This is a genomic window from Massilia sp. IC2-476 (assembly GCF_020707295.1).
Lineage (GTDB): Bacteria > Pseudomonadota > Gammaproteobacteria > Burkholderiales > Burkholderiaceae_D > Telluria.
This window is the reverse complement of the sequence record NZ_JAJFER010000005.1, coordinates 286,410-342,819: the sequence shown is the minus strand read 5'-3', so window position 1 is coordinate 342,819 and position 56,410 is coordinate 286,410. Positions and strand designations below refer to the sequence as shown.

Sequence of the window (56,410 nt, the reverse complement as noted above, 5' to 3'; positions counted from 1 at the left end):
GTGCTGTCTTCGCGCGACGCCGGGCGCCTGCTGGCCCGGGCCCAGGCGCTGTCCGAATCGGAGGCCAATTACCGCTACACGATCGAACTCAATCCCCAGATACCCTGGCGCGCCTCGCCCGCGGGCGCCATCGAAACCTTTTCGGACCGCTGGCTGTCGCTCACGGGGCAGGCGCGCGAAGCCGTTCCCGGCGCCGGCTGGTCGAGCGCGGTGCTCGACGAAGACCGTCCCGCCATGCTCCAGGCCTGGGCGCAGGCGGTGGCCAACGGCGAGCCCCTCGACGTCGAGTTCCGCATCCGCGCCACCGCCGGCGAGGCGCGCTGGATGCGCTCGCGCGCGGCCCCGCGCCGTGACGAGACCGGCGCCATCGTGGCCTGGTACGGCCTGACCGAAGACATCCACACCCGCAAGGAATCGGAGCTCGCACTCAGCCGCCGGCTGGCCCAGATCGAGACCATCTACCGCGCCGTTCCCGTCGGCCTCGGCCTGCTGGACGCGGACCTGCGCCTGGCGGAACTGAACGATGCGCTGGCCGATGCGGCCGGCAGATCCAAGCGCGACATGATCGGCGTGGCGCCGATGCTCGTACTGCCGCCACCGCTGGGAGAGCGCGTCGGCGCCGTGCTGGAGCAGGTCGTGCGCGACTGCCGCCAGGTCAGCGGCGTCGAGTTCAGCAGCAGTGTGGACGGCGATCCTGAGGCCGGCGTTCCGGCGCGGCAGCGCGACTGGCTGGCCAGTTTCTATCCGGTCCTCGATGGGGCGCGGCTGGAAGGCGTCGTCGTCGCCCTGCTGGAAGTCACGCAGATCAAGGCTGCGCAGCGCAAGCTGATCGAAGCCAACCAGCTGCTCGAGCAGCGGGTCGAAGAACGGACCGAACAGATCGCCGAGGCGAATGCCGAGCTGCGCGCGTTCGCCCACACCGTGGCGCACGACCTGCGCGCGCCGCTGCGCAACGTCGAGGGATTCGCCACCGCCCTGCTCGAGGACGAGGCCGAGCGCATGTCCGAGGACGGCAGGATGTTCGCGGGCCGGATCGTGGCCGCGGTGGTGCGCATGGACCGCCTGATCACCGACCTGCTGGCCTACAGCCGCCTGTCGCGTTCCGAGCTGCGCCTCGAGCGGGTCGAGCTCGGCGCCGTCGTCAAGACGGTGCTGCGCGACCTCGAGGCCCAGGTCGCCGAAAGCGGCGCGCGCTTCGAGCTCGCCTGGCCCTTGCCGGTCGTGCGCGGCAATGCGACCATCTTGGTGCAGGTCATCGCCAACCTGGTGTCGAACGCCATCAAGTTCGTGGACAAGGGCGTGACCCCACGCATCGCGATCGCGGGAATGCGCGATGGCGCGGTAGTCCGCCTCCTGATCGGCGATAATGGCATTGGCATCGCGCCCGAACACCGCGAGCACGTGTTCGGGGTGTTCGAGCGCCTCCACGGCCATGAGCGCTACCCCGGCACCGGCATCGGCCTGGCGATCGTGAAGAAAGGCCTCGAGCGCATGGAAGGCACGGTGCGCATCCTCGACCGCGAGGGCGGCGGCACCACCTTCGAGCTGGCCATGCAGGCTGCCGACTGACGACAAGGAAACAAGCGATGGAAAGCATGAGCGACGAGGACGACGCGACCGGACTGCCGGTCATCCTGCTGGTGGAGGACAATCCGGACGATGTGCTGCTGGCGCGGCGCGCCGTCAAGAAGGCTGCCCTGTCGGTGTCGCTGCAGGTGGTGGAAGACGGCGACGAAGCCGTGGCCTACCTGGACGGCGGCGCGCATTTTGCCGACCGCGAGCGTCATCCGCTCCCGGACCTGGTGCTGCTCGACCTGAAGCTGCCCAAGCGCTCCGGCCTCGAGGTATTGCGCTGGGTGCGCAGCCAGTCCGTGCTGGATGCAACGCCCGTGGTCGTGCTGACGTCCTCGGGCGAGGACGAAGACATCCAGAAGGCCTATGCGCTGGGCGCCAACTCCTACCTGCAGAAACCGGTGGCCTTCCACGGCCTGGTCCAGCTGCTCGGCGTGCTCGACCTGTACTGGTTCAGGAACAACCTGACCGCGCCGCCGGCCGCCGCGGGCGCCCACCAATGAATTGCGAACGATGACTCTGGATATTCTGCTGCTCGACGATAACCCCGATGACCGCGCGCTGGCGCGGCGCGAACTCGAACGCAACCTGCCGGACTGCACGATCGAGGAAGTGGGCGACCGCGCCGGCTGGGAGCGGGTGCTCCAGGCCGGGCTGCGCGTCGACATCGTCATCACCGATTTCCAGATGCGCTGGATCACCGGGCTGGACATCCTCAAGCAGGTCAAGGCTTTCGACGCGCAGATGCCGGTCATCATGTTCACCGCTACCGGCACCCAGGAGATTGCCGTCGAGGCGATGAAGCTCGGCCTGGACGACTACGTCATCAAGAGCCCGCGCCACTATGCGCGCCTGCCGGTCGCCGTGCACACCTGCCTCGGTCGCAACGAGATCCGGGCCCGTGCGATCCGTTCCGAAACCCGCCTGGCTGCCTTGCTCGAGAATATCCATCTCGGCGTGTTCCGCATGTCGCTCGAAGGCCGGCTGGAAGAAGCCAACCGCGCCTTCTGGACCATGCTGGGAGGCGATCCCAGTGCGCCGGACTCCCTGCGCCACCCGCTGCTCGACCAGGTCATGGCTCGCCTGCCGCAACTGCAGGCGGTGTCCGACAGCGCCGAACTGCAGGCCGAACTCGGGGCCACCGACGAGGCCGGGCGCTTCTACGTCGTCAAGCTGGTGCGCGTGAAAGTCAACGGCCATGACGCCATCGACGGCATCGTCGAAGACGCCACCTCGTTGCGCCGCGCCGGCGCCGAGATCCACCGCCTGAACGCCGAGCTGGAACAGCGCATCATCGAGCGCACCCGCCAGCTGCAGGAGGCCAACGAGGCGCTCGAGACCTTCGGGTTCTCGGTCTCGCACGACCTGCGCGAGCCGCTGCGCACCATCCAGGGCTACGCGGCCGCGTTGAGCCAGGACCTGGCGGCGCGCGACTTCAGCAATTTCGAACAGTACGTCGAGCGCATCAACGCCATTGCGCGCCGTATCGACCTGATGGTGTCGGACCTGCTGGAATTCGCGCGCCTGTCGCGCGATGAAATCAGGTCCGACAGCCTGTCCTTGCGCGAGGTGGTGCAGGATGCGCAGTCGGTCCTGCAGAGCGAACCGACCTATCGCGCCGCCGACATCCAGGTCGATGTGCCCGATGACTTGATGGTGAAGGCGCACCGGCCGGTGCTGGTGCAGGCCTTGACCAACCTGCTCGGCAATGCCGTGAAGTTCGTGCGGCCGAATACGCACGCGGCGGTGCTGGTCGTGGCGCAGGCCCACGGCCGCCAGGTCCGCATCGAGGTCCAGGACAACGGCATCGGCATGGCGGACGAGGCCCGGGAGCGCGTGTTCGACGTGTTCGAGCGCCTCCATGGCGAAGAAGAATATCCGGGCACCGGCATCGGGCTGGCGATCGTCAAGAAGGGCGTCGAGCGCATGCAGGGAAGCGTCGGCGTGGAGTCGGCGCCGGGCATCGGATCGACTTTCTGGATCGAGTTGCCCGGTGCCTGAAGCCATCACCCCAACGACCCCTTTGCGGGTCCTGCTCATCGACGACAACCCGGACGACCGCGCCCTGGTCGAGCGCGAGCTCAGGCTGCGTATCGAGGCCATCGAGGTGCGCCACATCAGCGACGGCGCCGGCCTGGCCGAGGTCCTGGACGCCGGCGGCTTCGACGTCGCCGTGACCGATTACCGCCTGCGCTGGACGGTCGGCACCGAGGTGCTGCGCGACATCAAGGGACGCTATCCCGAGGTGCCGGTCATCATGTTCACCGGCAGCGGCAACGAGGAAGTGGCGGTCGACGCCATGAAAGAGGGGCTGGACGACTACATCACCAAGACGCCCAAGCATTATCCGCGCGTGCCCTTCGCCGTGCTGGCCTGCTTCGAGCGGGTGAACAACCGCGCCAGGCTGCAGGCATCGGTGGCCCGCGAATCGCTGGCAAAGGCGCGGCTCGAGGTCGCGCTGCAGTCGGCCGGCATGGCGACCTGGCAGGTAGACCTGGAGAGCAGGCAGCTGTCCTGTTCCGAGGACGCCGGACCGATGTTCGGCCATCCGCCCGGCTTCGTGCACCAGGACCCGGCCGCGGCGCTGGCCCAGCTGCACCCGGAGGACCTGGGCCGCCTGCAGGACTTGTGGAACACGGTCCTGGACGGGTCCAGCCGCGTCGCCGCCGAGTTCCGGGTGCTGGGCGCGGACGGCGGGCTGCGCTGGATCGCCGGCAGCGCCAAGCTGCTGCAGCACGATGGCAGCCGGGCGTCCCTGGTCATCGGCACCCTGCGCGACGTGACGCTTGACGTCATGGCCAAGGAGGCGCAGCGCAAGCAGCAGGAAGAGCTGCAGACCATCCTCGACGTGCTGCCGGTCGGTATCGCCATCAGCCGCGATGCCGAGGCACGCCACATCGAGATCACGCCTGCGTTCTCGGCGCTGCTGGGCGTCGACCACGGCGCCGGATATGACCGGGTCGGCACGCAGGAGCGGCCCTATCGCTACCTGCGCGCCGGCGAGCCGATCGAACCGGAAGACTGGCCGATGCGCATGGCGGCGCGGCTCGGCAGGCCGGTGCGCGGCGACGAGCTCGACGTGCAGTTCGAGGATGGCCGCTCGCTCACCATCCTGGTCAATGCGGCGCCCCTGTTCGACGCGCAGGCGCGGGTGCGCGGCGTGGTCGCGGCCATCGTGGATGTGAGCGCGCTCAAGGACGTGCAGCGCGAACTGGAAAAGGCGAACCGGCAAAAGACCGAGTTCCTGTCGGTGCTGGCGCACGAACTGCGCAACCCGATGGCCGCCATCGGCTATTCGGTCGAGATGCTGCGCCACGTGGGCACGCCCGCCACCATCGCCAAGGCGCGCGACGTGATTGCGCGCCAGACCCGCCACATGGGCCGCCTGCTCGACGACCTGCTCGACCTGAGCCGCATCACGCTCAATCGCATCGAACTCGACCGGCGTCCGGTCGACCTCCGGCGCACCATCGAGCTGGCCTACGAGAGCACACGCGCACTGATCGAGTCGCTCGGGCACGATATCCGCTTCGACCTGCCCGCGGCGCCGGTGATGGTGGAGGGGGACGAGGTGCGCCTGACCCAGATCGTCAGCAACCTGCTGAACAATGCCGCCAAGTTCACCCCGGGGGCGGGGGCGATCGTGGTGCGCGCGGCCGTCGAGGGCGAGCGGGCGGTCGTCACGGTGGCCGACAACGGCGCCGGGATCGCGCCCGAGCAGCTCGAGTCCGTGTTCGAGATGTTCTCGCAGGGGCAGTCGAAGGTCAGCGGCGGACCGGAAGGCCTGGGCATCGGCCTGGCGGTCGTGCGCCGGCTGGTCGAACTGCATGGCGGAAGGGTAGAGGCGCTTAGCGAAGGCGCCGGGCGTGGCGCGACGATCCGGGTGGAACTGCCGTGCATGGACGGCGGCGCCATGGCGGAACAGGATGAGGCGGGCCTGGTCGCGGCCGCAGGCACGCAGGCGCGGCTGCTGGTCGCCGACGACAACATCGACGCGGCAGACCTGCTGGCCGACGTGCTGCGCATGGAAGGCTACGCGGTCCAGGTGGCCTATGACGGCCGCGAGGCCATCCGGATGGCCGATCAGTGGCGGCCCGACGCGCTGGTGCTGGACATCGGCATGCCGCATGCCAATGGGCTCGAGGTGGCGCGCTGGGTACGCGGGCAGGACTGGGGCAGGAAGGCTGCGCTGATCGCCGTCACGGGCTGGGGACAGCAGCACGACCGCAGCGCGACGCTGGAGGCGGGATTCGACGAACACCTCGTCAAGCCGGTCAGCCCCCAGGACATCGTCACGGCCCTGGGCCGGCACATGCCTTAGGTTTTTACCCGCTCGTCGTCTCCATCGCTGCGACGGAGCCTTCGATCCGGTCTGTCACGCGTTCAGATCGCCATGTCCCGCAACACCTTCGAGGCATCCCGGTTCGCCCCCAGCACGGCGCCGTCGCGCATGTGGATCTGCAGCTGCGACTGGTCGTCGGCGCGCATCGATTCCACGAAGTCCAGGTTCACCAGCGCCGAGCGGTGGATGCGCACGAAGCGCGCCGGGTCGAGCTGGGCCTCGAGTTCCGAGATGCCGATCCGGACCAGGAAGTTCTGGCCACGCGCCGCGATCACCGTGTACTTCGAGTCGGCCTTCATGTACTCGATCTCGCCCACGGCGAGCGGGAAGATGCGGCCCCGGTCGCGCACCAGGATGCGCTCCAGCCGCGCGGGCAGGCTCGTTGCCTGGACCAAGGCGCTGTCGAGCGACTCGCGGCCATGCACAGGCCCCTCCAGCAGGCGGGCGACGGCAGCCGCGAAGCGCGCCTGGGTGAAGGGCTTGAGCAGGTAGTCCACCGCATGCAGTTCGAAGGCCGTCACCGCATACTGGTCGTAGGCGGTGGTGAACACGATGTGCGGCAGGTAGTCGAGCCGGCGCAGCACTTCCAGGCCGGTCATCTCGGGCATCTGGATGTCCATGAACACGACCTCGGGACGCAGGCGCGTGATGTGGGCCAGGGCGCTGGCGCCATCAAGCGCTTCGCCGACCAGGCGCAGGCCCGGATGGGCATAGATGGCGTCGCGCAGCACGTCGCGCGCCAGCGGTTCGTCTTCCGCGAAGAACGCGGTCTTCATGCTCATGCGAAGCTCTCCTCACGGACTGCCGGAATGGTAAGCGATACGCTGAATCCCGCGCCCGGCGCGCTCTGCACGCGCATCGCGGCACGGCTGCCGTAGTCCAGCTGCAGGCGCCGTTCGATGGTGCGCAGGCCTAGGCCCGGCGCGCTGGCGATCGACGCCGGATCGGCGCCAGGGCCGGTGTCGCGCACCGTGATGGTCAAGGCGCCCGTGGTGGCGTCGCGCCGGGTGCGGATCTGCAGGATGCCGGGCCGGGTGTGGGGGTTGAAGGCGTGCTTGATGCTGTTCTCGACCAGCGGCTGCAGCGACAGGGCCGGCAGCGGATGGTCGCCCGCGTCCTCGTCGAGGTCCCAATCGACGTGCAGGCGCTGGCCCAGGCGCAGCTGTTCCAGTTCCAGGTAGTCGCGCACGAAGTCGAGCTCCTGGTCGAGCGTGACGCGGTCGCTGCCGCTGCGCTCGGTGTCGAGCACATAGCGCAGCATGTCCGAGAACTGGAACAGCGCGGTCTCGGCGGCCGCCGGATTGCGCTGGGTGAGCGCGATGATCGAGTGCAGGGTGTTGAACAGGAAGTGCGGATTGAGCTTGTTGCGCAGCGCACTCAGCTCCGAGGCGATCACCAGGTTCTGCGCATCCTTCATGGCCAGCGCCTGGCGGTGCGCCTTCTCGCCGGCGCGGATCAGGTGGAAGATGCCGGCGCCGAGCAGGTAGGTCATGGCATGGTAGAGCAGCGGCCAGATGTACCAGCTGAGCGGCTTGCCGGCCTTGAAGATCGACCAGAACGGCCCCTGCGCGAGGACGGCGAAGGCGATGGCGGCAGCGATGTGGATGGAGAGGATCCTGGGCAGGCTGTACTCGCGGCGCTCCAGCCAGCCGGTCAGCGGCCAGACCAGGGCCAGCAGCAGTGCGGAAGGAATCAGGCTGACGATCGTCAGCGCGAACCTGGGGAGGTCGAAGCGTCCGCCGGACACATTGTCGAGCTGGTCCGCGACAGCCAGGAAAACCGCATAGGCCAGCCAGACCAGGGCGTAGATCCGCCACATCAGCCTGTGGCGCGGTGCGTTGGGTGAAGTCATCATGGGCGGATTGTCACCCATGGACGGACCGGATGGATCTGCCATGACGCGAAATGCGGGATTCGGTATCCGGGATGAGGAAATCCGGAACCGGGCTTAGGGGCAGGGCAGGGTGATGGTCAGGCGCGTGCGCCCGTGGCCCGTGTCCATGCCCACGCTGCCGCCCTGCACCTCGGCCATCAGGCGGATCGAGTAGGTGCCGAGCCCATTGCCGCCGATCTTGTCGGATGGCGCGTACTTCTCGAAGAAGCGCTCGCGCGCCGCCGGCGGCACTTCGCCGGCGTTGTCGATCATGACGTGCAGGTTGCCATAGCCCGGCGCGATGTTGACCGTGACGCGGCCACCTGGCGGCGAGGCCTCGATCGCGTTCTTCAGCACGTTGTTGAACAGCGAGTAGCACAGCAGCGGCTCGCCCAGGCATGTCACGTCCTGCGGCGCCTCGAAGCTGACCGTGACGTCGCTGCTGTCGAAGGCGAGCCGGACCTGCTGGCAGACCTTGGCCAGCATCTCGCCCAGGTCGAACACCTGCAGCGCCGGCTGGTAGCTGCCCTGTTCCATCTTGTAGACGTCGAGGGTACGGTTGATCATCTCGAGCGCGTTCTCGGCCGCGGTCTCGATCATGTGGGCCTGTTCGCGCTGGTTCGGCGTGAGCGGGCTGCAGAGCAGGGCCTGGCTGCCGTGCAGCGCCACTGCGATCGGGCTTTTCAGGTCGTGGCGCGTCATGCGCTCGACGTCTTCGCGCAGGCGCGCATTCTCGATCAGGAGTTCGTTCTGGCGCTTGACGTCCTGCATGGCCGTGGCCAGCAGCAGGTGGGCCGACAGGCGCGCCTTCAGGATGGTCGGGTCGGCCGGCTTAGACACGTAATCCACCGCGCCCAGGCGCAGGCCGGCCACGACGTCCTCGGTGCCGTCGCGCGCCGACAGGAAGATGATCGGGATGTGGGCGGTCTTCGGGTTGGCCTTGAGCTGGCGGCAGGTCTCGAAGCCGTCCATCACCGGCATCATGATGTCGAGCAGGATCAGGTCGATGTGGAAGGCGTCCGCGATCTCGAGCGCCTTCTTGCCGCTGATCGCGACCTTGATCGCGTATTCGTCCTTCAGCACGCCGGCCAGCACTTCGATGTTGGTCGGGATGTCGTCCACGATCAGCACCGTCGATTTCTTCACCCGCTCGCCGATCGGCGCATCCAGGCCGATGACGTTCGATTCGGGCAGCAGGGCCGGGGCGGCGGGCGCGGAAGGCGGCGGCACATGGACGGGTGCCGCGGTGGGCGCAGGTGGCTTCGGCACCGGCGCCGGCGGGTTCTGGCGCGCGAACGGGCTCGGGGCGGTCTCCAGCTGCACGCCCAGCATGCTCATGAACTTGCAGGCGAAGCTGTGCACCGTGAAGGGCTTGATCATGTAGGCGTTGACGCCGGCCTGCAGCGCGGTGCGCACCGATTGCGGATTGGCTTCCGCGGTAAGCATCATGAACGGCGTGTTCGCATAACGGTGATCGGTCCGCATCCACTTGAGCAGGTCGATCCCGCTCATCACCGGCATGCCCCAGTCGCCCACCACGATGTCGATCTGCTGCTTGCGCATGAGGTCCTGGGCGGTCTTGCCGTTATCGGCCTGGAACACGTTCAGGAAACCGAGCTCGGCCAGCACCTGGCGCACGTGGGTGCGGATCAGGAGGTAGTCGTCGACGATGAGGATGGAAGCGGACTTGTCCATGATGTTTCTCTTACTTAAGTTTATGAAGTGTAACAACTTCTTGTGAGGGCGGATACGTTCTTAGTGGTTAGTTGTTGTATGCATGACAGCATCTGCAATGCCGGAATGTGCGTTTTTATGCGTTGATCTGCATGTTTTTGCGTACTTGTGTAGAATCAGGCGGATTCATCAGGAGAAAACATGCAGCTTGCAGAAGAACGGCGTCAATCGATCCTCGATGCCGTCGAGCGCGAAGGGCGGGTGCTGGCGGCCGAACTGGCCCAGCGCCTCGACACCTCCGAAGACACCATCCGGCGCGACCTGCGCGACCTCGACGCCGCCGGCCTGCTGCGGCGCGTGCACGGCGGCGCTGTGCGGCGCACGCGCGAAGCCAGTTTCGGCGAGCGCCTGGAACGCGACGTGGTGCGCAAGGCCGCGCTGGCCCACGGCCTGCGCGACTGCATCCGTCCGGGCGACACGGTGTTGATCGACGCCGGCTCGACCAACCTGGCGGTGGCGCGCCTGCTGGAAGACGGCCATGCCGCGACCGTCGTCACCAACAGCCCGCAGGTGGCGCTGGCCCTGGGCGACTTTCGCCGCACCCGGATCGTGCTGCTGGGCGGGACCTATCACGCCGCCACCGGGGCAGTGCTGGGCGCCTGGACCCTGGCCGAGCTGCAGCAGCTGCGCGCCGACCTGTGCATCGTCGGCGTCTGCGCGCTCGACGCCAAACGCGGGCTGGCCGCATCCGACGCCGAAGAAGCGACCATCAAAGCCGCCATGGTGACAGGCAGCACCCGGCGCGCGGCCGCGGTCCTGAACGAGCGCCTGGACGGCAGCGCGCCCTTCGCATTTGCCCGCCTGGCTGAACTCGACCACCTGGTGCTCGAAGCCGACGCCCCCCTCGATACCATCGCCGGCCTGCGCGACGCGCACCCGGCGCTCGACCTGCGCATTGCCGCAAAGGCGCGTACATGACCACCACGCACACCTCCTCCCTCGCGGCCGCACGCTGGTCGATCTCGACCGTCTTCCTGCTCAACGGCGCCGGCATCGGCCTGTGGGCCGCACACGTGCCGGTGGTGCAGGCGCGCGCCGGCATCGACACCGCGACCCTGAGCATGGTCCTGCTCACCATCGCCGCCGGCGCCCTGCTGGCGATGCCGCTGATGGGCGGCTTCACCGCGCGCTGGGGCACGCGCCGCATGACCCTCTGGTCCGGCTTCGCCTTCACCCCGATGCTGGCGCTGATCATGAACGTCGATGCGCTGCCGCTGCTGTTCGCGGCGGCGTTCGCCTTCGGCGTCACCAACGGTGCGCTGGACGTGGCGATGAACGCCAATGCCAGCGAAGTCGAGACGGCGCGCGGCGTGCCGACCATGTCGTCCTTCCACGGCTTTTTCAGCCTGGGCGGATTGATCGGCGCGGCGCTGGGCGGTGTGATCCTCAAGCAGGGCTGGGGCGACGGGCAGGGCGCGCTGGCGATGGCGATCCTGACCGCGATCGTGCTGGCGCTGGCGGCGCCGCGCGTGATGGCCTTCGCCCCGAGTCATGAAGCCGGCAGCCACTTCCAGCTGCCGCGCGGCGCGGCGGTGAGCCTGGGCCTGCTGGCCCTGCTGTGCTTCGCGGTGGAAGGCGCACTGGTCGACTGGAGCGCACTCCTGATGCAGGAGCGCACCGGCGCAGAGCCGGCCAGGGCGGCGCTGGCCTATTCGGCCTTCTCGATCGCGATGGCGGCCTGCCGCTTCGCCGGCGACCGCCTGATCGGGCGCTTCGGCGCGCTGCGCGTGATGGTGCTGGGCGGGCTGGCCATGTTCGCGGGCCTGGCCACGGCGGTGCTGAGCACCCACTTCCTGCTGTCGGCCGCGGGCTTCTGCCTGATCGGCATCGGCGCGGCCAATGTGGTGCCGCTGCTGTTCGGCGCGGCTTCGCGCATCCCCGGCATGAGCGCGGGGGCAGGCGTGGCGGCGGTGGCGACCCTGGGTTACGGCGGCTTGCTGCTGGCGCCGCCCGTGCTGGGCTATATCGCATCGCAGGCCAGCGTCATGGTGGCGCTGGGCATGCTGTCGCTGTCGGGGCTCGTGATCGCGCTGAGCGCCGGGATCATCAAGCGCCAGGTCGCCGACTGAGGGGGCTGTGCGCGCCGCCCGCGGTGTGCGAAGATCGCTACCGTCGAGCTGCTTGCGAAAGGCCCACGATGAGCAATCCCAACCTGCGCACCCGCCTGTTGCGCCCACTGGTGCGCGAGCACGCCGTGCGCAGCATGCGCGCCCGCCTGATGCGCGAAAGTTTCCCCCGTGTCCAGATGTTCATCCTGGTGTCGCTGACCGGGCTGGCGGGTTTCGGGGCGTCGGTGGGCATGCTCCACGCCGGCATCGACACGATGGCGCTGCGCTACCTGCTGGCCATGGGCGTCGCCTACATCGCTTTCCTGCTGCTGCTCTGGCTGTGGCTGCGCACCAGCGCGGCGGATTATCTCGATCTCGTGCCGATACCGTCGGATAGCGGTGGCGGTGGCTGCGGGCCGGCTGCGGATTTCGCCGGCGGTGGCGGAACCTTCGACGGCGGCGGCGCCAGCGCCAATTTCGACAGCGGCGACAGCAGCGTCGGCGCCATCGTCGACAAGCCCTTCGAGACCATCGCACAGGCGGAGGAAGCGGCGATCCCGCTGGCCGTCATCCTGCTGGCCCTGGGCCTGGCGCTGTCTTCCCTGTTCGTGATCTGGTCGGCGCCGATCCTGTTCGCCGAGATTCTGGTGGACTTCCTGCTGGCCGCCGGCCTGTACCGGCGCCTGCGTGGCCTCGACCCGCAGCACTGGATGTTCGCCGCCCTGAAGCGCACAATGCTGCCTTTTGTGCTGACCACGCTGCTGGTCGCCGGCGCAGGCGTGGGTATGCAGACCTATGCACCGCAAGCCAGGTCGCTAGGCGAGGTGCTGGCCAGCCGGTGACGCCCGGGCGCGTTGTTTTCACGCCGCTTATCCGAATTGCATGTTGCTTGGAAACTTCTGGTGGCATACTTGCGTTGTCCGATCAAGCTTGCCTCCACCGTATGCGCCGCGTTCTTCTCCTGCTGCTTGCTGTCTGCTGCGCCCCGGCGCAGGCTGCGCCCGGGGAACGCGTCACCCTGTGCTTCGAGCGCCAGGAAGTCCGCCCGTGGCGCACCCTGAATTTCGATGGCCTGAATTTCGAGCTGCTGGCCGACGTCGCGCGGCGTACCGGCGTCAGTTTCGACTACCAGAGCATGCCCTGGAAGCGCTGCCTGGAACAGCTCAAGGCCAATCAGGTCGACGGCGCTTTCTCGGTCAGCTTCAAACGCGACCGCATGGTGCTCGGCGCCTATCCGGGCGTCGTCGCCGGCGTCGACAACCCGCATGCCGACACCTCCAAGCGCATGCACATGGATTCATATGTGCTGGTGCGTCCGCGCGGCAGCCGCCTCGACTGGGACGGCAAGAAGTTCCACAACCTGGACGGCCGCATCGGCTTCCAGCTCGGCTACTCGGTCGGCGACTTCCTGCGTGCGCACGGCGTGGCGATCGACGAGGGCAGCCAGCGCGCTGACGAACTGGCCCAGAAGCTGGTGGCCGGACGCCTGGCCGGCGCCGCGCTGGGCGGCCGCACGACCGCGCAGCTGATGCGCAGCAGCTACGCGGACCGCCTCGAGGTGCTGCCGGTGCCGCTGTTAGAGCAGGCCTATTACCTGGTACTGTCGCATGCCTTCGCGGCAAGGAACCCGCAGTTGGCTGCGCGCCTGTGGGACGCGGTCGAGCATGCGCGCATCAGTCCCGCTTATCGCAAGCATGAAATACAGGCCGTCGGAAGGGCGCCCTAACAGGTAAAATCCGCTTCTACAACTTAGAGGCACAAGATGAAACGAACTGACCTGGCAAAGAAAGACGCCGAAAAACTGAAGAACCAGATGGGTGCGCAGAACGCGAGCTTTGGCGCGGCAGCCAAGGGCGCGACGTTGGATCGCCGCGAACAGCGCGACCGCGACCGCGCGCTCGGACTGGTGCCGTTCGCGGTCAAGCTCAACGGCGACCTGGTCAAGCAGCTGCAGGCACTGAGCAAGGAACGCGGCGTCGAGCTGAACGAACTGGTCGCCGAGTTGCTGCAAAAAGGATTGGCCGCGTAGGCGGTCTGCTTACGTCAGGCGTATTCGCGCAGGACGGTATAGACGCCGTTCTTCGATTCCACCAGCGCATAGCCGCGCACGTCCCACAGCAACGGTGGACCGTCCAGGGGGATGGTGGAGCCGGTAGCACGGCGCGCCATCGTCACGTGCGGGCGATAGCGGCGCGCTTCCGGCTGCAGGCCAAGGTTCACCAGGGCCTCTGCCAGGCGCGCATGCAGGGCGGCCAGGCCGGGTGGCGTGAGATCCGGCTCCAGCACCGCGATCCCGTTGTGCCACAGGGCCGCGCGCGTGAGGTCGAGGCGAAAGGCTTCGAAGGGCACGGCGAAACCGTCCAGCAGCTCGGGCAGCCGCTCGCTCGGCAGGGCGCCGAGGAAGTGCAGGGTGACGTGCAGCTTGTCGCTGTGGACGGGAGCTGCGCCCTTTGTCCATCCCCAGGCATTGCGCCACTCCGTCAGGAGATGGCGCAGCGGGGGATCGGGCCAGAGAGCCAGGAACAGGCGGGTGGTATTGGCTTGCCCGTTCATGGCTTTTCTCCTCAGAAGCAGTGTTCCGGCGCCGGGAAGCTGCCGTCCTTCACCGCCGCCACATAGGCCTTGACCGCGCCGTCGATGCTGGTCTGGCCTTCCATGAAGTTGCGCACGAAGCGCGCCTTGCGGCCCGGGAACACGCCCAGCAGGTCGTGCATCACCAGCACCTGGCCGGAGCAGTCCGGCCCGGCGCCGATGCCGATGGTCGGGATGGTGAGCAGTTCGGTGACTTCCTTGCCGAGGCCCGCGGGAATCGCTTCCAGCACGACCAGCGATGCGCCCGCCGCCTGCAGCGCCAGGGCATCGGCTTTCAACTGCTCGGCCGCGGCGTCGGTCTTGCCCTGCACCTTGAAGCCGCCGAAGGCATGCACGAACTGCGGGGTCAGGCCGATGTGGGCGCACACCGGGATGCCGCGCTCGACCAGGAAGCGCACGGTCTCGGCCAGCCAGGCGCCGCCCTCGATCTTGACCATCTGGGCCCCCGCGCGCATCAGGGTCACGGCATTGTTGTAGGCCTCGACCGGGGTGGTGTAGCTGCCGAAGGGCATATCGGCCAGGACAAGCGCAAGCTTGTTGCCGCGCGCGACCGAGGCCGTGTGGTAAGCCACATCCGGCACCGTCACCGGCAGGGTCGAGTCGTAGCCGGCGCAGACCATGCCCAGCGAGTCGCCGATCAGCAGCACTTCCACGCCGCAGCGGTCCATCAGCGAGGCGAAGCTGGCGTCGTAGGCGGTCAGCATGGTGATCTTGTCGCCTGCCGCGCGCATGGCCAGCAGCGAGGGCGCGGTCACGGCCTTGCGCACCGGCTTGGGTGCGTCGTTGGCGGCTGGGTCCTGGCCCTGCAGATAAGCGCTCATGGGAATCCTTTAAAACGATCGTTCGGAAAACGCGTAGTGTAATCCGGCGCGCGCAAACCTGCAGCGTCAGGAACGGAAGATAAAGTACACCGCTCCGACCAGGCACAGCGCCGCCCACACATAGTCGAGCTTGAACGGCTCGTTCATGTAGAGCATGGCGAAGGGCACGAACACGCTGAGCGTGATCGCTTCCTGCATGATCTTCAGCTGGGCGAGGCTGAACTGGGTGTGGCCGATGCGGTTTGCCGGCACCTGCAGCAGGTACTCGAACAGGGCGATGCCCCAGCTGATCAGGGCCGCGATGTACCAGGCGCGGTTGTTGAGGCTCTTCAGGTGGCCGTACCAGGCGAAGGTCATGAAGATGTTCGACAGCACCAGCAGGCCGGCGGTCTGGAACCAGACGGGCAGGCCCATGTCAGAACACCTTGCGGACCGCCTGGCTGGCGACCAGCGGCAGGTAGTCGTGGATCGGGCCGAGGCCCGGGATCGCCAGATCTGGCGCGATCTCGGCCAGCGGGGCCAGCACGAAGCCGCGCTCGTGCATGCGCGGATGGGGCACCGTCAGGGTCTCGCTCGCAATCTGCTGGTCACCGTACAGCAGCAGGTCGAGGTCGAGGGTGCGCGGCGCGTTGCGGTAGGGGCGCTCGCGGCCGTGCGCCTGTTCGATGTCCTGCAGCGCGCCCAGGAGTTCGTAGGGATCGAAGCTGGTGTCGATGCAGGCCACCGCATTGATGTAGTCCGGGCCGGTCGAATCGACCGGCATCGTGCGGTACAGGCCCGAGGTTTCGATCACGGTGGTGCCGTCCAGCAGGGCGAGCCGGCGCAACGCGTCGAGCACGTTGGCCTGCGCGTCGCCCAGGTTGGCGCCGATGCCGACGTAGGCGATCATTCCTCGCCGCCGCCCTGGGCTTGCGGTGCGGCGCCTTCGCCGCCGGAACGGCGCGGGCCGCGGCGCGGCGGACGCTTGCGCTTCTGCCCCGTACCCGCTTCGCCGTTGCGCGGACGCGCATTCGCCGCCGCCAGCAGGGCTTCGCGCTCGCCGCCTTCGGCCGCATAGAACGCGGTCCACCATTCGCCGATCTCGCCCGGCAGCTCGCCCGATTCGCAGCGCAGCAGCAGGAAGTCGTAGCCGGCGCGGAAGCGCGGGTGTTCGAGCAGTTTGTAAGGGGCCTTGCCGGTGCGGCGCTCGAAGCGCGGCTGCATGGCCCAGATGTCGCGCATGTCGGTGGCGATGCGGCGCTGCAGGGCCAGGTTCTCGGTCTGGGTCTCCAGCACGTCGTCGGCCGCCAGGTGCAGGGCGGGAATCGGCGCTTCGCCGGCAGCGCGATAGGCGTTCCACTTTTCCAGCACCTGGTGCCACAGCAGCGAAGCGAACAGGAAGCCGGGCGAGACGCCCTTGCCGGCCTTGACCCGGCCGTCGGTCGATTCCAGGGCAAGCGTGACGAACTTCATGCCGATCGGCTGCTCCAGCACCACGTCGAGCAGCGGCAGCAGGCCATGGTGCAGGCCGGCCGAGCGCAGCTCCTTCAGGCAGGCCAGCGCGTGACCCGACAGCAGGAGCTTGAGCATCTCGTCGAACACGCGCGCCGCCGGCACGTTGTCGATCAGCGGCGCCATGACGGGAATCGGGGCGCGCGTGCTCGGCTCGATGGTGAAGCCGAGCTTCGCGGCGAAACGCACCACGCGCAGCATGCGCACCGGGTCTTCGCGATAACGCGCTTCCGGCACGCCGATGATGCGGAGTAGCTTGGCGCGGATGTCCTCGATGCCGCCGTGGTAGTCCAGCACCGTCTGGGTGGCCGGATCGTAGTACATCGCATTGATGGTGAAGTCGCGCCGCGCCGCATCTTCGTGCTGCGGGCCGAAGTTGTTGTCGCGCAGGACGCGGCCGTGTTCATCCTTCGGCGCATTGTCGCTGCCGTTGCCGCGGAAGGTGGTCACTTCCAGCAGGTCTTGGCCGAACATCACGTGCACGATCTGGAAGCGGCGCCCGATGATGAAGGCGCGGCGGAACAGGCGCTTGACCTGCTCGGGCGTGGCGTCGGTGGCGATGTCGAAGTCCTTGGGCTTCACACCCAGGAGCAGGTCGCGCACTGCGCCGCCGACGACAAAGGCCTTGAAGCCGGCGTCCTGCAGGGTCTGGGTGACCGTGATCGCATTGCGGGACACGTTGCGCGGGTCGATCTTGTGCTCGTCCGGACCAAGCATGACCGGTTGGGTCGGGTCGCGGCCGTCGTCTTTCACGCCGAGGATCTTGCGGATGAATTTCTTAATCATTGAAGAGATGGATAGTTGGCCAACCCTGCGCCTGCGCGTGGGCGGCGAGCCTGGCGCTCGGGTTGGTGGCGACCGGATGGCTGACGATGGACAGCAGCGGCAGGTCATTGTGCGAGTCGCTGTAGAAGTGGCAGCGCTCGAACGATTCGAAGGTGTGGCCGAGGCGCTCGAGCCAGGCGTGCATGTGCGTGATCTTGCCCGGGCCCGAAGTCGGGGTGCCGACCAGCTTTCCGGTCAGGTTGCCCTGCGCATCGTATTCCGGCATGGCGCCGATGTGGTGCTCGACGCCGAAACGCGCCGCGATCGGCGCCGTGATGTGGTAGTTGGTGGCGGTGATGATGGCCACCAGGTCGCCGGCTTCCTGGTGCCGGCGTACCAGCGCCAGCGCCTGCGGCCGGATCGCAGGTTCGATGACCTCGCGCATGTAGCGGTCGTAGATGGCGTCCAGCTCTGCGCGCGGGAAGCGCGCCAGGGTGCCGAGGGCGAACTCGAGGTACTCGACCGGGTCGAGCACGCCCGCCTGGTACTGGGCGAAGAACTCGTCGTTGCGGCGGCGGAAGGCGGTTTCGTCCACGGCGCCTATGCGGACCAGGAACTCGCCCCACTCGTAATCCGAATCGATCGGCAGCAGGGTGTGGTCGAGGTCGAACAGCGCAAGGTTTTTCATTCTTTGGTTTCCGACTGCTGGTTTTCTTGCAGCAACAAATCACGCAGCAGGGGCAGGGTGACCGGGCGCTGGGTCTCGAGCGAATACTGGTCGAGCGCGTCCAGCATCGTCGCCAGCGACCGCATGTCGCGCTTGAAGTGAGACAACAAATAGGGTAACACGCTGGCCGACAGCGTCAAACCGCGCGCTTCCGCGGCCTGGGTCAGCGCCGCGATCTTCTCGTCGTCGGACAGGCCCTTGATCTGGTACACCAGGCCCCAGCCCATGCGCGTGCGCAGGTCTTCGCGCACCCCCAGCACGCCCGGCGGCACCGGACCGGTGCTGACCATGTAGGCGCCGTGTTCGCGGATCTGGTTGAACAGGGCAAAGGCGTCGATCTGGCGCTGCGGCGACAGGCGGTCGCAGTCGTCCAGCAGATACAGCGTCACGTCCTCGGTGTGGACGAACTGGTCCACCGGAGCGTCGAAGGGGATATAACGCGAGGCCGGGCTGGCCGCCAGCGCCTGCAGCAGGTGGGTCTTGCCGGCGCCGGTGTCGCCCCACAGGTAGGCGAAATGCTCGCGCGAAGCACGCTGCGCGAACTGGTGCATCAGGTGCGCCAGTTCGGCATTCTCGCCCACCTGGAAGGTGTCGAGGCTGTGCGCCGGCTCGGCGCCTAAATCGAGCACCAGCTGCTTCATGGCGTCGTCGGTCTCATTCGGGATAGGTCATGTGCGTTCGGCATTATAAAAGCTGCTGCGCAAATAGTGGGCACGCACATGGCGGAAACCGACCATTAGCACCGCCGAGGCGGGCAGCGCCAGCAGCACGCCGGCAAAGCCGAACAGCTCGCCAAAGGCCATCAGGGCGAAGATCACGGCCAGCGGGTGCAGGCCGATGCGTTCGCCCACCAGGCGCGGCGTCAGGATGAAGCTTTCGATCAGCTGGCCCAGCGTGTAGATCGCCACCACCCAGGCCAGCGCCACCCAACCCGGGAACTGCAGCAGCGCCGCCACCAGGGCCAGCAGCATGCCCAGGCCAAAGCCGAGGTAGGGGACGAAGCCCAGCAGGCCGGTGAGTACGCCCACCGGCAGCGCCACGTCCAGCCCGACCATGGCCAGCGCCGCCGAGTAGTACACGGCCAGCACGATCATCACCAGCAGCTGGCCGCGCAGGTACTGGGCCAGCAGGCCATCCGCTTCCGCCGCCATGCCGCTTACCTGGGGCGCCCAGCGGCGCGGGATCGCGCCTTCGATGCGCGCGAGCAGCTGGTGCCAGTCGAGCAGCAGGTAGAACAGCACCACCGGCACCAGGGTGAGCGTGGCGATCCAGCCCAGCACGGCGCTGCCGCCGACCCGCACCTTGGCCAGCACCGAGGTCCAGAGGTCGTCGCCGCCGGCCGCCACCTGCTGCTGCAGCAGTTCGCGCAGGCCGGCGCTGTCGAGTTTCACGTTAATGCCGTAGCCGGCCAGCCAGGGCGAGACAAAGGTGTCGAGCCAGGTGAAGAAGGCGGGAATCTTGGCCTGCAGCAGGGGGATCTCGGCGCGCAGCACCGGCACCACGGTCAGGAACAGGGCCACGACGCAGGTAGAGAAGGCGGCCAGCACGACCGACACCGCCACCACGCGCGGCATCCTGCGCTTGCCCAGGCGCACCCGCGCCAGCCGGTCGACTGCGCCGCCCAGCATGTAGGCCAGGATCGCGGCCGCGATGAAGGGCGACAGGATCGGCCCCAGGGTGTACAGCAGAAGCGCCACCGCCAGCCAGAGCGCCAACCAGAATGCGGATTGTTTTTGCTCCGGAGTGAGGAAGAATGGCATGCGTGTTCTTGTTATCTTTGCGTTTTTGCCAAGCAAATCAGGCCAAAAAGACCGGAAATGCGGTTGGGCGGGGCTGTTTTGCTAAAATAGCGGATTGACCAGGTTTGGGTCTGCCGCCTTCTATTTTACCGCCTCCGCTGCCAAATACCATGAGCCAACCATCTAATGTTTCCCTCTCCTACCGTGACGCCGGCGTCGACATCGACGCGGGCGATGCCCTGGTCGAAGCGATCAAGCCCCTTGCCAAGCGCACCATGCGCGAAGGCGTCCTCGGTGGCATCGGCGGTTTTGGCGGCCTGTTCGAGATCAGCAAGAAGTTCAAGGAGCCGGTCCTGGTCTCGGGTACCGACGGCGTCGGCACCAAGCTCAAGCTTGCCTTCGAACTGAACCGCCACGACACGGTCGGCATCGACCTGGTCGCCATGAGCGTCAACGACATCCTGGTGCAGGGCGCCGAGCCGCTGTTCTTCCTCGATTATTTCGCATGCGGCAAGCTGGACGTGGCCACCGCCACCAGCGTGGTCGCCGGCATTGCCCAGGGCTGCGAGCAGTCCGGCTGCGCCCTGCTGGGCGGCGAGACCGCCGAGATGCCGGGCATGTACCCGGACGGCGAATACGACCTGGCTGGCTTCGCCGTCGGCGCGGTGGAAAAATCGCAGATCATCGATGGTAGCAAGATCGTCCCGGGCGACGTGGTGCTGGGCCTGGCCTCGTCGGGCATCCACTCCAACGGCTACTCGCTGGTGCGCAAGATCATTTCGGTCGCCAAGCCCGACCTGGAAGCCGATTTCCACGGCCGCAAGCTGGCCGACGTGCTGATGGCCCCGACCCGCATCTACGTCAAGCCGCTGCTCGCGCTCATGCAGTCGATGGAAGTGAAGGGCATGGTGCACATCACCGGCGGCGGCCTGGTCGAGAACATCCCGCGCGTGCTGGCCGACAATCTGACCGCCGTGCTGGATGCGAAATCGTGGACCCTGCCGCCGCTGTTCCAGTGGCTGCAGCAGCATGGCGGCGTGGCGGATGCGGAGATGCATCGCGTGTTCAACTGCGGCATCGGCATGACCGTGATCGTCTCGAAAGAGAACGCGGACGCCGCCATGGCCCAGCTGCAGGCGGCCGGCGAGACCGTGTACCGCATCGGCGAGATCCGCGCGCGCGAAGAAGGCCAGGCGCAGACCGTCGTGCAGTAAGTAACCTGCGATTGACATGACAACGGGCGCTTGGTGCTTCACCAAGCGCCCGTTCTGTTTCGGCGCCGGCTATGGCGCGGCCGCCCCGCCCAGCTGCTTCGCCAGGAACTTCTCGACCCGGCCCCAGAAATCGATCTTTGTGGCCGCCTGCGACCAGCCGTGTTCCTCGTCCTGGTACACCACCCACTCGAGTTGCTTGTTGTGGCCCGATACCGCATCGCGGAAGCTGCGGCCGTGGAGCAGCGGCACGCGGCGGTCGGCCGCGCCATAGGCCATCAGGAGCGGCTGCGTGATCCGGGCCGCGTGGGTGATGGGGGAGTTCGCCTTGAGCAGTTCTGCCTCCTTGACCGGGTCGCCGATCAGGTCCGGCATGCCGTAGGCCTTGTAGTCTTCCGACAGGTCGCTGAATGCCCACTGGCCGTTGTAAAGCAGGTTGAGGTCTGTGAGGCCGGCCCAGCTTACGCCGCAGCGGAACAGTTCGGGATCCTTCGCCAGGCCCATCAGGGCCGCGTAGCCGCCATAGCTGGCCCCAGCGATGCAGATTCTTTTCGGGTCGGCGATGCCCTGGGCGATGGCCCAACGTGCGCCGTCGGCCAGGTCGTCCTGCATGGCCCGTCCCCACTGCTTGAGGCCGGCCGCGAAGTGCGTATGGCCGAAGCCGGTGCTGCCGCGGAATTCCGGCTCCAGCACCGCGTAGCCGCGCGAGGCCAGGAACTGGTTGTCCGGGTCCCAGCCCCAGCGGTTGCCGCGCACATAAGGCCCGCCGTGTACCAGCACCACTAGCGGCAGGTTCTTGCCGCCTCCCGGCGGTGTCGTCAGCAGGCCCGGGATCTCGCGTCCGTCGCGCGCCTTGTAGCGCACCGGCTCCTGGCGCGCCATGCGCTTCGGATCGATGCCCGGACGGCGTTCCATCAGGCGTTTCAGGCTGCCGTCGCGCAGGTTGTAGACGTTGTAGCTGATCGGATGGGTGTCGGAATAGGAGGTCACCAGCACCCAGGGCGCGTCCGGGCTGGCGGCAACCGAGACCAGGTTGACCGTCCCCGGGGCCTGCGCATCGATCTTCTTCTGCAGCGCCGTCATCTCTGGATCGAACCAGACGTTGGCGCGCGCGTCGGTGGTCAATTGGGCGCCCAGCAGCTTGCCGCGCCGGCTCACCAGTACGCCGTCGAAGTCGTAGCCGGGGGTCTCGATCACCGGTTCCGGGCTGATCTTGCCGGTACGGAGGTCGAAGGTATGCAGGGCCATGGTGTCCTTGCCTCCCGTAGCGCTGACGTACAGGGTGCCATCCGGGCCAAAGCCGACCGGCTCGATCGCGTCACGCCCTCCCTTGTAGCGATGGTAGGAGGCGATCGGCCGCCAGATCGAGGTGGCCGGGTCGAGATAATGCACTGTGCTGGTGTCCTTCTCGTAGGTAAGCGCCACCCGCGGCGCGCCCGCGTTGTCCAGCAGCCAAGCGGTGACGTTGCCGGGGCGCTGGACGCTGCTGGCCTGGCCGGTCAGCGTGTTCAGGCGCAGCAGTTCGACCGACTTGAACTTGTCCTTGAGGTCCCAGGTCACGCTCTCGACGTAGACGTACTCGGAATCCTCGGCGCCCCGCTGCGACATGATGAAGGTGTGCCAGGGCAGGGTGCGGCTCTTGATGTGCGATTCGATGCCCATCGCTTCACCCCTGCGCTCGGCCAGCTGGCGCATCCCGCTGCCGTCGCGGTTGACCGCGTACAGGCCGTAGGCGGCATCCTGCCTGGCCGGACCAACGCTTTTGTCGGTGACGTTGAACAGCAGCCGCTCTTCGTTCACCCAGGCGAAGTCGAGGATGTCGGCGTCCTTATAGGATGCCGCCCGGCTGACCGCGTTGGTCTGCAGATCGATCACTGCCAACATGTCGCGCTGGCCGGGAGTGCTGAAGATCGCGGCCACGTAGCGTCCCTTCGGGGACAGGCGCGCCCGATCGAGCGCCGGCGGCGAGAAGAAGCGCTCGATCGGCGTGAGCGGCGCCTGAGCGGCCGCGTCGAGGCACAGCGAAGCAAGGGCGGCGAAGGCCAGCAGTGCGCGTGCGCACAGGGAGAAAGGGCTCATGGGGGGCCTAGCGGCAAGGGTAGTCGAAGACCCAAGCGTAGCAGCTCCGGCATATGTATTGACCAGGACGTTCGCGGCGTCGCGCATTTTATGCGCGGCGCATCAGCCCTGCCCCGTTGGGCTAGCGTGCCGCGCTGCTGCCGATATGCCGTCCCAGGAAGCTCTCCACGCGCTTCCAGAAATCGAAGCGGTTCTGCGGCCGCGTCCAGCCGTGTCCTTCGTCCTGATACACGACCCATTCGACCTGCTTGTTGTGCCTGCTCACCGCGTCGCGAAACTGGTTGCCATGGTAAAGCGGCACACGCCGGTCCACCGCCCCGTAGGCCAGCAGCAGCGGCTGGGTGATCCTGGCCGCCTGGTGGATCGGCGAGGTGGCCTTGAGCTGGGCCGCGTCCTTGACCTGGTCGCCCACCAGCACCGGCATGCCGTGCAGTTTCCATTCTTCGCCCAGGTCGGAGTCGAAGCTCCAGTGGCCGTCGTACAGCAGGTTGATGTCGGTAACGCCGGCCCAGTTGATCGCACACTTGTACAGGTTCGGGTCCTTCACCAGTCCCATCAGGGCCGCGTAGCCGCCGTAGCTGGCGCCGGCGATGCAGATGCGTTTAGGGTCGGCAGTGCCCTGGGCGATGGCCCAGCGGGCGCCGTCGGCGATATCGTCCTGCATCGCCAGGCCCCACTGCTTCCAGCCGGCGCGGTAGTGGCCCATGCCGTAACCAGTGCTGCCACGGAAGTCGGGCTCCAGCACGGCGTAGCCGCGCGAGGCCAGGAACTGGGTCTGCGGATCCCAGCCCCAGTGGTTGCCGCGCACGAAGGGGCCGCCGTGGACCAGCACCACCAGCGGCAGGTTCTTGGCGGCCCCTCCTGGCGGCAGGGTGAGCAGGGCAGGGATCTCGCGCCCGTCGCGCGCCTTGTAGCGCACCGGGTCCTGGCGTCCCATTTTCGCCGGGTCGATTCCATCCAGACTGCTGCCGACCGGGTTCAGCTTGCCGGTGGATGGCTGGTACAGGTTGTAGGATACGGGGCGCACGTCGGAAAACGAGCGCACCAGCACCCAGGGTGCGTCGGCGCGCGAGGCGACCGAGATCAGGTTGACGGTGCCCGGCAGCAGCTTGTCGATGCCTTGCTGGACCGCCTGCATCTCCTTGTCGAACCAGACGATGGCCGGAGCGTCGGTTTCGACGCTCGCTCCCAGCACCTTGCCGCGCCGGTCGACCAGGGCGCCGTCGAAGTCGTAGCCGGGCGTGACCACCAGCGGTTTCGGGTTGACCTTCCCGGTCGCCAGATCGAGCGTGTGCAGCGAGGCCGTGTCCTCGCCTTCGTAGGCGCGCACGTAGAGCGTGCCGTCGGCGCCGAAGCCGACCGGCGTGAAGGCGCCCGGGCTGCCCTGCCAGGTGGAGAACTGCGCCAGCAGGCGCCATTTCGAGGACGCCGGGTCGCGGTAATGGATGCTGGTCTTGCCGCCTTCGGAACGCGTGGTGAGGCGCGGTTCTCCGGCATTGTCGAGCAGCCATTCGTCGACCGGTCCCGGGCGCTGGACGGTCTGCACCTGGCCGGTCACCGTATCGAGCCGCAGCAAGTTGACGGTGCGGACCACGTTGTAGTCGTCCAGCTCGGGGCTGGTAACGTAGACGGTATTCGCGTCCTGGGGACCGCGCTGGGGCAGCATGAAGGTGTGCCAGGGCAGGATGCGGCGGTCCAGGCGCGAACCGCCTTCGCTGACGAATTCCACGCCGCGCCGACTGGCCAGCTGGCGCATGCCGCCGCCGTCGCGGTTCACGGCGTACAGGCCGCTGGCAAGCTGGTAGCCGCCCGGCCCCACCTGCTTGTCGCTGACGTTGTAGATCAGGCGCTCGTCGTTCACCCACTGGAACTGGAGCACGTCGACTTCCGAGTAAGCGGCCACCGCCTTCGCCTTGTTTTCCACCAGGTCGACCACCACCAGCACGTCGCGCCGGCCGGGCGCGCCCGAGATGGCGGCAAGATAGCGGCCGCTGGGCGAGAGCGTGGCGTCGTCCAGCAGCGGGTTGGCGAAGAAGGCTTCGACGGGAGGCGCCGCGCCCTGGCCGAAAGCGGGGAAGGCAAGGACAAGGGTCAGCAGGAAGGCGCCGGCGGCGCGTGCGACGAAGGCTAGGTGGGCGGGCATGGTACTCCTTTGGGCAAACCGGCCGTCTGTTGCCGGCCTGCCGAGCGTAGCAGCCTTGCCGGTCGCCTGCTTGTATGTACGTTGCCGTGCGGGTTCATGCGCACGGCATAGGCTCAGTGGGGCGCCGCACCGGCACCGATATGCCGTCCCAGGAAACTCTCCACGCGCTTCCAGAAATCGAAGCGGTTCTGCGGCCGCGTCCAGCCGTGGCCCTCATCTTCGTACACGACCCATTCGACCTGTTTGTTATGGGCCTGGACGGCCTCCCTGAACTGGTTGCCGTGGTAGAGCGGCACGCGGCGGTCCACCGCCCCGTAGGCCAGCAGCAGCGGCTGGGTGATCTTCGAGGCCTGTTCGATCGGCGAGGTCGCCCTGAACTGCGCGGCATCCTTCACCGGGTCGCCGATCATCAGGGGCATGCCGTGGTTCTTCCAATCCTCGCTCAGATCGGAATCGAAACTCCAGTGACCGTTGAACAGCAGGCTGATGTCGGTGACGCCCACCCAGTTGATGCCGCACTTGTACAGGTCCGGGTCCTTCGCCAGGCCCATCAACGCCGCATAACCGCCATAGCTGGCGCCGGCGATGCAGATGCGCTTCGGATCGGCGATGCCCTGGGCGATGGCCCAGCGGGCGCCGTCGGCGATGTCGTTCTGCATGGCCAGGCCCCACTGCTTGAAGCCGGCCTGGAAGTGCGCCGTGCCGTAGCCGCGGCTGCCGCGGAAGTCCGGTTCCAGCACGGCATAGCCGCGCGAAGCCAGGAACTGGGTATCCGGGGCCCAGCCCCAGTGGTTGCCGCGCACGTAGGGGCCGCCGTGCACCAGCACCACCAGCGGCAGGTTCTTGCCGCCGCCCGGCGGAACCGTGAGCAGGGCCGGGATCTCGCGCCCGTCGCGCGCCTTGTAGCGCACCGGATCCTGGCGGCCCATCCTGGCCGGATCGATGCCCTCGTAGCTGTTGCCGACCGGGTTCAGCTTGCCGCTGCCCGGGCTGTACAGGTAGTAGGCGAGCGGGCGCACGTCGGACAGGGAGTGCACCAGCACCCAGGGAGCCTCCGGATTCGCGGCCACCGAGATCAGGTTGGCGGCGTTCGGCAGCAGCTTGTCCACCGCCTGCTGGATCGCCGCCATCTCCTTGTCGAACCAGACGCTGCCCGGCGCATCGGTTTCGATGACCGCACCCAGCACCTTGCCGCGCCGGCTGACCAGCCCGCCGTCGAAATCGTAACCCGGCATCACCACCACGCCTTGCGGATCGACCTTGCCGGTGGCCAGGTCCATGGTGTGCAGGGCGGCCGCATCCTTACCGGCATATGCGCGCACGTACAGTTTGCCATCGCCGCCGAAGCCGACCGGCGTGAAGCCCTCTTTGCTGCCGGCGTAGGTCGGGAATTGCGCGAGCTGGCGCCACTTGCCGCTGGCCGGCTCGCGATAATGCATGGTGGTGGTGCCGCCGGAGGCATGCAGCGTCAGGCGCGGCTCGCCGTCATTGTCCAGTACCCAGCTGTCGACCTGGCCGGGACGCGATACGGCCTGGGACTGTCCCGTCATCGTGTTCAGGCGCAGCAAATTGGTCGTGAACACCTTCTCGTTCTGGCGGGGGTCGCTGCTCAGTACATACACCTCGTCCGAATTCTGGGCTCCGCGCTGGCCCAGCATGTAGGTGTACGAGGGCAGCAGGCGCGGGCCGGACGCGCGCCGGCTGGCCAGCTGGCGCATCTCGCTGCCGTCGCGGTTCACCGCATACAGGCCGCTGGCCAGGTAATTCCCGCCCGGGCCGATCTGCTTGTCGCTGACGTTGAACAGCAGGCGCCCGTCGTTCACCCACTGGAACTGCAAGACGTCGACGTCGTTGTAGCTGGCGACCGGGGTGGCCTTGTTTTCCTGCAAGTCGACCACGATCAGCATGTCGCGCCGTCCCGGGGCGCCCGACAGGGCGGCCAGGTAGCGCCCGCTGGGCGAGAGCTCGGCCTTGGCCAGCAGCGGATTGGAGAAGAACAGCTCGACCGGCGGCAGCGCAGGAGCGGCCTCCGTGGCGTGCGCGCCGATGGCGAGCGCGCCGCTCAGGGCGCATGCGAGCAGGACGTGCGCGCCCAGGGAAGTCAATCGTTTCATGGTAATCAGGAAGATGCGGAGTTATTGTTTTGCGCCGCCGGCGCCGATATGGCGGTCAAGGAAGCGTTCAACCCGGCCCCAGAAGTCGATGTTGTTCTTTTCCAGCGACCAGCCGTGGCCCTCTTCCGGATACTCGACCCATTCGACGTTCTTGTTGGTCTTCATCAGCGCATCGCGGAACTTGGTGCCGTGGTTGACCGGTACTCGCCGGTCGGCGCCGCCGTAGGCCAGCAGCACCGGCCGGGTGATGCGGGCGGCCTGCTCGATCGGCGACGTGGCCTTAAGCTGGGCCGCGTCCTTGACCGGGTCGCCGACCATGCGCGGCATGCCGTAGGCCTTGTACTCGTCCGAGGTGTCGTTGCTGAAGGTCCAGCCGCCGTCGTACAGCAGGTTGATGTCGGTGACGCCGACCCAGTTGATGGCGCACTTGTACAGGTCCGGGTCCTTCACCAGTCCCATCAGAGCGGCGTAGCCGCCGTAGCTGGCGCCGGCGATGCAGACGCGCGCACCGTTGGCGATGCCTTGGCCGACCGCCCAGCGCACCCCGTCCGCGAGGTCGTCCTGCATCGCCAGGCCCCACTGCTTGAAGCCGGCCGTGAAGTGCCTGGTGCCGAAGCCGGTGCTGCCGCGGAATTCCGGCTCCAGCACGGCATAGCCGCGCGATGCCAGGAACTGCGTTTCCGGGTTCCAGCCCCAGCTGTTACCGCGCACGAAGGGGCCGCCATGGACCAGCACCACCATCGGCAGGTTCTTCTTGCTGCCGGGAGGCAGGGTCAGGAGGGCCGGAATCTCGAGGCCGTCGCGCGCCTTGTAGCGCACAAACTGCTGGCGCCCCATCTGCGCCGGCTGGATCGCCGGGCGTACGTCGGCGATTCTGGTGAGCAGCTGCGTTCGGCTGTTGTACAGTGACCAGCTACCCGGGTGCGCATCGGAATAGGAACGCACCAGCACCCAGGGCGAATCGCCCTGCGCCGGTACCGAAAGCAGGTTGATGGTCGCCGGCAGCATCTTGTCGACCGCTGCCTGCACCGATTTCATGCTCGGGTCGAACCATTCGTTCGACAGCGCGTCGGTCTCGAACAGCACCCCCAGCACCTTGTCGCGGTTGCGTACCAGTCCACCACGGAAGTCGTATCCTGCGGTGACCAGTACCGGCTGCGGGTCGAACCTGCCGCTGGCAGGATCGTAGACGTGGACCGCGGTGGTGTCGCGGCCGCCGCTGCGCGCCAGCGCAAACAGCTTGCCGTCCGGGGCAAAGCCGATCGGCACCAGGGCCTTGTCGTCGCCGCCATAGGACTTGTAGCTCGCCAGCACACGCCAGTCGCCGGTCGCCGGTTCGCGGTAATGCAGGGTGACGCTGTCGTCGTCGATGGCGGTCGCCAGGCGCGGCTCGCCCTTGTGGTCGAGCATCCAGCTGCGCACCCTGCCGGGGCGCGGCACCGTCTGCGTGAAGCCGGTCAGGGTGTTCAGGCGCAGCAGGTCGAAGCTGCGCAGTTCGCCCGTCATGCCGACGTTGGCGCTGGCCACGTAGATGTATTCCGAATCCTGCGCGCTGGTCTGCTCGAGCAGGTAGGTGTCGGCCGGCAGCACTTTGCGTCCATGTACCGTGCCCGCGCCCCGGCCGGTGCGGTCGACCAGTTCGACGAAGCGGCTGCCGTCGCGGTTGATCGCGTACAGCCCCGGGGCATAGCGCGAGTCGCCGGCGGCGACGCCCTTTTCGCGGGTGTTGAAGACCAGGCGCTCGTTGCTGATCCAGCGGAACTCGCCGATGTCGGCGTCGTCGTAGGAGGCGACCACCTTGGCGCTGTTGTCCTGCAGGGTGACGACCACCAGGAAGTCACGCTTGCCGGGCGCACCCGAGCGAACCGCCAGGTAGCGGGCGTCGGGCGACAGCTTGGCTTCGCCGAAGCTGGCATTCGCAAAGAAGCTGGCAATGGGTGGCGCAGAAGCTGGAGCCGCACCAGGCGCCTGGGCCTGGGCCGGCAGGGTGCATGCGAGGGCGGCGACAAGCGCGGCGCCGCCCAGGGCGCGGGAAAGGACGGTGTTCATCTGTCTCTGGATCGTGGTTGTTCTGTCCGCGGCGGAGAGCCGCAGCCGTTCAACAATAGCAGCCCGGACGGCGCGTGGACACCCTCCATGCAGATGTCATGCAGCCCGCATGGGCCGCTGCGGCTTTCCCGCATCAGGAACGGTTCGGCGTCTCTTCTTCCGGCGCGCGGATGTAGTCGGCCATGCCCAGGCTCGCGCGGCTCGGCGGGGCGCTTGCCAGGCTGCCCAGCACGGTGGCCAGCAGCCCCGCCGGGACCCCGAACACGCCGGCGGCGAGCGGCTGGATACCGAGCCAGGACTGGTCCAGGCTGCCGCCCAGGGTGGGGCTGGCGCGCAGCATGTACCACAGGCAGACCAGGAAGCCGCTGACCATGCCGGCAATGGCCCCGGTATGGTTAGCGCGCTTCCAGAACACGCCCAGCACCAGCACCGGGAACAGCGTGGAGCCGGCAAGCGAGAAGGCCGCGCCCACCAGGGAGAGGATGTCGGCCGGCTTCTGCGAGGCGGCGTAGGCCGCGATGAAGGCCACCGCGAGCAGCAGCAGCTTGGAGATCGTCACCCGCTTCTGGGTCGAGGCGCCCGGGTCGACCATCTTGTAGTACACGTCGTGCGACAGCGCGTTGGAGATCGCCAGCAGCAGGCCGTCGGCGGTGGACAGCGCCGCCGCCAGGCCGCCGGCCGCCACCAGGCCCGAGATCACGTAGGGCAGGCCGGCGATTTCCGGGGTGGCCAGCACCAGCACGTCGGCGTCGATCGCGATCTCGGCCAGCTGCACCACGCCGTCGCCGTTGATGTCGGCGATGCTGAGCAGGGGATTGACCTTGTCGACGTTGGACCAATACGAGATCCAGGTCGGCAGCGCGGAAAAATCGCTGCCCACCAGCGCGGTGTAGATGTCGTACTTGGCCAGCACCGCCAGCGCCGGGATGGTCAGGTAGATCAGCAGGATGAAGAACAGGGTCCAGAACACCGACACCCGGGTCTCGTTGACCGAGGGCGTGGTGTAGGCGCGCATCAGGATGTGGGGCAGGGCGGCGGTGCCGAACATCAGGCAGAACACCACGGCCAGGAAATTGTTGCGGCGCTTGTCCGAATCCGCCTCGGTGGCGCCGGGGAAGGGCACCGTGTGCGGCACCGGCGGACGGGCGCGCGCCAGGTTGGCGTCGCGCTTTTCCTGCCACAGCGCGCGCGCTTCGTCGGGCGAGCCGGGATAGGTGGCGAGCGCCCGCTCGGCCTGGCGCACCTCGGTCAGCGAGGCGTTGCGGGCCCGCACCGCGGCGAGCTGGCGCTGCGCTTCCAGCTTGCCCGCCTCCCAGGAAGCCGGCAGGGCCGCCAGGCGCACCGCGTATTCGCCGGCGCGGCGGCGGAACTCGGCCCGCACCTGTTCTTCTCTCGGGTCGTTCTCGAGCTGTTGCTCGCGCGCGGCCAGCTTGGGCAGGAGCGAGCCATAGGCCACCTGCGGCACCGGGTTGTCGGCATGCTTGGCCGCCAGCCAGATGGTCGGAATCAGAAACGCGACCAGCAGGATGATGTACTGCGCCACCTGGGTCCAGGTGATGCCGCGCATGCCGCCCAGGAAGGAACACACCAGGATCGAGGCCAGGCCGAGGAAGATGCCGACCGAGAAGTCCACCCCCGTAAAGCGCGAGGCGATCAGGCCGACCGCGTAGATCTGCGCCACCACGTAGGTAAAGGAGACCAGGATGGTGGCGGCCACCGCCAGCGCGCGCACCGGTCCGCCGCGTCCGCCCGCGCCGCCGCCGTAGCGCGCCGCCAGGAAGTCGGGGATGGTGTATTGCCCGAACTTGCGCAGGTAGGGCGCAATGAGCAAGGCCACCAGGACGAAGCCGCCGGTCCAGCCCATGATGTAGGCCAGCCCGTCGAAACCGTAGAGGTACAGGCCGCCCGCCAGGCTGATGAAGCTGGCCGCCGAGATCCAGTCGGCGGCGGTGGCCATGCCGTTGAACAGGGCCGGCACGCGCCGCCCGGCCACGTAGTACTCGGTGACGTTCGAGGTGCGCGCCACCACGCCGATGGTGGCGTACAGCGCGATGGTCGCGAACATGAAGATGTAGCCGATCCACAGGCGCGGCATGCCTTCCTGTTCGAGCAGGGCGAGCGACCCCAGGAACAGGGCGAAGCAGCCGGTGTACCACAGGTAGTAGCGCGACAGCTTGCGGAAATAAGACCGCTTGGCCGCACTCATGCGTCCTCCCTGGCGCCGGCCTGGTAGCGGCGGTCGAGGCGGTGCATGCGCCACGCGTAGACGGCGATGATGGCGAGCGACACCAGCGAGGCACCCTGGGCCGCCATGTAAAAGGAGAGCGGCCAGCCGAACAGGGAGAAGTGCGACAGCTCGCGCGCGAAGTACACGGTGCCGAAGCCGGTGCACAGCCACAGCACCATCAGCACGGCGGTCAGGCGGCGCGTGGCGCGCCAGTGGGCCGCACGGGCGGCCTCGGCGCCGGCCCGGGGAGGCAAGGATTCATTCGGCATCGTCGGGCTCGCGAAGAGGTGGCGGGAAGGTCAGGCGGAACAGGCTGCCCGGATATTTGTTCGAGTGGCTGCGCGGGTTGTTGAAGATGTCGATCTCGGCGCCGTGCTGCTGCGCGATCTCGCGCACGATCGCCAGCCCCAGGCCGCTGCCCTGCACGTTGCTGCCGAGGATGCGGTAGAAGCGCTCGAACACGTGGGCCCGCTCGCTGGGCGCGATGCCGGGGCCGGTGTCCTCGACCTCGAGCAGGGCGTGCTCGCCGTCGCGCCGCACGCGCACCGTCACGCTGCCGCCCTGCGGGGTGTAGCGCAGCGCGTTGTCGATCAGGTTCGACAGCAGTTCGCGCAGCATCAGCGCATTGCCGGCGATGAGCAGCGGCGCGTCCGCAGGTTCGAAGCCGAGGTCGATCCGGTGCGAGAACGAGGCTTGTACCCAGTCCTGCACGGTGGCGCGCGCCAGCTGGGCCAGGTCGAGCTCCTCAAAGGCCAGGCCGGTGTGCGGCTGGTTCTCGGCGCGCGCCAGCGCCAGCAGCTGGTTGACCAGGCGCGTGGCCGACTCCGAGCTCTTGGCCAGCTGTTCCAGCGAGCGGTGGATCTCGTCAGGGTCGACCTGGCGCAGGGCCAGCTCGGACTGCATGCGCATGCCGGCCAGCGGCGTTTTCATCTGGTGGGCGGCGTCGGCGATGAAGCGCTTCTGCATCTCCACCGTCTGGGCCAGGCGCTCGAGCATGTCGTTGAAAGAGCCGACCAGCGGCGAAATCTCTTCCGGCACCTGGCGGGGGTCGATCGGCGACAGGTCGTCCTGGGGGCGGGCGCGGATGCGTTCCTGCAGCTCGGCCAGCGGCGACAGGCCGCGCGACAGGGCGAACCAGACCAGGGCCAGGATCACCGGCAGGATGATGAACTGGGGCAGGATCACGCCCTTGATGATCTCGTTGGCCAGGTGGGCGCGCTTGTCGAGCGTTTCCGCAACCTGTACCAGGGCCAGGCCGGCCGGTAGACCGTTGGCGCGCGCGCCCAGCGGATCGAGGCTGACCCAGGAATAGGCAACCCGCACCGGCGTACCGTGGATGCTGTCGTTGCGGAAGGCCACCGACCCATTGCGGGCGCGCTCGTCGGCGTTCATGCCGCTGTTGCCAGTGCGTGGCCGCGGCAGGTCGCGGTCGCCGTCGAGGTGGGCGCCGTCCGGGCCGCTGATCTGGAAATAGACGCTGTCGACGTCGTCGGCGCGCAGCACGTCGCGCGCGCTACCGGGCAGCTGCACCGTGGGCCGGCCGGCCACCGTGCGGATCTGCTGCGACAGCACGGTGACGCGGTCTTCCAGCGCGTCGTCGAAGGGCTGGTTGGCGATCGACTTCGCCACCAGGTAGGTAATCGCGATGCTCATCGGCCACAGCAGCAGGAGCGGGGCCAGCATCCAGTCGAGGATCTCGCCGAACAGCGAGTGCCGGATGTTCTCGTCGGGTTCCGGATTGGGCGGCACGTAGGGCGCCGGCTGTAGCGGCTGGAAGGGCGCGGGCGTGTCCTGTCCCGCCCCGGAGGAGGGCGGGTCCGTGAGGCCGGCGTCGCGCTCGTTCACTTGGGTTCTGGAGCCGGCGTGCGCGGGGCGTCGGAGTATTTCTCGAGGCAGTAGCCAAGGCCACGCACGGTGGCGATGCGCACGCCGCCGACCTCGATCTTCTTGCGCAGCCGGTGCACGTAGACCTCGATGGCGTTGTTCGAGACTTCCTCGCCCCATTCGCACAGGTGGTCGACCAGCTGTTCCTTGGACACCAGGCGCCCGGTGCGCGCCAGCAGCACTTCCAGCAGGCCCAGCTCGCGCGCCGACAGGTCGAGCATCTGGTCGTTGATGTAGGCGCTGCGGCCGACCTGGTCGTATACCAACGGGCCGTGGCGCACCACGGCCGGGCCGCCGCCGGCGCCGCGCCGGGTGAGGGCGCGCACCCGCGCCTCCAGCTCGGACAGGGCAAAGGGCTTGGCCATGTAGTCGTCGGCGCCGAGATCGAGGCCTTCGACGCGCTGCTCGACCGAATCGGCGGCGGTGAGGATCAGTACCGGCAGCAGCGAAGAGCGGGCGCGCAGGCGGCGCAGCACTTCCAGCCCGGACAGCTTGGGCAGGCCGAGGTCGAGGATCAGGAGATCGAACTCCTGGGTGGACAGGGCCGTATCGGCATCCTGGCCGTTCTTGACACAATCGATGGCGTAGCCGGACTGGCGCAGGGAACGTGTTAGCCCGTCGGCAAGTACGCTATCATCTTCGGCGAGCAGAATTCGCATGGGACCACCTTTGGTGTTTCGTTAGACCTCAAACAGCCCCTATTGTGTTTGATTTATCGCAACAATGCGAGTCTTGCAGATAACAACACCGCGACTTTTTTCGCTTGCATAAACTACTGGAGTTATATACAGTAGTGTCTTGATTTCGCTGATTAAACCACTGGATTTACATACAGTATTTTTATAGCGAAGACCTTGATTTGCGCGGTAGCGACCCTACCTTGCCTACTCCACAGCTGAAAGTACACCATGGACGACAAAAAAACCGCAGTAAACGCCGCTGAAAAGGGCAAGGCGCTCGCAGCCGCCCTGGCGCAAATCGAAAAGCAGTTCGGCAAGGGCTCGGTCATGCGCATGGACACCAGCGCACCGGTCGAGGAAGTGCAGACTGTTTCCACCGGCTCGCTGGGCCTGGACATCGCGCTGGGCGTCGGTGGCCTGCCGCGCGGCCGTATCGTCGAGATCTACGGTCCGGAATCGTCGGGTAAAACCACCCTGACGCTGCAGACCATCGCCCAGATGCAGAAGCTGGGCGGCACCTGCGCCTTCATCGACGCCGAGCACGCGCTCGACGTGACCTATGCGCAGAAGCTGGGCATCAACCTGGGCGACCTGCTGATCTCGCAGCCGGACACCGGCGAACAGGCCCTCGAAATCACCGACGCACTGGTGCGTTCGGGCTCGGTCGACCTGGTGGTCATCGACTCGGTGGCGGCACTGACCCCGCGCGCTGAAATCGAAGGCGACATGGGCGACTCGCTCCCGGGCCTGCAGGCGCGACTGATGTCGCAGGCGCTGCGCAAGCTGACTGGCTCGATCAACCGCACCAACACGCTGGTCATCTTCATCAACCAGATCCGTATGAAGATCGGTGTCATGTTCGGCAGCCCGGAAACCACCACCGGCGGTAACGCGCTGAAGTTCTACGCCTCCGTGCGCATGGACATCCGCCGTACCGGCTCGATCAAGTCGGGCGACGAAGTGATCGGTAACGAAACCAAGGTCAAGGTCGTCAAGAACAAGATCGCGCCGCCGTTCAAGGAAGCCCACTTCGACATCCTGTACGGAGAAGGCACCTCGCGCGAAGGCGAAATCCTGGATCTGGGCGCCGACAACAAGATCGTCGAGAAGTCGGGTTCGTGGTACAGCTATAACGGCGAACGCATCGGCCAGGGCAAGGACAACGCCCGCCTGTTCCTGAAAGAGCGTCCGGCACTGGCACGCGAAATCGAGAACAAGGTCCGTGCCGCCCTGGGCGTGCGCGAACTGCCGCCGGTGCTGGCTGCTGTCGAAGACAGCGGCAAGGCGCTGAAGGCAGTCGGCGAGTAATCGCTGGCCCTTGTAGCACATGCCGGCACCCCAGCTCAGCCTGAAAGGACGCGCGCTTCGATACCTGTCGATGCGCGAACACAGCCGGCTCGAGCTGGGCCGCAAGCTGGCCCGTTATGCCGAGGAGGGCGATGACGTGGAAGCCCTCCTGGATTTCCTCGAGAAGAACAACTGGCTGTCGCAGGAAAGGTTCGCCGAATCCCTGGTCAACAGGAAGGCGGGCCGTTTCGGCAACAGCCGCGTGATGGCCGAGCTGCAAAGCCACGGCCTCAAGGGCGAAGCGTTGGAAGAAATCAGGTCCTCGCTTGCCGACAGCGAAACAGCGCGTGCCAGGGAAGTCTGGCAGCGCAAGTTCGGTACCGTCGCCGTCGATGCGGCCGAGCGTGCCAAGCAGATGCGCTTCCTGCTGCAGCGTGGGTTCTCCCAACGCGCTGCGCGGACCGCGATGCAGGGCGCTCCCGACGACGACGAGCTGTAAGCAGGCGCTGTAGAAGATCCACTGGCGCCTGCTGCCGAGACGAGCCGGCCTGGCCCCAGGCTGCTCCGACGATATGCCAGGCTTGGCCGCAGGCCTGCTGTATCACCCTTCAATTTCCGTGCTCTCTATATAGTAGAGAAGCCTTGCTCCGGCGCCAGCGTGGAGCGTCATCTCCGATATGCCCCGGCATATTCCTCAACGGACGATGGCGCTGCACGCTGGCGCTGTGCGTTTACCGCTGCCTCGTAGGGTGGGCGGCTCCACCGTAAACGCCGAACAGGCACGACGCTCCCGCCGCCCACGCGGTAAACGATGGCGCAAGCTCATCAATTGGTCCAACAGCTACGCCGACATGTCCAACCACATGCAACATTGGCCACTCAACAAGAAATCCGTGGAATGTAGTTTCCAGATGGCAAAAACATCTCTGTTGCAGTGCAACCGACAACGCCCTGTGCTAAACTTTCACGGTTTAAGCAGCGCCGCATGAGCGGTTGTTGTCGTAGAAGCTACGTCAACGTGCATGACGCACACTGGCTGCACCACTAACCGCCGCGCAAGCGGCATTGGTTTTTATGCCCCTGTCTCCTCCCGTATCGCGCTCGCTCCGGCATACGCGCGCCATCACCGTCGAAGCCTATGCGCGCGACGATGGCCTGTGGGATCTGGACGCCAGTATCCGCGACGTCAAAACCCGTGACATCGAGCTCGGCTCGGGCACCCGCCCGGGCGGTATGCCGGTGCACGACCTTAAACTGCGTGTCACCATCGACCGCAATCTGACCATCGTGGACGCCGAAGCCGCGTCCGATGCCGTTCCGTATCCCGGTTTCTGCGAGACGATTGGCCCTGCTTACAAAAAGCTGGTCGGTCTGTCGCTGATGACCCACTTCCGGCTGCACCTGAAAGATCGCCTCTCGGGCGTGCTCGGCTGCACCCACCTGACCGAATTGGCCCAGGTGCTGCCCACGGCAGCGCTGCAGGCCTACGCCGACGACGTGTTCGATACGCGCGGCGGCGCCGAAGACAACTCGGCCGAACGGCCCTTCGAGCTCGACCGTTGCCATGCGCTGCGCAGCGACGGACCGGCCGTGGCCACCTACTATCCCCGCTGGTCCATCAAAGCCGTGTCGGGTTAGGATTCGATGTTTGTCATTTTTTGTAACTCAACCGTATTTCTAATTCAGTAATAGAAGAAGGGAAGCCAGCATGAAGATCCATGAGTATCAAGGCAAAGAGATCCTCCGAAAGTTCGGAGTGACCGTTCCGCGCGGCATTCCGTGCATGACGGTGGACGAGGCGGTCAAGGCTGCTGAAGAGCTGGGCGGCCCGGTCTGGGTCGTCAAGGCGCAGATCCACGCAGGCGGCCGCGGCAAGGGCGGCGGCGTCAAGGTTGCCAAGTCGCTGGAACAGGTCAAGGAATACGCCGACCAGATCATGGGCATGCAGCTGATCACGCACCAGACCAGCCCGGAAGGCCAGAAAGTCCGCCGCCTGCTGATCGAAGAAGGCGCTGACATCAAGAAGGAACTGTACGTTTCCCTGGTGACCGACCGCGTCACCCAGAAGGTCGTCCTGATGGCCTCGTCGGAAGGCGGCATGGACATCGAAGAAGTCGCGCACAGCAACCCGGAAAAGATCCACAACGTCGTGATCGAACCGTCGATCGGCCTGACCAATGAGCAGGCAGACGACATCGCCCGCAAGATCGGCGTGCCGGAAGCGTCGGTGGTCGACGCCCGCACCAACCTGCAAGGCCTGTACAAAGCCTACTGGGAAACCGATGCCTCGCTGGCCGAAATCAACCCGCTGATCCTGACCGGCTCGGGCAAGGTCATCGCCCTGGACGCCAAGTTCAACTTCGACTCGAACGCCCTGTTCCGTCATCCGGAAATCGTCGCCTACCGCGACCTGGACGAAGAGGATCCGGCTGAAGTCGAAGCATCGAAGTTCGACCTGGCTTACATCTCGCTCGACGGCAACATCGGCTGCCTGGTGAACGGCGCCGGCCTGGCCATGGCGACCATGGACACCATCAAGCTGTTCGGCGGCGAGCCGGCCAACTTCCTCGACGTCGGCGGTGGCGCGACTGCAGAGAAAGTGACCGAAGCATTCAAGATCATGCTGAAGAACCCGGGCCTGAAGGCCATCCTGGTCAACATCTTCGGCGGCATCATGCGCTGCGACGTGATCGCCGAAGGCGTGATCACCGCATCGAAGGCTGTGTCGCTGCAAGTGCCGCTGGTCGTCCGCATGAAGGGCACCAACGAAGACCTGGGCAAGAAGATGCTGGCTGACTCCGGCCTGCCGATCATCTCCGCAGACACCATGGAAGACGCAGCGAAGCAGGTCGTTGCCGCTGCCGCTGGCCAAGCCTAATTCGCGAAGGAATACAAAATGTCGATTCTGATTAACAAAGACACCAAAGTCATCACCCAAGGTATCACCGGCAAGACCGGCCAGTTCCACACCCGCATGTGCCGCGACTACGCGAACGGCCGTGAAGCCTTCGTGGCAGGCGTGAACCCGAAGAAAGCTGGCGAAGACTTCGAAGGCATCCCGATCTACGCAACCGTCAAGGAAGCCGCATCGGAAACCGGCGCAACCGTGTCGGTGATCTACGTTCCGCCGGCAGGCGCTGCCGCTGCGATCTGGGAAGCCGTCGAAGCCGAGCTCGACCTGGCAATCTGCATCACCGAAGGCATCCCTGTCCGTGACATGATGGAAGTCAAGGACCGCATGGCGAAGGCCGGTTCGAAGACCCTGCTGCTGGGCCCGAACTGCCCAGGCCTGATCACCCCGGACGAGATCAAGATCGGCATCATGCCGGGTCACATCCACCGCAAGGGCCGTATCGGCGTCGTGTCGCGTTCGGGCACCCTGACCTATGAAGCAGTCGGCCAGCTGACCGCCCTGGGCCTGGGCCAGTCGTCGGCAGTCGGTATCGGCGGCGACCCGATCAACGGTCTGAAGCACATCGACGTGATGCGCATGTTCAACGACGATCCTGACACCGACGCAGTCATCATGATCGGCGAGATCGGCGGCCCGGACGAGGCGAACGCTGCTCAGTGGATCAAGGACAACATGAAGAAGCCGGTCGTCGGCTTCATCGCTGGCGTCACCGCGCCTCCGGGCAAGCGCATGGGCCACGCCGGCGCGCTGATCTCGGGCGGCGCCGATACCGCGCAAGCCAAGCTGGAAATCATGGAAGCCTGCGGTATCAAGGTCACCAAGAACCCGTCGGAAATGGCTCGCCTGCTGAAAGCGATGCTGTAATTCACGGACTGTAAGGTCGACGAAGACGGGGAGCGCAGGCTCCCCGTTTTTTTTCGCCCGTACCGCCAGGGTTGGCACAGCAGTATTTCTCCAGAACATGCCAAATTGCGTTACGAAAACTGTCCAGGTGACAAAATTTGGCCAGCTTGGATGACAAATTTTGTCACTCATCAAGCCAAAACTTGAGCTGGCACGCTGTTTTGTTAGCTCGGTACTAATAAAATCAGCATTTTTCGGGCTGGCACACCGCTTGCATATAAGAAAGCGTGGCAACAAGCAGTAACCCAACAACCCCTGAATCACCACCCTGGAGAGATAGAAATGAACTTCAAACAAATGCAAACCAAAAAAGCTGAAGGCGGCTTCACCCTGATCGAATTGATGATCGTCGTTGCGATCATCGGTATCCTGGCAGCAGTCGCAATCCCGGCTTACCAGAACTACACCGTGAAGGCCAAGATCGGCGCGGCCCTGGGTTCGGTTGCTTCGCTCAAGACCGCTGTCGGTGTCTGCGCTCAAGAAAACGGCGGCGCAGTGACCAGCTGCACTACTGGTGAACAAGGTATCCCGGCCTTCACCGCCACCAAAGAAATTGCGTCGGCAGAAGTTGAAGGCGGCACGATCACCATCACCCTGGGCACCGGCATCGCTTCCGGCGTTGATGGCGAAACCATCACCATGGCTCCGACCGTGGACGGTGCTACCCTGGCATGGGCAAACAGCACCTCGATCGACGACAACGCGACTGCGTCGGACCTGATCACCAAGAACAACGCTGCCCCCGCCACCCCGTAATTCTTGATGTACTAACGAGAAAGCCGCCCTCGGGCGGCTTTCTTTTTTTTCGAACTTATTTTTGCATCAGGTAACGATCCAGCCAGTTCATCACCGTGTGATGCCACTGCACCGAGTTCGCCGGCTTGAGCACCCAGTGGTTCTCGTCCGGGAATACCAGCAGCTGGCTGTCGATGCCCTTGCGCTGCAGCGCCGTGAAGGTCGACAGGGCCTGCGCCGTCGGGATGCGGAAATCGAGGTCGCCCTGGATCACCAGCATCGGCGTCTTCCACTTATTCACGTGGTGGACCGGATTGAAACGCTCGTGGTTGTTCGGCACGGCGAAGTAGGCGCCGCCGTTTTCCCAGTCGGTGAACCACTGCTCCTCGGTCGAATAGGCCATGCCGCGCGAGTCGAACACGCCGTCATGGTTCACCAGGCAGCGGAAGCCATCGTTCCAGTTCCCCGCGATCCAGTTCATCATGTAGCCGCCGTAGGACGCGCCCAATGCGCAGCTGCGTTCGCGGTCCAGCCATGGAAACTTCTTCACCGCCGCGTCCAGGCCCTTTTTCAAGTCCTCGAGCGGCTTGCCGCCCCAGTCGCCGCTGATTGAATCGGTGAACTTCTGGCCATATCCCGTCGAACCGTGGAAGTCGATGAACACGGTGGCATAGCCGGCGCCCGCGTACACCTGTGGATTCCAGCGGTAGCTCCAGCCGTTGCCGAAGCTGCCCTGCGGTCCGCCGTGCACCAGGAAGGCAACCGGGTACTTCTTGCCCGGCTCGGCATTCCAGGGCTTCATCACGTGGCCGTAGACGGTATCGCCGTTGGCGCCCTTGAAGCTGAACTGTTCATAGTCGCCCCAGCGCACGTCGGCCAGGCGCTCGGCATTCAGCTTGGTGAGCTGCGCAGACTGGCCGCCCAGCTTCATCGCGTACAGCTGCGCGCCCGATGCCAGGTTGGCCTGGGTATAGGCGACGGTATCACCGCGCACGTCGAAGGCGCCGATCGCGCCCTTGTCGGTCAGCGCGGTGACTTTCCCATCGATGGCGTCGATCGAGAACAGGCGATGCTGGCCCACGTCCTCGGCATCGACGATCAGGGCCTTGCCGTCGGCGCGCCATTGCAGGCTGCCTGGCGAGCGGTCCCAGTCCGCGGCCAGCTTGCGCTTCTGGCCAGTGGCAATGTCCAGCAGCATGATCTGGTAACGGTCCGCTTCGAAGCCCGGACGCGCCATCGCCAGGTAGGCGAGGGTACGGCCGTCCGGCGAATACACGCCCTTGGTGTCCCAGGCCGGATTCTCAAGCGTCAGGTTGCGCGGGGCGCCGCCCGCGGCCGGCACGGTGTACAGGTCGAAGTTGGTCGACCAGGCTTCGGTCTTGCCGGCGATGCGGGCCGCGAACACGATGCTCTTGCCGTCCGGGCTGAAGCGGAATTCCTCGCGGTCGCCGAAAGGCTTCGAGGGCACGTCGCCGTCCAGCGTGCCCGACAGGCTCACTGGCTGCCCGCTGACTTTGCCGGCGGCGTCGAGCGGGGCCGAGAACAGCACGTTGTTGCGGCCATCGTTCCAGGTATCCCAGTGGCGCACGAACAGGCGGTCGTACAGCTTGCCCGTCGCCTTGTCCTTTTCCTTTGCCTCGGCCCGCTGCCTGGTGCAGGCAAGGTCGGCGCAGTCGCGGAACACCGACAGGCTCATCGCTACGCGGTCACCCAGCGGCGACACGCGGAAACTCTCGACGTCGAGCGGCAGGTCGGTGACTTTTACCGGCTCCCCCGGCTTGCCGCCGCCAAGGGGCAGGCGCCATACCTGGGACGAGCCCGAGCGGGTCGACAGGAAGTACACGGCGTCGCCGGATGCCGACCATTCCGGTTCGGTGCTGCTCGACGCATGTTCGGTCAGGCGCTGCGGCGCCGGCTTGCCGGCGCGCAGGTCGACCATCCACAGCTCGGTGTGGCCGCGATTCTTGCTCATGTCCGTGCTGCGCACGGTGTACACCACGCGGCTGGCGTCGGGCGACACGGCCGGGCTGCCCACCCGCTCCATGTTGACCAGGTCTTCCACGGTAAAGCCGCGCGGCGCGGCCATGGCGCTGGTGGCGGCGAGGGTAGCCGCCGCTACCGGTAACAGGCGGACCAGACTCGGCAAACGAAAATTCATGCTCATCCTTGTTCTCAATCACGGTGCGCGGCAGGGCGCCGCGCATGCAGGCCAGCAATTTACCATGTGCTCAACAGGGAGGCGGGACGTCGTCGACAGGGAAAGGCCTGGCGTTACTGCGCCGGAGGTGCTACAGCGCGTATGTTCAGTAATGCGCGCAGGGCTTGACGAAAGCCGCAGTCTTCCTCTGCCCGGCCGGGAGTGGATCGAACCCCAGGCTGTCGAGGAAGGCTTCGCCTTCAGCCTCGAGGGCACGGGCGTCGTAGCCAGGGACGTGTCGGACCGAATAGGCGATGTCGACCACGGCTTGCGCGTCCTGCGGGTGGGTGCAAAAACGTCCGACGACGTGCAGGACGAGGAAGGGATGCTCGCTCCGATTGTTTGCGCCGTAGTCATTCACTGACATGCGGTAGCGTACGCATGTCGACTGGCCGGGGTCGGGCAGGAAGCTGGAAGAGACAGGCTTGAAGCGACCGTCGGAACCCCATTCGTCCTTTCCGCGCACAAAAGCAAGCAAGCCGTCCTTGCCGGGAAGCGGCAGTGTGCAATTCGCCAGGAGCGCTTGTGTATAGAAGGAGACCTGGCGCGGATCGGTCTTCTTTGTATAGTCGATGGCCGAATCATCGAATTTTTCGGTCCAGTCCTGGCCTGGAGGCGGAAGCAGGGAAAATCCGAAGGTGCTGTGGACGCGAAGCTTCTCGCGCGGAGCAAACTGCGGCTTCTGGGCCAATGTTGCCCCTGCCGCGAGTACGAGCGAAACGAGCAGCGTCATCCGGGCGATCATCATGTCCTCACGCTTGGGTTGTCAGGACAGATTGTACAGACACGGTCGCGTTGCCGACCGCGCTGCCGCAAGGGCAGGTGACTAGACGATCTTGAGCCGATCGGCCAGCAGCGCCTCGTAGGTCATGTTCTGCAGCAGCGTGTAGTGCACGGGATCCAGGTCAACGAACTGGACCCCGTAGCTATACACGTCCGGCTTGTCGGGCGCCGGACGCGCGACCGTCATGTTGCGGATGGCGGCTACGGTTTCGACCGGCCTTTCCTCGTTCGTCGGCGGTATCACGAGCGTGAACGCCAGTTTGACGCTGTCGCTGTCGCCCGGCAGCGGATAGCCGGATTCGATCCGCGCCCCGGTGACCGAGACGTTGGTCAGCGTGCAGGCGAGCGGCGCGGCGCCGCTGCCTTCCCGCGTCGCGTGGGCTGCAATCTCGGCCTTGACCCGCATCGCGCCGCGCAGGCTGGTGCCCTGGATCGCGGTCGGAAACGACAGGTGCACATAGTTCAGCGGCCGCGCGAACACGCGCTCGACCGAACACGCGAACGAGCACACGTTCACCCCCGAGAACACCCGGATCGTCAGCGGCTCGCCTTCCGTCATCGCGATCGGTGCGCCATTCTCGGTTGGAATCTTGATGATCAGGTACTCGTCCTTGACGTAGCCGATCAGGGTCGAAAAGTACTGGACGGGTTTCAGGTGACGATGGGTCATCACCTGCAGGCGAACGCCGACCTGCAGGTTCATGGTCTCGAACTCGAATTCCTGGGGCTTGAGTTCGCGGGCGGGATCAGTGGTCATGTGATGTGGTGCCGGGCCTGGCGCGCTGTCGACGACATGGGAGGCGGCATCATATCAGCTTACGACGATCTGGGCTTTGCCTTATTAACAACGTGAATATTGATGGGAAATCCTGGATTCAAGTCAGGCCTCCAGGGATGCCGTCCAATCTCCACTCTTGCCGCCATGCTTCTCCAGCACTCGCACATTGGTCATCACCATCCCGCGATCCACCGCCTTGCACATGTCGTAGATCGTCAGCAGCCCCACCTGCACCGCGGTCAGCGCTTCCATCTCCACCCCGGTCTTGCCGATCGTCTCGACCTGCGCCCGGCAATGCACGCTGCTGGCCTTCTCATCCACCTCGAAATCCACCGCCACGCGCGTGATCGGCAGCGGGTGGCACAGCGGCACCAAGTCACTGGTGCGTTTGGACGCCATGATCGCCGCGATCCTGGCAATCCCGATTACGTCCCCCTTTTTCGCCGTGCCCGACTGGATCAGCGCCAGCGTTTCCGGCTTCATGCGGATGGTGCCGGCCGCGACGGCGATGCGGTGGGTGTCCTGCTTGGCGCCGACGTCGACCATGTGGGCCTGGCCGGTGGCGTCGAAGTGGGTCAGCTGGTCTGCGGTCGGGATAGGAGTGCTCATTGCAAGGTCAACAAGGTTGGGGAACAAAGTGTTTCGCTGTGCAGCAACGCGGCTGCGGATAGGGTTATCATAGCATTGTGAAACATGCTCACCGCCCAGCACCGGCGCGCCGCTGGCGCCCTGCGTTGACCGCCATTGCCCTGTGCACGGCGGCCGCTTTCGCCATTGCCGCTCCCGCCGATCCATTCCAGAAGCCCGTCTCGCAAAAGGTCGACAGCACGCGCCTGCCGACCCTTGGCGACACGGCGCGCCAGGATTTGTCGCCCGTCGTCGAGCGCAAGCTCGGCGAAGAGATCATGCGCGACGTCCGGCGCGATCCGGCCTACCTCGACGACGAGCCGATCCTCGAGTACCTGAACAACCTCGGCAACGCCCTGGTGACTTCGGTGCCCGGCCTGCGCGGCGAGACCAATGCCGACTTCACCTTCTTTGCGATGCGCGACGTTAACCTGAACGCGTTCGCGCTGCCGGGCGGCTTCATCGCGGCGCACACGGGCCTGATCGTGGCGGCGCAGAACGAATCCGAACTGGCCGGCGTGATGGCGCACGAGATCGGCCACGTGTCGCAGCGCCACATCGCCCGCGCGATCGGGCAGCAGAAGCAGGACGTGCTGCTGCCGCTGGCGGCGATGATCCTGGCGGCGCTGGCGTCCAAGGCCAGCTCCGATGCCGCAATGGGCGTGCTGATGGGAGGCCAGGGCCTGGCCGCGCAGCGCCAGCTCGATTTCAGCCGCGACGCCGAGCGCGAGGCCGACCGCGTCGGTTTCCAGATCATGGCCGCCGGCGGGTATGACGTGACCGGCATGGCCGGCTTCTTCAAGCGCCTGCAGAGCGCGAGCAAGCTGTCCGGCGAGATCCCGGCCCAGCTGGCGCACCTGAGCAGCCACCCGCTGACGGCCGAGCGCCTGGTCGACATGCAGGCGCGCATCCGCGAGATCCCGAAGAAGGCGCGCATCGATCCCCTCGACTTCCAGCTGGTGCGCGCCCGCGCCCGCGTGCTGCAGGACGAGAGCGTCAATGGCCGGCGCGAGACGAAGAACCTGCTGGAGACCCAGCTGAAGGAACCGCACCGCCAGCTGCAGGCGGCTGCCCAGTACGGCCTGGCCGTGCTGGCGCTGCGCCAGGGGCAGCTGACCGAGGCGCAGGCCTGGCTTGACAAGGCGCGCGCGACCGTGAAACCGAAGGAAGGCGTGCTGTCGGCGGAGTCGCGTGCCGGCGACGGCGCGACGATGTTCGCCGGGCTGGCGCTGGAGATCAAGCTCGCCCCCGGCCAGCCGGCGGCGGTCGCGCAAGAGGCGGTGCAGGAAGCGGATGCGGCGCGCCAGCGCTATCCGCTGTCGCGTGCGATCGCGCACCAGTATGGCGAGGCGCTGATCGGCGCCGCCAGGTATGACGAGGCGACGCGCTACCTGCGCGACCAGGCGCAGCTCTACCGCGAGGATGGGAAGTTGCACGACATGCTGGCGCGGGCCTATTCGAAGCAGGGCAAGATCGCGCTGCAGCACATGGCGCTGGCCGAATCCTACGTGGTGGCGGGTGCGCTGCCGGCCGCGGTGGCCCAGCTGGACCTGGCGCGCAAGGCGGGCGACGTGTCCTTCTACGACCAGGCCGTCATCGATGCTCGCGAACGCGAGCTGAGGGCGCGCCAGAAGGCGGAAAGGGAAGAGCGCGGCGAGAAGGGCGACGACAAGGACAAGGACCGGTAATCCCGGTCGCCGTCACAGGCCAGGCAGTTGCACGTAACCGAAGCGGCGCGTCAGCGCCTCCGCCGACAGGCGTTCCACCTTCACGCGGCTGTCGCCATTCACCAGCATCAGCTCCTCGGTATCGTCTTCCAGCCATGCCATGATGGCCTCGACCGAGGCCGGCCTTCCGGCGAGCTCCATGCGCGCCAGCACCTGCGCCACGTCGCGGTCGTCGAGCTGGGCCACGACGTCGCCCGCCTGCAGGATCACCGCACCGGCGTCCGTCATGAACACCGCCTCCGGCGCGCCCAGCGCTTGTCCGGTCTGCAGCACGAAGCCCTGGCTTGGGTCGGTGCGCGCGATATAGGGCGTCGCTTCCAGGTTCACGTAGACGCGCTGCGGTCCGTTCTGGAAGAACCAGCGGCCCTTGTCGTCGTGGGCGTAATTGCGGTTGATGAAACCGACCAGCGCCGCATTGGTCAGCTTGTCGCCCGGCGTGTTGGCGCGCTGGGCCGCCTCGTCGCGCATGCGCCAGTTGCCGCGCGCGTCCAGGGCCAGCCAGCCGTAGCAGTGCGGTACGTTCGGCCACTTGGCCATTGCCTGTTTTACGATGTCGTCCATAGTCTCAAGCTTCGCATGGTTGGTGCGCCTCGGGCGCGCGGCTCGCTCCCAGGGTGCTGTCGAAGAAGTGCAGGATGCGGCGCGGCAGCCAGTCGATCCGCCCGGGGAAAGGCCCCACGGCGAAGCCGACGTGCCCACCTTCGTCAGGATACTCCAGCGTCACTGCCTGCGATGCGGACGCGGGCAAATGGCGGCCCGGCAGGAAGGGATCGTTGCGGGCGTTGAGCACCAGCGTCGGCACGGTGATCTCGTGCAGCACGTGGCGGGCGCTGGCGCGGTGCCAGTAGTCGTCGGTGTCCTTGTAGCCGTGCAGCGGCGCCGTCACCACGTTATCGAACGCGTACAGGTCACGCGCCCTGGCCAGGGCGGCGCGGTCGAACAGGCCGGGATAGCGCTCCAGCTTGGCGAGCGCCTTGGGCTTCAGGGTCTGCAGGAACATGCGGGTGTAGAGCAGGTTCAGGCCGGACGACAGGGCTTCGCCGCCGCGCGCCAGGTCGAGCGGAGCGGAAATCGCGCAGGCCGCTTGCACGATCTCCGCGCCATGACCGGATTCGCCCAGCCAGCGCAGCAGCGCATTCCCGCCCAGCGAGACGCCTGCCGCCAGCAGCGGACCGGGCGCGCGGGCGTGCAGCTTGCGCACGATCCAGTCGACTTCCCCGGCGTCGCCCGAGTGGTAGAAGCGCGGCATCAGGTTGGCTTCGCCCGAGCAGCCGCGGAAATGCGGCACCGCGCCCGACCAGCCGCGCTCGCGCAGGGCCGCCATCAGCGAGCGTGCGTAATGACTGTTGGAAGAGCCTTCCAGGCCGTGGAACAGCACGACCAGCGGCTTGCCCGGCTGGCCGTCGACGAAATCGACATCGATGAAATCGCCGTCGGGACTTGGCCAGCGTTCGCGCCGGAAGGCGACAGGCGGTTTGGCGATGCAGATCGCCGGGTAGATGGTCTGGAGGTGGCCGCCAGGCAGCCACGCGGGCGCACGGTAGTGCATGCTTGTGCGGGTGCGGCAGGGCGCCGCACCCTGGGACGATCAGTGGTGCTTGAACTCGACGCCCGGAGCCAGGCGGTACTGAGTGCCGCAGTAGGGGCACTTGGCATCGCCGTGGTGATCGAAATCGAGGAAGACGCGCGGGTGCGAGGACCACAGCGGCATTGCCGGATTCGGGCAGTGTGCCGGCAGGTCTTTGGCCTCGAGTTCCACCACGGGCATCGTGTTTTGAGTCATCTGGTTTTCTCCGTCAAGGACAAGTTGGGCAAAAACACGATTCTACCGGATTCACCCGGCATACCGAAATGATCGGTAGAATGCATGCTGAGTAATAAATTGACCATAATCGAGCCCGGGACGCCGCAGAGCAGATGCGCCGCCAGCCCGGCGCCGCACCTTTAGATGCCGCATTGTAGATGCATTTGATGCCCGACCGTTTCAAGCCCGCCGCCGCACTCGCCCAGCATGGCCGTTGCAGGATAACCACATGAACCCGGCAGCGCCGCCGGGCCAGGAATACGCTACTGCAATGGACCCCGTCGAAGCCCACGACCCTGCTGCCTGGCGCGAAGGCTTCAAGACTGGCCTGCCGACCCTGTTCGGCATCGGCGCCTGGGGTCTGGTGGTCGGCATCGCCATGGTCAAGACCGGCTTGACCGTCTGGCAGGCAACCGGCATGACCCTGCTGGTCTTCGCCGGATCCGCCCAGCTCGCTTCCTTGCCCCTGATCGCGGCCGCCGCGCCGGTCTGGGTCATTTTCGCCACCGCCCTGGTCGTGAACCTGCGCTTCGTCATCTTCTCCGCGCTGCTGGGCCCGCACTTCGCCCACCTGCCGTGGAAACAGCGTTTCCTGCTCGGCTATATTTCTGGCGACCTGACGGTGGCCATGTTCCTGCAGCGTTATCCGAGCGCCGAGTGGGTGGCCGGCAAACTCTCCTATTTGAAGGGCCTGATGTACCCGAACTGGTTCGCCTGGCAGATCGGTTCGCTCATCGGCATCTTCCTCGGCAGCGCCATTCCGACCGAATGGGGACTGGGCTTTGCCGGCACCCTGGCAATCCTGTGCATCACGGTCCCCCTGATCATCAACAATGCCGCCCTGTGCGGGGTGGTGGTCGCGGGCGTGATTTCGGTGCTGGCCTACGGCTTGCCGTACAAGCTCGGCCTGCTGCTCGCCGTCGTCGTTGGCATGGTGACTTCCATGTTTGTCGAAGAGTTCCTGGCGAAGCGAAAGGCGAGCAATGTCTGACTGGGAAATCTGGCTCACCATCGGTGTGCTCTGCATCGCCACTGCCGCCACCCGCAGCTCCTTCTGGCTGATCGGCCACCGCGTCAGCATCCCGCCGCGGGTGCAGGAGATGCTGCGCTATGCGCCGGCCTGCGCGCTGGCAGCCATCATCGGACCGGACCTGTTGATCGATCCGCAGGGGCAGGTGCAGCTGACGCTGGCCAATCCCAAGCTGCTGGCCGGCCTCGCTGCACTGGCCTTTTACCTGTGGCGTCGCAGCATGCTGATGACCATCATTTTTGGCATGCTGGTCTTCACACTGTTGCGTGTGTTACACGTTTTTCCATAAGCGCCCTAATGTACAATGACGTTTTTTCACTATTTCATTGTTGACTAGCCAATGGACGACGTTCTCAGTTTCACCCGCCTGCAAGACCTGATCGATCGTTCGCTGCTTGCGAACAAGCGCGTGTTCATCCGCGCCGACCTGAACGTACCGCAGGATGACGCTGGCAATATCACCGAAGACACCCGTATCCGCGCCTCCGTGCCGGCAATCCAGGCAGCCCTGAAGGCAGGCGCCGCCGTGATGGTCACCTCGCACCTGGGCCGTCCGACCGAAGGCGAATTCAAGCCGGAAGACAGCCTGGCGCCGGTCGCCAAGCGCCTGTCCGAGCTGCTCGGCCAGGCGGTCGAACTGAAGCAGGACTGGGTTGGCGGCGTCGATGTCGCACCGGGCCAGGTCGTGCTGCTGGAAAACTGCCGCGTCAACAAGGGTGAAAAGAAGAATGCCGACGAGCTGGCCCAGAAGATGGCCAAGCTGTGCGACGTCTACGTCAACGACGCCTTCGGCACCGCGCACCGCGCCGAAGCCACCACCCACGGCATCGCGAAATTCGCACCTGTCGCCGTGGCCGGCCCGCTGCTGGCGGCCGAACTCGACGCCCTGGGCAAGGCCCTCGGCAAGCCGACCCGTCCGCTGCTGGCCATCGTGGCCGGCTCGAAGGTCTCGAGCAAGCTGACCATCCTGCAGAGCCTGGCGGGCAAGGTCGATAACCTGATCGTCGGCGGCGGCATCGCCAATACCTTCATGAAGGCCGTCGGCCTGAACATCGGCAAGTCGCTGGTCGAGAACGACCTGGTCGGCGAAGCGAAACAGATCATCGACATGATGGCCGCACGCGGCGCCCAGGTGCCGATTCCGGTGGACGTGGTGTGCGCCAAGGAATTCAGCCCGACGGCAAGCGCCACGGTAAAAGATGTGAAGGACGTGGCGGACGACGACATGATCCTCGACATCGGCCCGAAGACCGCCGCCATGCTGGCCGAGCAGGTGGACAAGGCCGGCACCATCGTCTGGAACGGCCCGGTCGGCGTGTTCGAGTTCGACCAGTTCGCCGAAGGCACCAAGACCCTGGCCATGGCAATCGCCGCCTCTACGGGCTTCTCGATCGCCGGCGGCGGCGACACCCTGGCCGCGATCGCCAAGTACGACATCGGCGAACAGATCGGCTATATCTCGACCGGCGGCGGCGCCTTCCTCGAGTTCCTCGAAGGCAAAACCCTGCCGGCAGTCGAGATCCTGCTCCAGCGTAAAGATCAATAAGTACCAGCGCAGCCTAGAAGCTGCGCTTCTCTTTTCAGAACCAAGGAAAGCCATCACATGCAAGCTGCGCGCCCCCTGTACAACGCCACCAAGATCGTTGCCACCATCGGCCCCGCGTCGACCGATTTCGACATCCTCGTCAAAATGATCAAGGCCGGCGTCGACGTCGTGCGCCTGAATTTCTCGCACGGTAAGGCACAGGACCACATCGACCGCGCCGCCCTGGTGCGCCGCGCCGCCGCCGAATGCGGCGTCGAAGTGGCGATCATGGCCGACATGCAGGGCCCGAAGATCCGCGTCGGCAAGTTTGAAGAAGGCAAGATCTTCCTGAACAATGGCGACAAGTTCATCCTGGACGCGCGCTGGGGCGAGAACGGCGAGCTGGGCAACCAGGAACGCGTCGGCCTCGACTACAAGGCGCTGCCGCGCGACGTCAAGCCGGGCGACAGGCTGCTGCTGAATGACGGCCTGATCGTGCTGATCGTCGACCGCGTCTTCGGCCACGAGATCTTCACTACTGTGAAGGTCGGCGGCGAGCTGTCGAACAACAAGGGCATCAACCGCCAGGGCGGCGGCCTGACCGCGCCAGCCCTGACCTCGAAGGACATGGAAGACATCAAGACCGCGATGAGCTTCCAGGCCGACTACCTGGCAATTTCCTTCCCGAAGAACGCCACCGACATGGAAATGGCGCGCCAGCTGGCCAATATCGCCGGCGAGCCCTATGGTCACAAGCCGATGATGATCGCCAAGATCGAACGCGCCGAAGCGATTCCTGTGCTGCAGGAAATCCTGGACGCGTCGGACGGCATCATGGTCGCCCGCGGCGACCTGGCGGTGGAAGTGGGCAACGCGGCCGTCCCGGCGCTGCAGAAGCGCATGATCAAGATGGCGCGCGCCTCCAACAAGCTGGCGATTACCGCGACCCAGATGATGGAGTCGATGATCGTCAACGCCGTGCCGACCCGCGCCGAAGTGTCGGACGTGGCGAACGCCGTGCTGGACGGCACCGACGCCGTGATGACCTCGGCCGAAACCGCATCGGGCAAGTACCCGGTCGAAACCGTCGAGATGATGGCCGCCATCTGCCTCGAGGCAGAACAATCCGAATACAACAAGCAGGACGCAGATTTCCTGAATGTCCAGTTCACCCGCATCGACCAGTCGATCGCCTACGGCACCCTGTTCACGGCGCACCACCTGAAGGTGAAGGCGATCGTGGCGCTGACCGAATCGGGCTCGACCGCGCTGTGGATGAGCCGCCACTCGATCGACACCCCGATCTTCGCCCTGACCCCGCTGCAGACGACGCAGCGCAAGGCGTCGCTGTACCGGAACGTGCGAGCATTCCATCTTCTGCAGGAAGGTGGCAGCCACGCGGTGCTGCGCAAGGCCGAAGAGGTCCTGATCAACGAAGGCATGGTGCGCAAGGGCGACCTGATCGTCGTGACCTGGGGCTCGCCGATGGGCCAGGCCGGCGGCACCAATGCGCTCAAGATCGTGCGCGTGGGCGAGCTGGACGAAATAGTTTCTTAATTGTTTGGAGTAATCAACCATGGCACTCGTATCGCTGCGCCAACTGCTGGACCATGCCGCCGAAAACGGCTACGGCTTGCCGGCATTTAACGTCAACAACCTGGAACAGGTGCAGGCCATCATGGCTGCCGCCGACGCGGTCAACGCGCCGGTGATCATGCAAGCCTCGGCCGGCGCCCGCAAGTACGCAGGCGAAGCTTTCCTGCGCCACCTGATCGACGCCGCCGTCGAAGCCTACCCGCACATCCCGGTCGTCATGCACCAGGACCACGGCCAGTCGCCGGCGGTCTGCATGGCCGCGATCCGTTCGGGCTTCAGCTCGGTGATGATGGACGGTTCGCTGGAAGCCGACGGCAAGAGCGTGGCTTCGTATGAATACAACGTCGAAGTCTCGCGCGAAGTCGTCAAGTTCGCGCACTCGATCGGCGTGACGGTGGAAGCCGAACTGGGCGTGCTCGGTTCGCTCGAAACCATGAAGGGCGACAAGGAAGACGGCCACGGCGCCGACGGCACCATGACCCGCGAGCAGCTGCTGACCGACGTCGACCAGGCCGCTGACTTCGTCGCCAAGACGCAATGCGACGCCCTGGCGATCGCGATCGGCACCTCGCACGGCGCCTACAAGTTCACCCGCAAGCCGACCGGCGACATCCTGGCGATCGACCGCATCAAGGAAATCCATGCCCGCATCCCGAACACCCATCTGGTGATGCACGGCTCCTCGTCGGTGCCGCAGGAACTGCTGGCGATCATCCGCGAATTCGGCGGCGACATGAAAGAGACCTATGGCGTGCCGGTCGAAGAGATCCAGGAAGGCATCAAGCACGGCGTCCGCAAGATCAACATCGACACCGACATCCGCCTGGCCATGACCGCTGCGATCCGCAAGTACATGTTCCAGAACCCGTCGAAGTTCGACCCGCGCGACTACCTGAAGCCGGCCCGTGAGGCGGCGATGGAAGTCTGCAAGGCGCGCTTCCTGTCCTTCGGCTGCGAAGGCATGGCGGGCAAGATCAAGCCGGTGCCGCTGGAGAAGATGGCCGAGCGTTACAAGGCGGGTGAGCTGGCGCAGATCGTGCAGTAATGAAGTAAGGCTGCGCAGCAGGATTCGCGCAGCCTGTCTTACCTCCAGCTTCTACCAACGTCATCCCGGCGCAGGCGTGAACAATGCCACTGGCATTGTTCACTCCAATTTTTTCAGCAAGCCGACCTGTTTCATTTCACCACAACGCGAGCAAACTTGGGCACCGGCCTTCGCCGGTGCGACGGTTCGACGAGTAGTGGCGAATGCATCAGATGTGGTCTTCATACAAAATTGGAGTGAACAATGCCAGTGGCATTGTTCACCCTTCGCGGGAAGTAAAACCCACCAGTGGTGGGTTTTACGGAACGAAGGCCGGTGGTCAAAAGCAAATTGACGTAAAATTACGCACTGGCCCAGGCCACCCCCAGACCTGACCCACTCGACCGGCCCCGAAATCCGGTCCCGTTTCCCTGATATCCCATCTATGAACAGCCTCTACAAATCCACCATCAAGTCCCTGCCATTGCTCGGTCACGGCAAGGTGCGCGACAACTACGCTGTCGGCGACGACAAGATCCTGATCGTCACCACCGACCGCCTGTCGGCCTTCGACGTGGTCATGAACGAGCCGATCCCTGGCAAGGGCATGGTGCTGAACCAGATGAGCGACTTCTGGTTCGAGAAGCTCGGCCACATCGTGCCGAACCACCTGACCGGCGTGGCGCCGGAATCGGTCGTCGCACCGGATGAAGTAGAGCAGGTGCGTGGCCGCGCCGTCGTGGCCAAGCGCCTGAAGCCGATCCTGGTGGAAGCCGTCGTGCGCGGCTACATCATCGGTTCGGGCTGGAAGGATTATCAGGAAAGCGGCGCGATCTGCGGCATCAAGCTGCCGGAAGGCCTGCGCCAGGCCGACAAGCTGCCGCAGCCGCTGTTCACCCCGGCCGCCAAGGCCGACATCGGCGAACACGACGAAAACATCTCGTTCGAAGACATGGAGCAGCGCATCGGCAAGGAACTCGCCGCCAAGATGCGCGACATCAGCATCCAGCTGTACACCACCGCCGCCGAATACGCAGCGACCCGCGGCATCATCATCGCCGACACCAAGTTCGAGTTCGGCCTGGACGACAATGGCGTCCTGCACCTGATGGACGAAGTGCTGACCGCCGACTCCTCGCGCTTCTGGCCGGCCGATTCCTACGCGCCGGGCATGTCGCCGCCTTCCTTCGACAAGCAGTTCGTGCGCGACTACCTCGAGACCCTGAAGGACTGGGGCAAGACCGCGCCGGCCCCGGCCCTGCCGCCGGACGTCATCGAGAAAACCCAGGCCAAGTATTTCGAAGCCATCGAACGCCTCACCGGCGAAAAGCTGAAGGCCTGAACGATGAGTGAGCAGAACAAGCCGTTGGTCGGCGTCATCATGGGTTCCTCGTCGGACTGGGACGTGATGAAGAATGCAGTGGACGTCCTGAAGCAGTTCGGCGTGCCTTTCGAAGCCCAGGTGATCTCGGCACACCGCATGCCGGACGAGATGTTCACCTATGCCGAGACCGCGCGTAGCCGCGGCCTGCGCGCCATCATCGCCGGAGCAGGGGGCGCCGCCCACCTGCCGGGCATGGTCGCTGCGAAAACCATCGTGCCGGTGCTGGGCGTGCCGGTGCCCTCGAAATACCTGCGCGGCGAAGATTCGCTACTGTCGATCGTGCAGATGCCGAAGGGCGTGCCGGTGTCGACCTTCGCCATCGGCGAAGCCGGCGCCGCCAACGCGGCCCTCACCGCGGTGGCCATGCTGGCTGCTACGGATGACGCCTTGGCCGAGAAGCTGCAGGCCTTCCGCCTCGAGCAGACCGCGGCCGCCCAGGCCATGACTCTTCCTGTCTGAAGCATGACTGACGCATTTCTCCCGACCGCTGCGAACAAAGGCGCTGCTGCCGTCCTCGGCGTGATGGGCGGCGGCCAGCTTGGCCGCATGTTCGCGCATGCCGCCCAGGCCATGGGTTACCAGGTGGCCGTGTTGGAGCCGAGCCAGGTCAGCCCGGCAGGGCAGGTGGCCGAACGCCTGATTTCGAAGGCCTACACCGATCCCTCAGGCCTGGCCGAACTGGCGCAGCAATGCGTCGCCGTCACCACCGAATTCGAGAACGTCCCGGCCGACAGCATGGCCTGGCTGGGCGAGCGCACCTTCGTTGCGCCTGCCGCGTCCTGCGTGTCGATCGCCCAGGACCGCATCGCGGAAAAGCGCTTCTTCGTCGAATGCGCCCCCACGTCGGGCGTGATGCCGGCGCCGCACAAGACCATCGCTTCGCACGCCGACATCGACGGCATCCAGGACGAGCTGCTGCCCGGGATCCTGAAGACCGTGCGCATGGGTTACGACGGCAAGGGCCAGGTGCGCGTACGCACGCGCGAGGACGTGCGCGCCGCCTTCGACGCCATGAACGGCGTGACCTGCCTGCTGGAGAAGATGCTGCCGCTGGCCTACGAGGTCTCGGTGCTGACCGCGCGCGGTCACGATGGCGCGTCGGTGGTGTACCCGATCGCCGAGAACGTGCACCGCGACGGCATCCTGTTCACGACCACCGTGCCGGGACCGAACGTGTCGGAGGCCTGCGCAAAACAGGCCCAGGATGCGGCGCGTGCCATCGTCGCCCAGCTGGGCTACGTGGGCGTGCTGTGCATCGAGTTCTTTGTGCTGCAGGACGGGACGCTCGTCGTCAACGAGATGGCCCCGCGTCCGCACAACAGCGGCCACTACACCATCGACGCCTGCGTCACCAGCCAGTTCGCGCAGCAGGTGCGCGCGATGGCGCGCCTGCCGCTGGGCGACGTGCGCCAGCATTCGCCTGCCGTCATGCTCAACATCCTGGGCGATGTCTGGTTCGAGGGCGATAGCGACACGCCGCGCGAGCCGGCCTGGGACCGCGTGCTGGCGCTGCCTGGCGCCAACCTGCACCTGTACGGCAAGGATGACCCGCGCCGCGCACGCAAGATGGGCCACATCACCTTCGTTGCGCCGACGCTGAAAGAGGCGCAGAACAGCCTGATCCAGGCTTGCCTTATTCTGGGCGTAGGGGTGTGACGATGGAACAGTTCGACCAGGCCGCCATCGATGCGGCCGCTCGCGCGCTGGAAGCCGGCGCGCTGGTCGCCTTCCCGACCGAGACCGTGTACGGCCTCGGTGCGGACGCCGAGAACCCGCAAGCGGTGGCCGCGATCTACGCCGCCAAGGGCCGCCCGCAGGACCATCCGGTGATCGTGCACCTGGCGCCGGATGCGCCGCTCGACTACTGGGCCACCGATATTCCGCCAGAAGCCCATGCGCTGGCCGAGGCCTTCTGGCCCGGTCCGCTGACCATGATCCTCAGGCGCGCACCGAACATTCCAGACGCCGTCAGCGGCGGCCAGGACACGGTCGGCCTGCGCTGCCC

The 56,410-nt window shown here is 66.1% G+C and carries 52 protein-coding genes (2 of these 52 only partly in view); 26 read left to right on the top strand and 26 right to left on the bottom strand.

Annotated features, from left to right (window positions below; genetic code table 11):
- The 4 genes in view from LK539_RS15735 to LK539_RS15720 are tightly spaced (at most 17 nt apart) and all read left to right on the top strand, a layout consistent with a single transcriptional unit that may run on beyond the window.
- Window positions 1-1,569, top strand: the 3' portion of a protein-coding gene (locus LK539_RS15735) for a CHASE3 domain-containing protein (RefSeq protein ID WP_227801997.1). It extends 597 nt beyond the left edge of the window; the window shows 1,569 of its 2,166 coding nt (coding positions 598-2,166); the start codon falls outside the window, past its left edge; its stop codon occupies window positions 1,567-1,569.
- A 17-nt stretch (window positions 1,570-1,586) separates the two neighbouring features.
- Window positions 1,587-2,075 carry a response regulator gene (locus tag LK539_RS15730; protein WP_227801996.1) on the top strand — a complete coding sequence of 163 codons (489 nt, stop codon included), beginning with the start codon at window positions 1,587-1,589 and terminating at the stop codon, window positions 2,073-2,075.
- Window positions 2,076-2,085: 10 nt separating this feature from the next.
- Window positions 2,086-3,573, top strand: coding sequence for an ATP-binding protein (locus LK539_RS15725; protein ID WP_227801995.1), 1,488 nt, complete (start codon window positions 2,086-2,088; stop codon window positions 3,571-3,573).
- On the top strand, window positions 3,566-5,893 hold the full coding sequence (locus tag LK539_RS15720; protein WP_227801994.1) for a response regulator: 2,328 nt from the start codon (window positions 3,566-3,568) through the stop codon (window positions 5,891-5,893). The genes LK539_RS15725 and LK539_RS15720 overlap by 8 nt, the downstream gene beginning before the upstream one ends.
- A gap of 62 nt (window positions 5,894-5,955) precedes the next feature.
- Here the strand turns inward: LK539_RS15720 and LK539_RS15715 are convergent, their stop codons facing one another.
- The 3 genes from LK539_RS15715 to LK539_RS15705 all read right to left on the bottom strand — a co-directional run bounded on the left by LK539_RS15715 (window position 5,956) and on the right by LK539_RS15705 (window position 9,482).
- Window positions 5,956-6,696 (bottom strand): LytTR family DNA-binding domain-containing protein, encoded by a 741-nt coding sequence (locus LK539_RS15715; protein WP_227801993.1) that lies wholly within the window; start codon window positions 6,694-6,696, stop codon window positions 5,956-5,958.
- The gene (locus tag LK539_RS15710; protein WP_227801992.1) at window positions 6,693-7,769 is read right to left on the bottom strand and encodes a sensor histidine kinase; all 1,077 of its coding nucleotides are present in this window, start codon (window positions 7,767-7,769) and stop codon (window positions 6,693-6,695) included. The genes LK539_RS15715 and LK539_RS15710 overlap by 4 nt, the downstream gene beginning before the upstream one ends.
- 93 nt (window positions 7,770-7,862) lie before the next feature.
- Complete coding sequence (locus LK539_RS15705; RefSeq protein ID WP_227801991.1) at window positions 7,863-9,482, bottom strand: response regulator; 1,620 nt, start codon at window positions 9,480-9,482, stop codon at window positions 7,863-7,865.
- Window positions 9,483-9,662: 180 nt separating this feature from the next.
- Here LK539_RS15705 and LK539_RS15700 point away from each other — a divergent pair, with 180 nt between their 5' ends.
- The 5 genes from LK539_RS15700 (at window position 9,663) to LK539_RS15680 (ending at window position 13,598) form a co-directional block, all read left to right on the top strand.
- A complete protein-coding gene (locus LK539_RS15700) occupies window positions 9,663-10,439 on the top strand; it encodes a DeoR/GlpR family DNA-binding transcription regulator (protein ID WP_227801990.1) in 777 nt (258 codons plus the stop codon).
- On the top strand, window positions 10,436-11,590 hold the full coding sequence (locus LK539_RS15695; protein ID WP_227801988.1) for an MFS transporter: 1,155 nt from the start codon (window positions 10,436-10,438) through the stop codon (window positions 11,588-11,590). Before LK539_RS15700 ends, LK539_RS15695 begins: the two co-directional genes overlap by 4 nt.
- 68 nt (window positions 11,591-11,658) lie before the next feature.
- Window positions 11,659-12,411: a hypothetical protein gene (locus LK539_RS15690; protein ID WP_227801987.1), complete on the top strand. Its 753-nt coding sequence runs from the start codon at window positions 11,659-11,661 to the stop codon at window positions 12,409-12,411.
- A 101-nt stretch (window positions 12,412-12,512) separates the two neighbouring features.
- Window positions 12,513-13,295, top strand: coding sequence for an ABC transporter substrate-binding protein (locus LK539_RS15685; protein WP_227801985.1), 783 nt, complete (start codon window positions 12,513-12,515; stop codon window positions 13,293-13,295).
- 36 nt (window positions 13,296-13,331) lie between these two features.
- A complete protein-coding gene (locus LK539_RS15680; RefSeq protein WP_227801983.1) occupies window positions 13,332-13,598 on the top strand; it encodes a hypothetical protein in 267 nt (88 codons plus the stop codon).
- Between the two features lie 14 nt (window positions 13,599-13,612).
- On the opposite strand, the gene thpR is transcribed toward LK539_RS15680, so the two are convergent.
- The 8 genes from thpR to LK539_RS15640 form a co-directional block, all read right to left on the bottom strand.
- Complete coding sequence (thpR, locus tag LK539_RS15675; RefSeq protein ID WP_227801981.1) at window positions 13,613-14,122, bottom strand: RNA 2',3'-cyclic phosphodiesterase; 510 nt, start codon at window positions 14,120-14,122, stop codon at window positions 13,613-13,615.
- Window positions 14,123-14,133: 11 nt separating this feature from the next.
- Complete coding sequence (gene panB / locus LK539_RS15670; RefSeq protein WP_227801980.1) at window positions 14,134-14,982, bottom strand: 3-methyl-2-oxobutanoate hydroxymethyltransferase; 849 nt, start codon at window positions 14,980-14,982, stop codon at window positions 14,134-14,136.
- Between the two features lie 66 nt (window positions 14,983-15,048).
- Complete coding sequence (locus tag LK539_RS15665; protein ID WP_227801979.1) at window positions 15,049-15,396, bottom strand: DMT family protein; 348 nt, start codon at window positions 15,394-15,396, stop codon at window positions 15,049-15,051.
- Window position 15,397: 1 nt separating this feature from the next.
- On the bottom strand, window positions 15,398-15,871 hold the full coding sequence (gene folK / locus LK539_RS15660; protein WP_227801978.1) for a 2-amino-4-hydroxy-6-hydroxymethyldihydropteridine diphosphokinase: 474 nt from the start codon (window positions 15,869-15,871) through the stop codon (window positions 15,398-15,400).
- The gene (gene pcnB, locus LK539_RS15655) at window positions 15,868-17,259 is read right to left on the bottom strand and encodes a polynucleotide adenylyltransferase PcnB (protein ID WP_227801977.1); all 1,392 of its coding nucleotides are present in this window, start codon (window positions 17,257-17,259) and stop codon (window positions 15,868-15,870) included. Before pcnB ends, folK begins: the two co-directional genes overlap by 4 nt.
- Entirely contained in the window at window positions 17,252-17,926 is a 675-nt protein-coding gene (locus LK539_RS15650) for an HAD family phosphatase (RefSeq protein ID WP_227801976.1), read from the bottom strand. Before LK539_RS15650 ends, pcnB begins: the two co-directional genes overlap by 8 nt.
- Window positions 17,923-18,606: a DnaA regulatory inactivator Hda gene (gene hda, locus LK539_RS15645; RefSeq protein WP_227801975.1), complete on the bottom strand. Its 684-nt coding sequence runs from the start codon at window positions 18,604-18,606 to the stop codon at window positions 17,923-17,925. The genes LK539_RS15650 and hda overlap by 4 nt, the downstream gene beginning before the upstream one ends.
- Window positions 18,607-18,633: 27 nt before the next feature.
- Window positions 18,634-19,725, bottom strand: a complete 1,092-nt coding sequence (locus tag LK539_RS15640; RefSeq protein WP_227801974.1) for an AI-2E family transporter — start codon at window positions 19,723-19,725, stop codon at window positions 18,634-18,636.
- Between the two features lie 149 nt (window positions 19,726-19,874).
- Here LK539_RS15640 and purM point away from each other — a divergent pair, with 149 nt between their 5' ends.
- Window positions 19,875-20,918: a phosphoribosylformylglycinamidine cyclo-ligase gene (gene purM / locus LK539_RS15635; protein WP_227801972.1), complete on the top strand. Its 1,044-nt coding sequence runs from the start codon at window positions 19,875-19,877 to the stop codon at window positions 20,916-20,918.
- Between the two features lie 69 nt (window positions 20,919-20,987).
- Here the strand turns inward: purM and LK539_RS15630 are convergent, their stop codons facing one another.
- The 8 genes from LK539_RS15630 to LK539_RS15595 all read right to left on the bottom strand — a co-directional run bounded on the left by LK539_RS15630 (window position 20,988) and on the right by LK539_RS15595 (window position 34,070).
- Entirely contained in the window at window positions 20,988-22,994 is a 2,007-nt protein-coding gene (locus tag LK539_RS15630) for an alpha/beta fold hydrolase (RefSeq protein WP_227801971.1), read from the bottom strand.
- Window positions 22,995-23,115: 121 nt separating this feature from the next.
- Entirely contained in the window at window positions 23,116-25,137 is a 2,022-nt protein-coding gene (locus tag LK539_RS15625; RefSeq protein ID WP_227801969.1) for a S9 family peptidase, read from the bottom strand.
- A gap of 113 nt (window positions 25,138-25,250) precedes the next feature.
- Entirely contained in the window at window positions 25,251-27,251 is a 2,001-nt protein-coding gene (locus tag LK539_RS15620) for an alpha/beta fold hydrolase (RefSeq protein ID WP_227801968.1), read from the bottom strand.
- Between the two features lie 21 nt (window positions 27,252-27,272).
- Complete coding sequence (locus tag LK539_RS15615) at window positions 27,273-29,300, bottom strand: S9 family peptidase (protein ID WP_227801967.1); 2,028 nt, start codon at window positions 29,298-29,300, stop codon at window positions 27,273-27,275.
- 133 nt (window positions 29,301-29,433) lie between these two features.
- On the bottom strand, window positions 29,434-31,506 hold the full coding sequence (locus LK539_RS15610) for a sodium:solute symporter family protein (RefSeq protein WP_227801965.1): 2,073 nt from the start codon (window positions 31,504-31,506) through the stop codon (window positions 29,434-29,436).
- Window positions 31,503-31,796 carry a DUF4212 domain-containing protein gene (locus LK539_RS15605; protein WP_227801963.1) on the bottom strand — a complete coding sequence of 98 codons (294 nt, stop codon included), beginning with the start codon at window positions 31,794-31,796 and terminating at the stop codon, window positions 31,503-31,505. Before LK539_RS15605 ends, LK539_RS15610 begins: the two co-directional genes overlap by 4 nt.
- Window positions 31,786-33,372, bottom strand: a complete 1,587-nt coding sequence (locus tag LK539_RS15600) for a sensor histidine kinase N-terminal domain-containing protein (RefSeq protein ID WP_227801962.1) — start codon at window positions 33,370-33,372, stop codon at window positions 31,786-31,788. Before LK539_RS15600 ends, LK539_RS15605 begins: the two co-directional genes overlap by 11 nt.
- The gene (locus LK539_RS15595) at window positions 33,369-34,070 is read right to left on the bottom strand and encodes a response regulator transcription factor (protein WP_227801960.1); all 702 of its coding nucleotides are present in this window, start codon (window positions 34,068-34,070) and stop codon (window positions 33,369-33,371) included. The genes LK539_RS15600 and LK539_RS15595 overlap by 4 nt, the downstream gene beginning before the upstream one ends.
- 249 nt (window positions 34,071-34,319) lie before the next feature.
- On the opposite strand from LK539_RS15595, the gene recA reads away from it, so the two are divergent.
- The 6 genes from recA to LK539_RS15560 all read left to right on the top strand — a co-directional run bounded on the left by recA (window position 34,320) and on the right by LK539_RS15560 (window position 39,951).
- Entirely contained in the window at window positions 34,320-35,399 is a 1,080-nt protein-coding gene (recA, locus tag LK539_RS15590; RefSeq protein WP_227801958.1) for a recombinase RecA, read from the top strand.
- 19 nt (window positions 35,400-35,418) lie between these two features.
- The gene (gene recX / locus LK539_RS15585; RefSeq protein WP_227801956.1) at window positions 35,419-35,877 is read left to right on the top strand and encodes a recombination regulator RecX; all 459 of its coding nucleotides are present in this window, start codon (window positions 35,419-35,421) and stop codon (window positions 35,875-35,877) included.
- 575 nt (window positions 35,878-36,452) lie between these two features.
- Complete coding sequence (locus tag LK539_RS15580; protein WP_227801955.1) at window positions 36,453-37,016, top strand: DUF2889 domain-containing protein; 564 nt, start codon at window positions 36,453-36,455, stop codon at window positions 37,014-37,016.
- Between the two features lie 70 nt (window positions 37,017-37,086).
- A complete protein-coding gene (gene sucC, locus LK539_RS15575; RefSeq protein WP_227801953.1) occupies window positions 37,087-38,256 on the top strand; it encodes an ADP-forming succinate--CoA ligase subunit beta in 1,170 nt (389 codons plus the stop codon).
- 18 nt (window positions 38,257-38,274) lie between these two features.
- Window positions 38,275-39,156 (top strand): succinate--CoA ligase subunit alpha, encoded by an 882-nt coding sequence (gene sucD, locus LK539_RS15570; RefSeq protein ID WP_227801952.1) that lies wholly within the window; start codon window positions 38,275-38,277, stop codon window positions 39,154-39,156.
- Between the two features lie 321 nt (window positions 39,157-39,477).
- Window positions 39,478-39,951: a pilin gene (locus LK539_RS15560; protein WP_307729109.1), complete on the top strand. Its 474-nt coding sequence runs from the start codon at window positions 39,478-39,480 to the stop codon at window positions 39,949-39,951.
- Window positions 39,952-40,006: 55 nt separating this feature from the next.
- Here LK539_RS15560 and LK539_RS15555 read toward each other — a convergent pair whose 3' ends face one another.
- The 4 genes from LK539_RS15555 to moaC all read right to left on the bottom strand — a co-directional run bounded on the left by LK539_RS15555 (window position 40,007) and on the right by moaC (window position 44,297).
- Window positions 40,007-42,088: a S9 family peptidase gene (locus LK539_RS15555; RefSeq protein ID WP_227801950.1), complete on the bottom strand. Its 2,082-nt coding sequence runs from the start codon at window positions 42,086-42,088 to the stop codon at window positions 40,007-40,009.
- 145 nt (window positions 42,089-42,233) lie between these two features.
- Window positions 42,234-42,875, bottom strand: coding sequence for a hypothetical protein (locus LK539_RS15550; protein ID WP_227801948.1), 642 nt, complete (start codon window positions 42,873-42,875; stop codon window positions 42,234-42,236).
- 78 nt (window positions 42,876-42,953) lie between these two features.
- Window positions 42,954-43,667 carry a flagellar brake protein gene (locus tag LK539_RS15545; protein WP_227801947.1) on the bottom strand — a complete coding sequence of 238 codons (714 nt, stop codon included), beginning with the start codon at window positions 43,665-43,667 and terminating at the stop codon, window positions 42,954-42,956.
- A 123-nt stretch (window positions 43,668-43,790) separates the two neighbouring features.
- Window positions 43,791-44,297 carry a cyclic pyranopterin monophosphate synthase MoaC gene (gene moaC / locus LK539_RS15540; RefSeq protein ID WP_227801945.1) on the bottom strand — a complete coding sequence of 169 codons (507 nt, stop codon included), beginning with the start codon at window positions 44,295-44,297 and terminating at the stop codon, window positions 43,791-43,793.
- 125 nt (window positions 44,298-44,422) lie between these two features.
- Here moaC and LK539_RS15535 point away from each other — a divergent pair, with 125 nt between their 5' ends.
- Window positions 44,423-46,003, top strand: a complete 1,581-nt coding sequence (locus LK539_RS15535) for a M48 family metalloprotease (protein WP_227801944.1) — start codon at window positions 44,423-44,425, stop codon at window positions 46,001-46,003.
- A gap of 12 nt (window positions 46,004-46,015) precedes the next feature.
- Here LK539_RS15535 and LK539_RS15530 read toward each other — a convergent pair whose 3' ends face one another.
- From LK539_RS15530 to LK539_RS15520, 3 genes are read right to left on the bottom strand one after another with little or no spacing between them, the layout of a single operon-like run.
- Complete coding sequence (locus tag LK539_RS15530) at window positions 46,016-46,603, bottom strand: DUF2946 family protein (RefSeq protein ID WP_227801943.1); 588 nt, start codon at window positions 46,601-46,603, stop codon at window positions 46,016-46,018.
- A gap of 4 nt (window positions 46,604-46,607) precedes the next feature.
- Window positions 46,608-47,591 (bottom strand): YheT family hydrolase, encoded by a 984-nt coding sequence (locus LK539_RS15525; protein WP_227801941.1) that lies wholly within the window; start codon window positions 47,589-47,591, stop codon window positions 46,608-46,610.
- A gap of 39 nt (window positions 47,592-47,630) precedes the next feature.
- Window positions 47,631-47,825 carry a zinc-finger domain-containing protein gene (locus LK539_RS15520; protein ID WP_227801940.1) on the bottom strand — a complete coding sequence of 65 codons (195 nt, stop codon included), beginning with the start codon at window positions 47,823-47,825 and terminating at the stop codon, window positions 47,631-47,633.
- 250 nt (window positions 47,826-48,075) lie between these two features.
- On the opposite strand from LK539_RS15520, the gene LK539_RS15515 reads away from it, so the two are divergent.
- The 9 genes from LK539_RS15515 to LK539_RS15475 all read left to right on the top strand — a co-directional run.
- Window positions 48,076-48,837 (top strand): AzlC family ABC transporter permease, encoded by a 762-nt coding sequence (locus LK539_RS15515; RefSeq protein WP_227801938.1) that lies wholly within the window; start codon window positions 48,076-48,078, stop codon window positions 48,835-48,837.
- A complete protein-coding gene (locus LK539_RS15510) occupies window positions 48,830-49,165 on the top strand; it encodes an AzlD domain-containing protein (RefSeq protein WP_227801937.1) in 336 nt (111 codons plus the stop codon). The genes LK539_RS15515 and LK539_RS15510 overlap by 8 nt, the downstream gene beginning before the upstream one ends.
- A 51-nt stretch (window positions 49,166-49,216) precedes the next feature.
- Entirely contained in the window at window positions 49,217-50,422 is a 1,206-nt protein-coding gene (locus LK539_RS15505; protein WP_227801935.1) for a phosphoglycerate kinase, read from the top strand.
- A 75-nt stretch (window positions 50,423-50,497) separates the two neighbouring features.
- A complete protein-coding gene (pyk, locus tag LK539_RS15500; protein WP_227802096.1) occupies window positions 50,498-51,958 on the top strand; it encodes a pyruvate kinase in 1,461 nt (486 codons plus the stop codon).
- A 19-nt stretch (window positions 51,959-51,977) separates the two neighbouring features.
- A complete protein-coding gene (gene fba, locus LK539_RS15495; protein WP_227801934.1) occupies window positions 51,978-53,042 on the top strand; it encodes a class II fructose-bisphosphate aldolase in 1,065 nt (354 codons plus the stop codon).
- 424 nt (window positions 53,043-53,466) lie between these two features.
- On the top strand, window positions 53,467-54,363 hold the full coding sequence (locus LK539_RS15490; protein WP_227801932.1) for a phosphoribosylaminoimidazolesuccinocarboxamide synthase: 897 nt from the start codon (window positions 53,467-53,469) through the stop codon (window positions 54,361-54,363).
- Window positions 54,364-54,366: 3 nt separating this feature from the next.
- Window positions 54,367-54,864 (top strand): 5-(carboxyamino)imidazole ribonucleotide mutase, encoded by a 498-nt coding sequence (gene purE, locus LK539_RS15485; protein ID WP_227801931.1) that lies wholly within the window; start codon window positions 54,367-54,369, stop codon window positions 54,862-54,864.
- 3 nt (window positions 54,865-54,867) lie between these two features.
- Window positions 54,868-56,061 carry a 5-(carboxyamino)imidazole ribonucleotide synthase gene (locus tag LK539_RS15480; RefSeq protein ID WP_227801930.1) on the top strand — a complete coding sequence of 398 codons (1,194 nt, stop codon included), beginning with the start codon at window positions 54,868-54,870 and terminating at the stop codon, window positions 56,059-56,061.
- Between the two features lie 2 nt (window positions 56,062-56,063).
- Window positions 56,064-56,410 carry the start of an L-threonylcarbamoyladenylate synthase gene (locus LK539_RS15475; RefSeq protein WP_227801929.1) on the top strand. Its footprint extends 691 nt past the window's final position, so the window shows 347 of its 1,038 coding nt (coding positions 1-347); it begins with the start codon at window positions 56,064-56,066; its stop codon lies beyond the right edge, outside the window.

Excerpts from the sequence above, each read along its gene's own strand:
- LK539_RS15710 (WP_227801992.1), bottom strand. The coding sequence starts at position 7,769 with ATGATGACTTCACCCAACGCACCGCGCCACAGGCTGATGTGGCGGATC.
- LK539_RS15515 (WP_227801938.1), top strand. The coding sequence starts at position 48,076 with ATGAACCCGGCAGCGCCGCCGGGCCAGGAATACGCTACTGCAATGGAC.
- LK539_RS15545 (WP_227801947.1), bottom strand. The coding sequence starts at position 43,667 with ATGACCACTGATCCCGCCCGCGAACTCAAGCCCCAGGAATTCGAGTTC.
- LK539_RS15725 (WP_227801995.1), top strand. The coding sequence starts at position 2,086 with ATGACTCTGGATATTCTGCTGCTCGACGATAACCCCGATGACCGCGCG.
- sucD (WP_227801952.1), top strand. The coding sequence starts at position 38,275 with ATGTCGATTCTGATTAACAAAGACACCAAAGTCATCACCCAAGGTATC.
- pcnB (WP_227801977.1), bottom strand. The coding sequence starts at position 17,259 with ATGATTAAGAAATTCATCCGCAAGATCCTCGGCGTGAAAGACGACGGC.
- LK539_RS15520 (WP_227801940.1), bottom strand. The coding sequence starts at position 47,825 with ATGACTCAAAACACGATGCCCGTGGTGGAACTCGAGGCCAAAGACCTG.
- LK539_RS15605 (WP_227801963.1), bottom strand. The coding sequence starts at position 31,796 with ATGCCGAATGAATCCTTGCCTCCCCGGGCCGGCGCCGAGGCCGCCCGT.
- LK539_RS15640 (WP_227801974.1), bottom strand. The coding sequence starts at position 19,725 with ATGCCATTCTTCCTCACTCCGGAGCAAAAACAATCCGCATTCTGGTTG.
- LK539_RS15620 (WP_227801968.1), bottom strand. The coding sequence starts at position 27,251 with ATGAAACGATTGACTTCCCTGGGCGCGCACGTCCTGCTCGCATGCGCC.
- LK539_RS15730 (WP_227801996.1), top strand. The coding sequence starts at position 1,587 with ATGGAAAGCATGAGCGACGAGGACGACGCGACCGGACTGCCGGTCATC.
- LK539_RS15480 (WP_227801930.1), top strand. The coding sequence starts at position 54,868 with ATGACTGACGCATTTCTCCCGACCGCTGCGAACAAAGGCGCTGCTGCC.
- LK539_RS15550 (WP_227801948.1), bottom strand. The coding sequence starts at position 42,875 with ATGATGATCGCCCGGATGACGCTGCTCGTTTCGCTCGTACTCGCGGCA.
- LK539_RS15705 (WP_227801991.1), bottom strand. The coding sequence starts at position 9,482 with ATGGACAAGTCCGCTTCCATCCTCATCGTCGACGACTACCTCCTGATC.
- LK539_RS15510 (WP_227801937.1), top strand. The coding sequence starts at position 48,830 with ATGTCTGACTGGGAAATCTGGCTCACCATCGGTGTGCTCTGCATCGCC.
- LK539_RS15560 (WP_307729109.1), top strand. The coding sequence starts at position 39,478 with ATGAACTTCAAACAAATGCAAACCAAAAAAGCTGAAGGCGGCTTCACC.
- LK539_RS15700 (WP_227801990.1), top strand. The coding sequence starts at position 9,663 with ATGCAGCTTGCAGAAGAACGGCGTCAATCGATCCTCGATGCCGTCGAG.
- sucC (WP_227801953.1), top strand. The coding sequence starts at position 37,087 with ATGAAGATCCATGAGTATCAAGGCAAAGAGATCCTCCGAAAGTTCGGA.
- panB (WP_227801980.1), bottom strand. The coding sequence starts at position 14,982 with ATGAGCGCTTATCTGCAGGGCCAGGACCCAGCCGCCAACGACGCACCC.
- LK539_RS15595 (WP_227801960.1), bottom strand. The coding sequence starts at position 34,070 with ATGCGAATTCTGCTCGCCGAAGATGATAGCGTACTTGCCGACGGGCTA.
- LK539_RS15690 (WP_227801987.1), top strand. The coding sequence starts at position 11,659 with ATGAGCAATCCCAACCTGCGCACCCGCCTGTTGCGCCCACTGGTGCGC.
- LK539_RS15695 (WP_227801988.1), top strand. The coding sequence starts at position 10,436 with ATGACCACCACGCACACCTCCTCCCTCGCGGCCGCACGCTGGTCGATC.
- LK539_RS15685 (WP_227801985.1), top strand. The coding sequence starts at position 12,513 with ATGCGCCGCGTTCTTCTCCTGCTGCTTGCTGTCTGCTGCGCCCCGGCG.
- LK539_RS15680 (WP_227801983.1), top strand. The coding sequence starts at position 13,332 with ATGAAACGAACTGACCTGGCAAAGAAAGACGCCGAAAAACTGAAGAAC.
- LK539_RS15615 (WP_227801967.1), bottom strand. The coding sequence starts at position 29,300 with ATGAACACCGTCCTTTCCCGCGCCCTGGGCGGCGCCGCGCTTGTCGCC.
- thpR (WP_227801981.1), bottom strand. The coding sequence starts at position 14,122 with ATGAACGGGCAAGCCAATACCACCCGCCTGTTCCTGGCTCTCTGGCCC.
- LK539_RS15625 (WP_227801969.1), bottom strand. The coding sequence starts at position 25,137 with ATGCCCGCCCACCTAGCCTTCGTCGCACGCGCCGCCGGCGCCTTCCTG.
- recA (WP_227801958.1), top strand. The coding sequence starts at position 34,320 with ATGGACGACAAAAAAACCGCAGTAAACGCCGCTGAAAAGGGCAAGGCG.
- LK539_RS15580 (WP_227801955.1), top strand. The coding sequence starts at position 36,453 with ATGCCCCTGTCTCCTCCCGTATCGCGCTCGCTCCGGCATACGCGCGCC.
- LK539_RS15650 (WP_227801976.1), bottom strand. The coding sequence starts at position 17,926 with ATGAAAAACCTTGCGCTGTTCGACCTCGACCACACCCTGCTGCCGATC.
- LK539_RS15555 (WP_227801950.1), bottom strand. The coding sequence starts at position 42,088 with ATGAATTTTCGTTTGCCGAGTCTGGTCCGCCTGTTACCGGTAGCGGCG.
- LK539_RS15525 (WP_227801941.1), bottom strand. The coding sequence starts at position 47,591 with ATGCACTACCGTGCGCCCGCGTGGCTGCCTGGCGGCCACCTCCAGACC.
- moaC (WP_227801945.1), bottom strand. The coding sequence starts at position 44,297 with ATGAGCACTCCTATCCCGACCGCAGACCAGCTGACCCACTTCGACGCC.
- hda (WP_227801975.1), bottom strand. The coding sequence starts at position 18,606 with ATGAAGCAGCTGGTGCTCGATTTAGGCGCCGAGCCGGCGCACAGCCTC.
- folK (WP_227801978.1), bottom strand. The coding sequence starts at position 15,871 with ATGATCGCCTACGTCGGCATCGGCGCCAACCTGGGCGACGCGCAGGCC.
- LK539_RS15530 (WP_227801943.1), bottom strand. The coding sequence starts at position 46,603 with ATGGACGACATCGTAAAACAGGCAATGGCCAAGTGGCCGAACGTACCG.
- LK539_RS15715 (WP_227801993.1), bottom strand. The coding sequence starts at position 6,696 with ATGAGCATGAAGACCGCGTTCTTCGCGGAAGACGAACCGCTGGCGCGC.
- LK539_RS15665 (WP_227801979.1), bottom strand. The coding sequence starts at position 15,396 with ATGGGCCTGCCCGTCTGGTTCCAGACCGCCGGCCTGCTGGTGCTGTCG.
- purE (WP_227801931.1), top strand. The coding sequence starts at position 54,367 with ATGAGTGAGCAGAACAAGCCGTTGGTCGGCGTCATCATGGGTTCCTCG.
- LK539_RS15490 (WP_227801932.1), top strand. The coding sequence starts at position 53,467 with ATGAACAGCCTCTACAAATCCACCATCAAGTCCCTGCCATTGCTCGGT.
- purM (WP_227801972.1), top strand. The coding sequence starts at position 19,875 with ATGAGCCAACCATCTAATGTTTCCCTCTCCTACCGTGACGCCGGCGTC.
- LK539_RS15610 (WP_227801965.1), bottom strand. The coding sequence starts at position 31,506 with ATGAGTGCGGCCAAGCGGTCTTATTTCCGCAAGCTGTCGCGCTACTAC.
- recX (WP_227801956.1), top strand. The coding sequence starts at position 35,419 with ATGCCGGCACCCCAGCTCAGCCTGAAAGGACGCGCGCTTCGATACCTG.
- fba (WP_227801934.1), top strand. The coding sequence starts at position 51,978 with ATGGCACTCGTATCGCTGCGCCAACTGCTGGACCATGCCGCCGAAAAC.
- LK539_RS15630 (WP_227801971.1), bottom strand. The coding sequence starts at position 22,994 with ATGAGCCCTTTCTCCCTGTGCGCACGCGCACTGCTGGCCTTCGCCGCC.
- LK539_RS15505 (WP_227801935.1), top strand. The coding sequence starts at position 49,217 with ATGGACGACGTTCTCAGTTTCACCCGCCTGCAAGACCTGATCGATCGT.